General features: G+C 44.7%; 45 protein-coding genes. 22 read left to right on the top strand and 23 right to left on the bottom strand.

Features of this window, described 5'->3' with window-relative positions; all coding sequences use genetic code 11:
* The first annotated feature begins 322 nt into the window (after window positions 1–322).
* The 5 genes from sohB (at window position 323) to AC58CZ_RS06970 (ending at window position 6,074) form a co-directional block, all read left to right on the top strand.
* Window positions 323–1,303, top strand: a complete 981-nt coding sequence (gene sohB, locus AC58CZ_RS06950) for a protease SohB (RefSeq protein ID WP_494224452.1) — start codon at window positions 323–325, stop codon at window positions 1,301–1,303.
* A gap of 270 nt (window positions 1,304–1,573) precedes the next feature.
* Window positions 1,574–2,821, top strand: a complete 1,248-nt coding sequence (locus AC58CZ_RS06955; RefSeq protein WP_071003587.1) for an acyl-CoA dehydrogenase family protein — start codon at window positions 1,574–1,576, stop codon at window positions 2,819–2,821.
* A gap of 175 nt (window positions 2,822–2,996) precedes the next feature.
* A complete protein-coding gene (locus AC58CZ_RS06960; protein ID WP_494224453.1) occupies window positions 2,997–4,241 on the top strand; it encodes a phosphotransferase in 1,245 nt (414 codons plus the stop codon).
* Between the two features lie 42 nt (window positions 4,242–4,283).
* Window positions 4,284–5,045, top strand: coding sequence for a histidine phosphatase family protein (locus tag AC58CZ_RS06965; protein ID WP_494224454.1), 762 nt, complete (start codon window positions 4,284–4,286; stop codon window positions 5,043–5,045).
* Window positions 5,046–5,204: 159 nt separating this feature from the next.
* Window positions 5,205–6,074 (top strand): SDR family oxidoreductase, encoded by an 870-nt coding sequence (locus AC58CZ_RS06970; RefSeq protein ID WP_494224455.1) that lies wholly within the window; start codon window positions 5,205–5,207, stop codon window positions 6,072–6,074.
* Between the two features lie 87 nt (window positions 6,075–6,161).
* On the opposite strand, the gene AC58CZ_RS06975 is transcribed toward AC58CZ_RS06970, so the two are convergent.
* The 5 genes from AC58CZ_RS06975 to AC58CZ_RS06995 all read right to left on the bottom strand — a co-directional run bounded on the left by AC58CZ_RS06975 (window position 6,162) and on the right by AC58CZ_RS06995 (window position 12,980).
* Window positions 6,162–7,862, bottom strand: coding sequence for an AMP-binding protein (locus AC58CZ_RS06975; RefSeq protein ID WP_494224456.1), 1,701 nt, complete (start codon window positions 7,860–7,862; stop codon window positions 6,162–6,164).
* 561 nt (window positions 7,863–8,423) lie between these two features.
* The gene (locus AC58CZ_RS06980; RefSeq protein WP_494224457.1) at window positions 8,424–10,121 is read right to left on the bottom strand and encodes an AMP-binding protein; all 1,698 of its coding nucleotides are present in this window, start codon (window positions 10,119–10,121) and stop codon (window positions 8,424–8,426) included.
* A gap of 569 nt (window positions 10,122–10,690) precedes the next feature.
* A complete protein-coding gene (locus AC58CZ_RS06985) occupies window positions 10,691–11,467 on the bottom strand; it encodes an ABC transporter permease (RefSeq protein ID WP_494224458.1) in 777 nt (258 codons plus the stop codon).
* 103 nt (window positions 11,468–11,570) lie between these two features.
* Window positions 11,571–12,407, bottom strand: a complete 837-nt coding sequence (locus AC58CZ_RS06990) for an ATP-binding cassette domain-containing protein (protein ID WP_494224459.1) — start codon at window positions 12,405–12,407, stop codon at window positions 11,571–11,573.
* Between the two features lie 6 nt (window positions 12,408–12,413).
* A complete protein-coding gene (locus AC58CZ_RS06995) occupies window positions 12,414–12,980 on the bottom strand; it encodes a thioesterase family protein (protein ID WP_494224460.1) in 567 nt (188 codons plus the stop codon).
* A gap of 232 nt (window positions 12,981–13,212) precedes the next feature.
* Here AC58CZ_RS06995 and xthA point away from each other — a divergent pair, with 232 nt between their 5' ends.
* From xthA to AC58CZ_RS07010, 3 genes are all read left to right on the top strand, one after another.
* Window positions 13,213–14,037, top strand: coding sequence for an exodeoxyribonuclease III (gene xthA / locus AC58CZ_RS07000; RefSeq protein ID WP_186474621.1), 825 nt, complete (start codon window positions 13,213–13,215; stop codon window positions 14,035–14,037).
* Window positions 14,038–14,105: 68 nt separating this feature from the next.
* The gene (gene argJ, locus AC58CZ_RS07005; RefSeq protein WP_494224461.1) at window positions 14,106–15,329 is read left to right on the top strand and encodes a bifunctional glutamate N-acetyltransferase/amino-acid acetyltransferase ArgJ; all 1,224 of its coding nucleotides are present in this window, start codon (window positions 14,106–14,108) and stop codon (window positions 15,327–15,329) included.
* Window positions 15,330–15,725: 396 nt separating this feature from the next.
* Entirely contained in the window at window positions 15,726–16,124 is a 399-nt protein-coding gene (locus AC58CZ_RS07010; RefSeq protein WP_058024290.1) for a DUF4377 domain-containing protein, read from the top strand.
* 119 nt (window positions 16,125–16,243) lie between these two features.
* Here the strand turns inward: AC58CZ_RS07010 and AC58CZ_RS07015 are convergent, their stop codons facing one another.
* A complete protein-coding gene (locus AC58CZ_RS07015; RefSeq protein WP_494224462.1) occupies window positions 16,244–17,677 on the bottom strand; it encodes an L-serine ammonia-lyase in 1,434 nt (477 codons plus the stop codon).
* A 548-nt stretch (window positions 17,678–18,225) separates the two neighbouring features.
* Between AC58CZ_RS07015 and AC58CZ_RS07020 the strand changes: the two genes are divergently transcribed.
* Window positions 18,226–19,650, top strand: coding sequence for a solute carrier family 23 protein (locus tag AC58CZ_RS07020; protein WP_497413142.1), 1,425 nt, complete (start codon window positions 18,226–18,228; stop codon window positions 19,648–19,650).
* A 144-nt stretch (window positions 19,651–19,794) separates the two neighbouring features.
* On the opposite strand, the gene AC58CZ_RS07025 is transcribed toward AC58CZ_RS07020, so the two are convergent.
* Window positions 19,795–20,727 (bottom strand): EamA family transporter, encoded by a 933-nt coding sequence (locus tag AC58CZ_RS07025; RefSeq protein ID WP_494224922.1) that lies wholly within the window; start codon window positions 20,725–20,727, stop codon window positions 19,795–19,797.
* Between the two features lie 380 nt (window positions 20,728–21,107).
* Between AC58CZ_RS07025 and AC58CZ_RS07030 the strand changes: the two genes are divergently transcribed.
* A complete protein-coding gene (locus AC58CZ_RS07030) occupies window positions 21,108–22,118 on the top strand; it encodes a WG repeat-containing protein (protein ID WP_494224921.1) in 1,011 nt (336 codons plus the stop codon).
* 111 nt (window positions 22,119–22,229) lie between these two features.
* Here AC58CZ_RS07030 and AC58CZ_RS07035 read toward each other — a convergent pair whose 3' ends face one another.
* On the bottom strand, window positions 22,230–23,279 hold the full coding sequence (locus tag AC58CZ_RS07035) for an alpha/beta fold hydrolase (RefSeq protein WP_494224920.1): 1,050 nt from the start codon (window positions 23,277–23,279) through the stop codon (window positions 22,230–22,232).
* Between the two features lie 27 nt (window positions 23,280–23,306).
* The gene (locus tag AC58CZ_RS07040) at window positions 23,307–23,471 is read right to left on the bottom strand and encodes a rubredoxin (RefSeq protein WP_057759803.1); all 165 of its coding nucleotides are present in this window, start codon (window positions 23,469–23,471) and stop codon (window positions 23,307–23,309) included.
* A 348-nt stretch (window positions 23,472–23,819) separates the two neighbouring features.
* On the opposite strand from AC58CZ_RS07040, the gene AC58CZ_RS07045 reads away from it, so the two are divergent.
* A complete protein-coding gene (locus AC58CZ_RS07045; RefSeq protein WP_494224919.1) occupies window positions 23,820–24,386 on the top strand; it encodes an adenine phosphoribosyltransferase in 567 nt (188 codons plus the stop codon).
* Window positions 24,387–24,472: 86 nt separating this feature from the next.
* Here AC58CZ_RS07045 and AC58CZ_RS07050 read toward each other — a convergent pair whose 3' ends face one another.
* Window positions 24,473–24,949, bottom strand: a complete 477-nt coding sequence (locus AC58CZ_RS07050) for a hypothetical protein (RefSeq protein WP_494224918.1) — start codon at window positions 24,947–24,949, stop codon at window positions 24,473–24,475.
* 105 nt (window positions 24,950–25,054) lie between these two features.
* Window positions 25,055–25,996 carry a transaldolase family protein gene (locus AC58CZ_RS07055; RefSeq protein WP_494224917.1) on the bottom strand — a complete coding sequence of 314 codons (942 nt, stop codon included), beginning with the start codon at window positions 25,994–25,996 and terminating at the stop codon, window positions 25,055–25,057.
* 499 nt (window positions 25,997–26,495) lie between these two features.
* On the opposite strand from AC58CZ_RS07055, the gene pheA reads away from it, so the two are divergent.
* The 6 genes from pheA (at window position 26,496) to AC58CZ_RS07085 (ending at window position 33,627) form a co-directional block, all read left to right on the top strand.
* Window positions 26,496–27,668, top strand: a complete 1,173-nt coding sequence (pheA, locus tag AC58CZ_RS07060) for a prephenate dehydratase (RefSeq protein WP_494224916.1) — start codon at window positions 26,496–26,498, stop codon at window positions 27,666–27,668.
* A 110-nt stretch (window positions 27,669–27,778) separates the two neighbouring features.
* Window positions 27,779–28,921: a histidinol-phosphate transaminase gene (gene hisC, locus AC58CZ_RS07065; RefSeq protein ID WP_494224915.1), complete on the top strand. Its 1,143-nt coding sequence runs from the start codon at window positions 27,779–27,781 to the stop codon at window positions 28,919–28,921.
* Between the two features lie 222 nt (window positions 28,922–29,143).
* Window positions 29,144–31,435 carry a bifunctional prephenate dehydrogenase/3-phosphoshikimate 1-carboxyvinyltransferase gene (locus AC58CZ_RS07070; RefSeq protein WP_494224925.1) on the top strand — a complete coding sequence of 764 codons (2,292 nt, stop codon included), beginning with the start codon at window positions 29,144–29,146 and terminating at the stop codon, window positions 31,433–31,435.
* A 223-nt stretch (window positions 31,436–31,658) separates the two neighbouring features.
* Window positions 31,659–32,609 (top strand): EamA family transporter RarD, encoded by a 951-nt coding sequence (rarD, locus tag AC58CZ_RS07075; RefSeq protein ID WP_494224914.1) that lies wholly within the window; start codon window positions 31,659–31,661, stop codon window positions 32,607–32,609.
* A gap of 57 nt (window positions 32,610–32,666) precedes the next feature.
* On the top strand, window positions 32,667–33,104 hold the full coding sequence (folB, locus tag AC58CZ_RS07080) for a dihydroneopterin aldolase (RefSeq protein WP_494224913.1): 438 nt from the start codon (window positions 32,667–32,669) through the stop codon (window positions 33,102–33,104).
* A gap of 19 nt (window positions 33,105–33,123) precedes the next feature.
* Window positions 33,124–33,627, top strand: coding sequence for a 2-amino-4-hydroxy-6-hydroxymethyldihydropteridine diphosphokinase (locus AC58CZ_RS07085; RefSeq protein WP_494224912.1), 504 nt, complete (start codon window positions 33,124–33,126; stop codon window positions 33,625–33,627).
* A 170-nt stretch (window positions 33,628–33,797) separates the two neighbouring features.
* Here AC58CZ_RS07085 and cysE read toward each other — a convergent pair whose 3' ends face one another.
* From cysE to ggt, 5 genes are all read right to left on the bottom strand, one after another.
* Window positions 33,798–34,709 (bottom strand): serine O-acetyltransferase, encoded by a 912-nt coding sequence (gene cysE / locus AC58CZ_RS07090; RefSeq protein ID WP_186474601.1) that lies wholly within the window; start codon window positions 34,707–34,709, stop codon window positions 33,798–33,800.
* Window positions 34,710–34,898: 189 nt separating this feature from the next.
* Entirely contained in the window at window positions 34,899–35,777 is an 879-nt protein-coding gene (locus AC58CZ_RS07095) for a TrmH family RNA methyltransferase (RefSeq protein WP_494224911.1), read from the bottom strand.
* On the bottom strand, window positions 35,777–36,157 hold the full coding sequence (locus tag AC58CZ_RS07100; protein ID WP_494224910.1) for an Hpt domain-containing protein: 381 nt from the start codon (window positions 36,155–36,157) through the stop codon (window positions 35,777–35,779). The genes AC58CZ_RS07095 and AC58CZ_RS07100 overlap by 1 nt, the downstream gene beginning before the upstream one ends.
* A 70-nt stretch (window positions 36,158–36,227) precedes the next feature.
* Window positions 36,228–39,947, bottom strand: a complete 3,720-nt coding sequence (gene dnaE, locus AC58CZ_RS07105; protein ID WP_494224909.1) for a DNA polymerase III subunit alpha — start codon at window positions 39,945–39,947, stop codon at window positions 36,228–36,230.
* Window positions 39,948–40,244: 297 nt separating this feature from the next.
* The gene (gene ggt, locus AC58CZ_RS07110; protein WP_494224908.1) at window positions 40,245–42,188 is read right to left on the bottom strand and encodes a gamma-glutamyltransferase; all 1,944 of its coding nucleotides are present in this window, start codon (window positions 42,186–42,188) and stop codon (window positions 40,245–40,247) included.
* Between the two features lie 311 nt (window positions 42,189–42,499).
* On the opposite strand from ggt, the gene AC58CZ_RS07115 reads away from it, so the two are divergent.
* Window positions 42,500–44,617, top strand: coding sequence for a hypothetical protein (locus AC58CZ_RS07115; protein ID WP_494224907.1), 2,118 nt, complete (start codon window positions 42,500–42,502; stop codon window positions 44,615–44,617).
* A gap of 55 nt (window positions 44,618–44,672) precedes the next feature.
* Complete coding sequence (locus AC58CZ_RS07120) at window positions 44,673–46,256, top strand: hypothetical protein (RefSeq protein ID WP_494224906.1); 1,584 nt, start codon at window positions 44,673–44,675, stop codon at window positions 46,254–46,256.
* Window positions 46,257–46,366: 110 nt separating this feature from the next.
* On the opposite strand, the gene AC58CZ_RS07125 is transcribed toward AC58CZ_RS07120, so the two are convergent.
* Window positions 46,367–46,882 carry a Spy/CpxP family protein refolding chaperone gene (locus AC58CZ_RS07125; RefSeq protein WP_494224905.1) on the bottom strand — a complete coding sequence of 172 codons (516 nt, stop codon included), beginning with the start codon at window positions 46,880–46,882 and terminating at the stop codon, window positions 46,367–46,369.
* Window positions 46,883–47,157: 275 nt separating this feature from the next.
* On the opposite strand from AC58CZ_RS07125, the gene AC58CZ_RS07130 reads away from it, so the two are divergent.
* Complete coding sequence (locus AC58CZ_RS07130; RefSeq protein ID WP_494224904.1) at window positions 47,158–47,844, top strand: response regulator; 687 nt, start codon at window positions 47,158–47,160, stop codon at window positions 47,842–47,844.
* Window positions 47,844–49,439 carry an ATP-binding protein gene (locus AC58CZ_RS07135; protein WP_494224903.1) on the top strand — a complete coding sequence of 532 codons (1,596 nt, stop codon included), beginning with the start codon at window positions 47,844–47,846 and terminating at the stop codon, window positions 49,437–49,439. Before AC58CZ_RS07130 ends, AC58CZ_RS07135 begins: the two co-directional genes overlap by 1 nt.
* A 464-nt stretch (window positions 49,440–49,903) precedes the next feature.
* Here the strand turns inward: AC58CZ_RS07135 and maiA are convergent, their stop codons facing one another.
* The gene (gene maiA / locus AC58CZ_RS07140; RefSeq protein WP_494224924.1) at window positions 49,904–50,551 is read right to left on the bottom strand and encodes a maleylacetoacetate isomerase; all 648 of its coding nucleotides are present in this window, start codon (window positions 50,549–50,551) and stop codon (window positions 49,904–49,906) included.
* 181 nt (window positions 50,552–50,732) lie between these two features.
* Between maiA and AC58CZ_RS07145 the strand changes: the two genes are divergently transcribed.
* Complete coding sequence (locus tag AC58CZ_RS07145; protein WP_494224902.1) at window positions 50,733–51,584, top strand: IclR family transcriptional regulator domain-containing protein; 852 nt, start codon at window positions 50,733–50,735, stop codon at window positions 51,582–51,584.
* Between the two features lie 236 nt (window positions 51,585–51,820).
* On the opposite strand, the gene AC58CZ_RS07150 is transcribed toward AC58CZ_RS07145, so the two are convergent.
* From AC58CZ_RS07150 to AC58CZ_RS07170, 5 genes are all read right to left on the bottom strand, one after another.
* Window positions 51,821–52,882 carry a TRAP transporter substrate-binding protein DctP gene (locus AC58CZ_RS07150; protein ID WP_494224901.1) on the bottom strand — a complete coding sequence of 354 codons (1,062 nt, stop codon included), beginning with the start codon at window positions 52,880–52,882 and terminating at the stop codon, window positions 51,821–51,823.
* Window positions 52,883–53,087: 205 nt separating this feature from the next.
* Window positions 53,088–53,663, bottom strand: a complete 576-nt coding sequence (locus AC58CZ_RS07155; protein WP_494224900.1) for a VOC family protein — start codon at window positions 53,661–53,663, stop codon at window positions 53,088–53,090.
* A gap of 127 nt (window positions 53,664–53,790) precedes the next feature.
* On the bottom strand, window positions 53,791–55,080 hold the full coding sequence (gene fahA / locus AC58CZ_RS07160) for a fumarylacetoacetase (protein ID WP_494224899.1): 1,290 nt from the start codon (window positions 55,078–55,080) through the stop codon (window positions 53,791–53,793).
* A gap of 200 nt (window positions 55,081–55,280) precedes the next feature.
* The gene (locus AC58CZ_RS07165; protein ID WP_494224898.1) at window positions 55,281–56,477 is read right to left on the bottom strand and encodes an aromatic amino acid transaminase; all 1,197 of its coding nucleotides are present in this window, start codon (window positions 56,475–56,477) and stop codon (window positions 55,281–55,283) included.
* Between the two features lie 157 nt (window positions 56,478–56,634).
* A complete protein-coding gene (locus AC58CZ_RS07170; RefSeq protein ID WP_427617402.1) occupies window positions 56,635–57,582 on the bottom strand; it encodes a LysR family transcriptional regulator in 948 nt (315 codons plus the stop codon).
* Window positions 57,583–57,671: the final 89 nt, after the last annotated feature.

The following is a 57,671-nucleotide window of genomic DNA, read 5'->3' on the forward strand; positions in this document are numbered from 1 at the left end:
AATAATGCAGCCATTGCTGTGCGTTTCAAGCGATTTGCAAAAAAAACACACAAACAACGCGATCAAGACAAAGGGTCATCACGTTGGCTGCAGAAAATTTGATATAAACGCATATTATGCCTAATCTACCTTTGTTATACAACCGGCTGAGTTCAATCAAAGCGCAGCCATGCATTGGTATCGGCTGTATTTATTGAGCGATATCTATATTAGGTTAAATATTGTCATTTTGCTTGAAAATACCAGCGAGCGTGCGCATATCAACCGTACCTGAATAAAAACATCTATATTGATATACCTACTGACTTGAGGATTTGTAATCATGCTATTTCATCCACCAAAAAACCCGGTTGAGCTAAAAGTAAGACACTTAAATGAAGCGCAAAAACAGCGCCGTGAAGATTTAATGGAAGCCACCCAAGGCAAAGCTGCGCTTAAAGCATTCAAAAAAGCCATGGCAAAAAAAGCCAAGCAGGCGCTAAAAGCAAAAAGCAAAAAGCAGAAAAAAAATACTGACAATGCCTCGCAAGTTTTTGTTTTGGATTTTGAAGGTGATATCAAAGCCACTGCCGTTAAGCATCTGCGCGAAGAAATCAGCACCTTAATCAGTACGGCTAACAAAGGCGATGAAGTGATTGTACGCCTCGAATCAGGGGGCGGTTTGGTGCATGGTTATGGATTGGCAGCCGCGCAATTGGTGCGCTTAAGGGACGCTGGCCTAAAGCTCACAGTATGCGTCGATAAAGTGGCGGCAAGTGGTGGCTACATGATGGCGTGCGTGGCAGACAATGTGGTGGCAGCGCCATTTGCGATTATTGGCTCAATCGGCGTGGTGTCACAATTGCCAAACTTTCATAAATGGCTCAAAAACCATGATGTCGATTATGAGATGTTTACGGCTGGCGACTATAAACGCACGGTGACTGTATTTGGCGAAAACGATGCCGAAGATCGTGCCAAATACCAAGAAGAGCTAGAGCAGACGCACGAGCTATTCAAGCATTTCGTCAATACTTATCGTCCAGAATTAGATGTTGCCAAAGTGGCCACAGGTGAGCATTGGTATGGTGAAGATGCGTTAAAGCTTAACCTGATTGACAGCTTGCAGACCTCTGACAGCTACATTTTAGAGCGTATGGAAGACAATGAGGTGTACGCATTACATTCACGTCAGAAACCTACGCTGGCAGAGAAGCTGGGCCTTGCGCAAGCCGCAGAAGCGACGCTCAGTATGGCAGTGGATAAACTGCCAGATGCGCTCGCACGTTTTGAGTCAAACAGCCGCTTGAATATTCTAAAATAGTGTTAGATATCATTATGATGTCTGATGGCTAATATTTTAGCGGTCATATGTTCAGCAATACACTGTTTGTATTTTGTAAAAGGCGTGTCCTAACGGGTCGCGCCTTTTTGCTGTTTAATCATAATTGCTGTGTTATAAATGTAGGATACAGAAAACAGTATACGTCCGTACACTAAAGCTCGCATTAAAGATCTAGCAGAGCTTTTTGTCAAAACCCGATTTAGACAATCAATAAAGAAAAGGAAGTCATTTATGTCTAGCGACAATTTAATGTTTACCGCAACGGAACATGGTCAAGCCATGCATGCCAAAGTCAAAGCGTTCATTGAAACGCATATTGAACCCATCGAAGCCCAATTCTGGGAAGAATGTCATAAGAAAAATCCTGATGGAAATTGGGAAAACTGGGAATGGCCAGACGCTTATGACAACCTACGCAAACAAGCACGTGAAGCGGGTTTATGGAACTTATTCTTACCTGACGACACCTTAGGTGCAGGGCTTTCAGTCACTGACTATGCACCGATTGCAGAGCTGACGGGTCGCAGTTTGCTCGCGCCGCATGTGTTTAACTGCAATGCGCCTGACAGCGGCAATATGGAGCTATTATGGCGCTATGGTACGCAAGAACAGCAAGACAAATGGCTCACGCCGCTATTAGAAGGTGAGACCCGCTCAGTGTTTTGTATGACTGAGCCTGATGTGGCCTCAAGCGATGCCACCAATATGCAAGCAACTGCTGTGGTCGATGGTGATGAAATTGTCATTAACGGTAGCAAATGGTGGTCATCGGGCCTTGGCGATCCTGCGGTTGATATTTTGATTGTTATGGCCTATACCGCGGATGAAAGCGCAGATCGTCATCATCAGCACTCGATGGTACTGGTACCAGTCAATACTGCGGGTGTGAATATCAAACGTATGCTTAAAGTGTTTGGCGATTATGATGCGCCGCACGGTCATGGTGAGATCAGCTTTGATAATGTACGTGTGCCCGTCAGTCATTTTATTGGTGGGCCGGGTAAGGGTTTTGAGATTGCGCAAGGTCGCTTGGGGCCAGGTCGTATTCATCACTGCATGCGTTGTATCGGCGCGGCTGAGAAGTCTTTAGAGCTGGCGGTGAAACGCGGCATGTCGCGCACGGCCTTTGGTAAACCATTACTACAATTGGGTGGAAACTTTGAGCGTATCTCTGAGGCGCGTATCAAAATTGATCAAGCGCGCTTGCTAACCCTTTATGCGGCGCAAAAAATGGATGCTCAAGGAACCAAAGCGGCATTGACTGAAATCTCTGCGATCAAAGTGGTTGCGCCAACGGTGCTACAAGAAGTGGTTGATATGGCGATTCAGATTCATGGTGGCATGGGTGTGTGCCAAGACACATTGTTACCAAATTTCTATGCGCAAGCTCGTGTGCTACGGTTGGCAGATGGTCCTGATGAAGTACATAAAACCATGATTGCCAAGCTAGAGCTAAAGCGTCAGGGCTTTAGCCGTTCTAAGTCTAACAAAGCCTAATATTAATCATTGGGTGTGAGTAAACCTTAAGTTGCTCACGCCACTATTGCTGAAAATAAAAAATTGGAAATTCACTATTAACGATTTAGTAGTGAATTTTTCATCACTATGACTGTTTTTTACTACTATAAGTATAAGTTATAAAAATAACTGATCACACGATAAGGAATGTCACATGTCAACTGACCATAGAGTATTAGATAAAGGCGGTGCGGTGCGTGAGGGTGAGGAGCTTGATACCCAAGCTATCAGCGCATGGCTACGTAGCCAAGGTGTCGATGTCGTAGGCGAGCCTACAGTCACTCAGTTCTCAGGCGGGGCTTCTAACTGGACGTATCGCTTACAATATGAAGGCGATGATAAAAACCAAGATCTTATCTTACGCCGTCCACCAAAAGGTACCAAGGCAAAATCTGCGCACGACATGGTACGCGAATATACCGTTCAAAAAGCATTAAAAGATGCTTATCCTTATGTGCCCGAGATGATTGCGCTATGTACAGATGAATCTGTCATAGGTGCTGATTTTTATGTGATGGAGCGTATGGAAGGGATCATTCCCCGTGCCAATTTACCAAAAGGGGTCGATCTAGATCCTGAACAAATCCGTCAGCTTTGCACCAATGTTTTGGACGCCTTGGTAGAGCTGCATCAAATAGATTATACAGAGCATCCTGATTTGGTTGATTTGGGTCGCGGTGATGGCTACTGCGCGCGCCAAATTAGTGGCTGGGACAAGCGTTATATCAAAGCAAAGACACCCAACGTCCCAAGCTTTGCCTTGGTCAGACAGTGGCTCAAAAAGCATACCCCTGCTGATAGCAAAACGTGCATTATTCACAATGACTGGCGCTTTGACAACGTCATACTCGATGCAAACGAGCCGACTAAAGTTATCGGAGTCCTCGATTGGGAGATGGCAACCCTTGGCGATCCACTAATGGACTTGGGTAGTGCGTTGGCTTACTGGATTGAGGAAGACGACAATATTGTCATGCAGCAGTTTCGTCGCCAGCCAACTCACTTAGAAGGTATGATGACGCGTGACGAAGTGGTTGCTTATTATCTAGAAAAGTCTGGACTACAGATAGATAACTGGACCTTTTATGAAGTGTTTGGGCTGTTTCGTCTATCAGGTATCATTCAGCAAATCTACTATCGCTACTATCATAAACAAACCACCAATCCAGCATTTAAAAACGCGTGGCTTGCCATACATGTCATGCATGCCAAATGTCTAAAACTGATTGCACAATATGAAGGCGAAGCGCTGTTCAATGCACACGTTCAGCCATATTTAGAAGACAGAGGAGTCGATGCGGCAACGATTGAGAAATTGCCAGACCCTGTACAAAAAGTAGTGAAAGGCATTTTACCAAAAGGCTATTTTGCTAAGCCCTCTGATTCAGCTGAAGTATAAGAAAAACCGCAATTTGGACAATATAATAAAAGGCAGTATTTTATGACAACCATACTTTTAGCCCGTCATGGTCAGGCTTCTTTTGGTCAAGAAAACTATGATCGGCTGTCAGAGCTAGGTGAAACCCAAGCAAAAATGCTGGGTCAACACTATGCAAATACCCAGCGCCGTATCGATGCGATATTTACGGGTAATCTGGTCAGGCAACAAGACTCTGCTCGCCATTTTTGGCAAGGGTATCAACCGTTTGCTCAGGCCAATAATGACGACATGGCCATTGCGACAGCCATCAACTTTGATGAGCATGAAAGCTATATTTTGCCGCAATTTGACGAGTTCAATCACAAGGATGTGTTTGTGAAATCCGCTGGTGATTTTGATAACCAAGCTGAGATATCCGCTGAAATTGCCAATGCTCAATCACCAAATCGGCGTCTTGCTGAGCTGTTTGATCAAGCGATGCAGCGCTGGCATGGTGGCAACAATGATCAGGATTATATTGAAAGCTGGCCGCAGTTTAACGACCGTGCGCAGCAAGCGCTTGAACAGGTACGTACAAAGATAGCCGATATGCGCTTAGACCAAAATAGCACTGTATTGGTCTTTACCTCAGGCGGTGTCATCGCTGCCATTACCGCACAGCTACTGAGCCAAGGCAGTCAAACCGCTTATCAGTTAAATAAGAGCTTAGTCAATACGGGCGTGACATCGATCACCCTAAAGAGTCAGCGCGCGCATTTATTGTCTTTAAATGAATACAGTCATTTATTTTCTGAAGGCAAGCAGTTTGTGACGTGGCGATAATTGAGTCAATGGGTTTGGATGCGCTTTTATACACAATCGCCACGTATTTGTAGAGCATTAGCCATTACAATAAACGATTTTAGTCAACCAGTTTTTGTCGTTGGTACAGAGAATCTATAAAACTGGAGTGTCATTTAGAGTCGATACAAGGGAGGGCTTATGCAACACAAACTGCTTAATTTAGTCACTAAAAGCGCCAAACAAAGTAAAGCTCAGGTATTTAGCGCCGTTCAGCCATCACGCTATCTAAAAGACCTAAACAAACAGCAGGTTGGTCAAGGCAAAACCGTCCTGATCACAGGAGCAAGCTCAGGATTGGGCGAGGGTATGGCAAGATTGTTTGCTAAGCTTGGTTATAATCTTGCTATCTGTGCGCGCCGTACTGATCGTTTAGAGCGCTTGCAGTCAGAGCTGGTAGCAGCATATCCTAATATACGCGTTGAGTACCGAGCGTTAGATGTCAGTGATTATGATGCTGTTTTTAAGGTATTTGACGCATTTGCTGCTGACTTTGGCACTATTGATCGTATTGTGGTCAATGCAGGGATTGGCGATAGTCGCCGTATTGGTAAAGGACGTTTTGATACCAATCGCCGTACCGTTGAGATTAATTTCATCTCGGCATTGGCACAATGCGAAGCGGCGATGAATATCTTTCGGGCTCAAAACAGTGGTCATCTGGTCGTCATGTCGAGCATGTCAGCGATGCGTGGCCTGCCTAAGCACCTGACAGCTTATGGCGCGAGTAAAGCAGGTTTGGCACATCTTGCAGAAGGGATTCGTGCTGATATGCTATTGACTAAGTTGCCTATTAAGGTCTCTACTATTTATCCCGGTTACATCCGTACTGAGATTAATACGAATGCCAAGCCATTGCCGTTTGAAGTCGATACTGAGACAGGTACTAAAGCGATCGTTGCCGCGATTGAGGCCGAGGTAGAAGAGGCGTGTGTACCGAGCCTACCATGGTCAATCGTGGGACAGGCGATGAAGCGTTTGCCGCTGCAAGTGATGAGTCGATTGAGCTGATGCAACACGCTCGTGCAATAAAAACAAAAAAGCCCACTCTAATAACAGTGGGCTTTTTGTCTCTATGGCTAAATAATCATGTACAGATTATAGCGTTTGCGGGTTGTCTGATATGTGCTGCTCACGTAGCTTTTGACGCAATACTTTACCGACATTACTTTTTGGTAGTTCGCTGACAAACTCGATATGACGCGGGCACTTATAACCCGTTAAATTGTCTAATGCAAACTCTTTGATGTCTTCTTTGGTGACATTGTTGTCTGCAGGCACAATATAGATTTTGACGGCTTCACCTTGGTTTTCATCAGGGATACCAATCACGGCGCAATCGACGATACCTTCATGGTCAAGCATGACCGCTTCAATCTCATTTGGAAATACATTGAATCCTGACACCAAAATCATATCTTTTTTACGGTCTAGTAAAGTGAAGTAGCCTTTTTCATCCATGCTCACAATATCGCCAGTACGGAAGTAACCATCGCTTGTGAAATCATTGGTATTGTCTCGATTGAAATAGCCTGACATGACGTTTGGGCCTTTGATGCACATCTCACCTGCCTCATGCATGGCGACACGTTCACCATTTTCGTCGACGACGATGATATCGACACTAGGAACAGGTATGCCGATTGTACCGTTGAACTTACGATCAGTAATGACGTTGGCGGTACCGCCAGCAACCCCTTCTGTCATACCCCAACCTTCAACCATAGGGCAACCAGTCACCTCTAACCAACGGGCTGCTGTTTGCTCGGTTGCCGCCATACCACCCGCCTGAGTGATACGCAATGAGCTAAAGTCCAATTCTTTGAAGCTTGGCTGATCAAGCAACCCTTTGAACAAGGTATTGACCGCAGGGAAAATATGGAACGGTTGTTTTGATAGCGTTTTGATAAACCCTGGCATATCACGCGGATTGGGTACTAGAATAAAAGTGTAGCCTGAACGCATACCAAGTAAGCTGAGCATAAACGCAAAGATATGATACAAGGGTAGGGCCATGACCATGTTGATGTACACCTCATTAATGTCTGAGGTCACTGGACGGTACCATGCTTCTGATTGCATCGCCGCTGCGACGACATTACGCTGCGTCAAAACAGCACCCTTAGACAGACCCGTTGTGCCGCCTGTGTATTGTAGAATCGCTTTTTGTTGCAGCGTGGTTTTGGGTGCTTGAAGCGGTAGATTACGTCCTTTTTTCAGTACTTCAGGGAATTTCGTGACGTTGTACTTAGGATCATTTAGATTGTATTTAGGCACTAAGCGTTTGACTTGACGGATGACAGTATTTACCAAAATACCTTTTAGACCCATCATATCGCCCATTTTTGAGAGGACAATCCGTTTGATATTGGTCTCTTCGATAACCTGCTCTAGCGCTTGAGCAAAGTTATCCACCACAAAAATCACCTGAGCGCCTGAGTCATTTAACTGATGACGCAGCTCGCGACCTGTATATAGTGGGTTGATCGGGGTACAGACGTAACCTGCGCGTAAGATACCAATCATGATTGGTAAATATTGTGGGACGTTTGGCATCATGAGTGCCACGACGCTGCCTTTAGGTAAGCCTTGAGCTTGTAACCATGCTGCTACTGCCAATGATGCTTTGTCAACGTCATCATAAGTATGAGTCACACCCATGCAGATAGTCATCGGATGCATACGAAAACGGTTGAAGCACTCTTCATACAACTCTATGAGGCTTTCATATTGATCGGGATTAATGGTCTTGGGTACGTTTTCTGGGTATTGAGCAAGCCAAGGTTTATCTACTGTCATGCCAAGCGTCCTTAAATTAAGATAAGTTAAGGGTCTATAAAAAAGTAGTCACATCCATGTCGACGATATACATCAGTGCTCTTTGAGCGATGAATTGTCGAGTGCTATCCTTTGTTTTCACATACTGCTAACGTACAGAGTCCTCTATAAAATTTGATTTAACTACCAAGACTAAACGCTTAATAAATACGCTTCTGGGTAGATCAAATAACGGGTTACTGTTTCTAAAATTGAAATACCTTTCAAATCAACAGTTTTGACGTGTCTAAAGTCAATATTCGATTAATCTAAATCGACAGAAAACTTAGTGACACATTGCGGGCTTACATTAACATAACTACAACTAAACTCGTTACAGGCATACGAGAACTTGATAGTTTATATTTGGGTTTGATATATGAAAAAATATATGTTGGAGAGTGAGGGGTATACAGAATTGATCAGAGTAGATAAAAATTTGTGCTTGATACATTTACCTTTCAATGAGACATTCAAAGCAAATAGGCGCAACAAAAAAGCGCCTTATTATTGATATAGGGCGCTTTTTTCAAGAGAAGTTACTTATTGTTGAGGGTGGTCTGCATGATGTTTCTCACGCAGTTTTTGACGTAATACTTTACCGACATTACTCTTTGGCAGATCACTCACAAATTCAATATAGCGCGGACATTTATAACCCGTCAGATTGTCTAATGCAAAATCTGTAATCACTTCCTTAGTCACGTTATTGTCTGCAGGAACCACATAGATTTTGACTGCCTCACCTTGACGTTCATCAGGAATGCCAATCACAGCGCAGTCAATCACCCCGTCGCAGTCTAGCATCACAGATTCAACCTCACTTGGGAATACATTGAACCCTGAGACCAATATCATGTCTTTTTTGCGGTCTAATAAGGTAAAGTAACCTTTTTCATCCATACTCGCGATATCGCCAGTACGGAAATAACCGTCGCTTGTGAAATCATTAGTGCTGTCTCTATTATAGTATCCAGAGGTTACATTAGGACCTTTGATACACATCTCACCTGCTTGGTGCGTGCCCACACGCTCACCATTTTCGTCAATGAGAATGATGTCAACATTGGGGACAGGTATCCCAATTGTACCGTTGAATTGGTCATCGGTGACGAGGTTCGCTGTACCGCCTGCGACTCCTTCTGTCATACCCCAGCCTTCAACCATAGGGCAGCCTGTCACCTCCAACCAGCGCTCGGCTGTTTGTTTGGTGGCCGCCATACCACCAGCTTGAGAGATGCGTAATGGCGCAAAATTCAAGTTTTTAAAAGAGGGTGTATCAAGCAGCCCCTTAAACAACGTATTGACCGCAGGGAAAATATGGAACGGCTGTTTTGACAAGGTTTTGACAAACCCTGGCATATCACGCGGATTGGGTACTAGAATAAAAGTGTAGCCTGAGCGCATACCGAGTAGGCTCAGCGAAAACGCAAAAATATGATAGAGCGGCAATGCCATGACCATATTGATATACACTTCATTGATGTCTGAGGTCACCGGACGATACCAAGCTTCTGCCATCAATGCTGCAGCCACGATATTGCGCTGGGTCAGTATCGTGCCTTTAGACAGACCCGTTGTGCCACCTGTGTACTGCAAAATCGCTAATTGATCTAAAGTCATTTTGGGTGCATGAAAAGGCAAAGTTTTGCCTTGCTTGAGCACGTCCGGGAATTTAGTAACTTCATGCTTTGGATCGTTGAGCTCGTATTTGGGTATCAAGCGTTTGACTTGACGGACGATGGTATTCACCAGCATACCCTTAAGTCCCATCATATCGCCAAGTTTAGATAAGACGATACGTTTGATGGCGGTTTCATCGACGACTTGCTCAAGAGCTTGGGCAAAATTATCCACCACAAAAATCACTTGAGCGCCTGAATCATTTAGCTGATGGCGTAGCTCACGACCTGTATAGAGTGGGTTGATTGGGGTACAGACGTAGCCTGCACGCAAGATACCAATCATCGTCGGTAGATATTGCGGTAGGTTTGGCATCATCAGCGCGACGATACTTCCTTTGGGTAACCTCTGAGCCTGTAGCCAAGCTGCGATTGCCAAAGAAGCGTTATTGACATCATTATAAGTATGCGTAACACCCATACATATACTCATTGGATGCCCGCTAAAACGTTCAAAGCACTCCTCGTACAACTCCATCACGTTGCCATAAGTATCAGGATTAATCGTCTTTGGTACACTTGCCGGATATTGGTCAAGCCAAGGTTTGTTTGGCATCATAGTCAGCGTCCTTGCAGTTTGATATAGGTGAATGTTTTTTAAGAAAGCAGTCATATGCATGTCAATATCACAAATCAGCATTAATGTGATTAACCTGCTATTGGATGCAGTAACGTCCGTGTCTGCTTGCTGTTGTTGCCGTTGTTCAATCTAATTAACTACTGATGGGTGAGTTAAATGAATCAAACAATTAGATAACCCAATGACAGAAATAACCTGTATTTCAAGTAGATATTATCTGGTTTTTGCAACTACGGTATCAAAAAAACGATACATTTAAGCAATACATTAGCATGAATAATGTTGAAGACAATAATAGAAAGCAAGACTGAGCAGTACATAGATAAAAATGAACACTACAGCAGGTATATGATGTATAAGAAATTTGCTACCGCAAGATAAGTTTTTGAGTGAGTCAAACGTGTCAATAGAGTAGAAGGATTTATTGATAAAACAGAGAAGTGATTGCGTAAGTATTAAAATGGATATGACTCATTCATGGTGCAAGTCGCTAAGCTGGCAACGTTTGATGGTCAATAAGATGAATATCATGCAAAGAGAAAATGGCATCAATGAGGCAGAATAAACTGCTTGTTTTTATTAAAAAAGCGTCGATAAATGAGCAGCGCGCTGATGGTACAGCCAAGTGTGCTACTCACACAGATCAAAAACATCGTGATTATCTGATAGCGGACCGCTTGGGTGGGGTCGGCACCAGCCAATATTTGCCCCGTCATCATACCGGGCAAGCTGACAATACCGACGACTAGCATAGAGTTGAGCGTTGGGGTCATGCCATTTGTGATTGCGGTACGAATCTGCTCATGGACGGCCTCAAATGGTCGAGCAGAAAGACTCAGCATCATCTCGATACGCCTTTGCTGCTCATGAAAAGCTTCGATCAACTGATTGCTCGTTAAGGAGATGGCTGTCAAAGAATTGCCCAATATCAGCCCCAGTATAGGAATAATAAATTGCGGCGTATACCAAGGCTGCACTCTTAGGATAACGATCATCGCTATTGCAGTGACCAGTGTCGCTGAGGTACCTACGGCTATTAGCGTATCGGTTAGCAACCCTTTATAGCTGCGTTTGACACGATTTTTGGCAGCACTCCCTGCAATCAGGGTCATAATGGTCAAAATCAGCAACACTTCGTACCATTGTTCGCGTGCAAAAATCCATGCCAGTATCAGACCGATAAAGCTAAGCTGCACGATCGTACGAACAGCGGCCATTAAGAGTGTGGTCGTCAGTTTTAAGCGCAGTTGCCATGAGATGAGTAGTACGATGATAATCATACAACTGGCAAGCGCAATATCACTGTAAGTTAAAAATACTTGCATATGATTCATACCGTTGATGGGGCTCATTATAAAGGAAGGCAGTAATGTCATGAGCACGATGTAATGAAGGTTTCGAGCAAGTTTTTGAGCATCATATCGTGCCCTAGAGCGCTTCGGTTAGTACACCTGCTTGCATATGCCAATGTCTACTGGCCAATGACATAATCTCTTTGGTATCGTGAGTTACCCATAATAACGAGCGCTGAGTATCTGCTTGTAACCATCTCATCAGCAAGCTGACCAACTGCGCTGAGGTGTCGATATCTAGCGCGGCGGTTGGCTCATCTAGTAATAGTACTCGCGGATTGAGTTGTAGTAGGCGTAAGGTATTGACCAGCTGACGCTCACCACCCGATAAGTGGTTGGCCTCTTGTTGCAAAAAGTCTGCATTTTTATTCAAAGACGCAAGTTGGGTCAAATGCCAGTTTATATCAAAACTTTGGGTCTGATGCGCGTCTAAAGCATAAGGCATCTTTAAATTATCAAGGACATTGCCCTCTAACAGCTGTGGCTGTTGAGCAAGCAGCGCCACTTGCTTGCGCCAAGTAATTGGCGATGTGGCGTGAATGCTTTCATCTCGCTGATGTGGCGTGGCATCACTACGCAAATGAATATCACCAGTGCTCATCGGCAACAATCCTGCCAGCACCCGCAAGAGGACAGATTTGCCACTACCAGAAGCCCCTGTCAACACGGTGATTTGTCCTGATAGTAGCTTGCCACTCGCACCGTTTATCAATATGCGGCTATGAGGCGATAGTCCATCAGATAGCACATTTTTTTGTCGCTTATTTAACCACCTTTGATAGAGTTTATGCGGTACAAAGATTTTTGTCTGTTCACCACTACTATGCTTAGGATTATCGCTACCGACTACCGGCCTGCCATGCACCCAGAGATTATTAAATTCAAGCAAGGGTCTATCAGGATCAATGCGCATAGCGTTCTACAGTCGCTCGTTCGTTTGCTCGCTAATGGCTTGTTCAATGGCATCGCGTAGCTCTTTTGGTACACGGATAGGACGCATTGGTGCGGTGTCAGCTTGAACATGATTTGTATTATCATTTGTCATCGGCTCTGGTTTGACAAGGTTTTGTACACAAGCAATGACGATCTTAGTGCTACTTAATATCTGGCTAGTGGTTTTGTCTGTAGCACTATTATCTGATGTGCTACGATGAATGCTTTGATAGAATATGATGCTAGCAGGTTTTAGCTCCACTTTATCGATACGTACAGAGATGACTTCATCTAAGAGAATGGCTCTCTTGTATTGTAAGTCTGCCTGACTCACGACAAAATGCTGTATGTCGCCATCATCAGTTTGCAAAAAATAACCGTTTAGACCCAGCTTGGTAAACCAATCACGGCGGCAGTTTTCAAAAAACACCAGATGGTTGGCATGATAAACGATGCCGCCTGCATCCGTATGGTTGATGTAGACGTTATAATCTTTAGCAAATAGTGGTTCCATATTATTCACGGCTGTATTTTTATGCTCAGTTGTCGTCATAAGGGTGCTCAGTATTTTTGATAAAGGTTGTTTAGCGAACGTAATTTATATATGTGGGTAAATAAGAAACCCGACAAAAAATAGTCTCTATTATATTTATAATAAGCGCTACTCTAGCTCAAGATATAAGGCCATGCAACAGCTAGGGTAGCCTAGGTCTGTTATCATAGGCTTTTGTATCAGACTCATCTATATCAGCACAGTCTTTTAACCAATCAGTATAGGACAGTTTATGACCCGTTTTGTCAGTTTTAATATCAATGGTATCCGCGCTCGTCAGCATCAGCTTGAGGCAGTGCGCGAGGTAATCGATCCTGATGTCATGGGTCTACAAGAGACCAAAGTCCATGACGATCAATTTCCACTTGATGACATAAAAGCTCTAGGATATCACGTAGAGTATTTCGGGCAAAAAGGACATTATGGCGTGGCATTATTGTCGAAAGTGGCGCCTATATTTGTACAAAAAGGTTTTCCTAGCGAAGATACTGAAGCACAAAAGCGTTTTATACATGCACGCTATGAGCTTGAAGGGCGTGAAGTGGATGTGCTCAATGGTTATTTTCCACAAGGAGAGAGCCAAGATCACCCAACCAAGTTTCCAATGAAGCGTGCATACTATGCAGATTTAATGGCTTATATTGATACACTAAAGGCAGAAGGTCGTTCGATTATTGTCATGGGAGATATGAATATTGCACCAGAAGACATAGATATCGGTATCGGTGAGGTCAATGCAAAGCGCTGGTTAAAAAATAGAAAAACCTCATTTTTGCCAGAGGAACGCGAATGGTACTCAGCATTAATGTCGCGTGAGTTGACCGATACGTACCGTTTGCATTATCCAGAGAGTACCGAATTATACAGTTGGTTCGATTATCGCAGTCGCGGCTTTAATGATGAACCCAAGCGCGGTTTACGTATCGATCATATTTTATGCACATCAGACCTCGTTAGTGAATGCATCGATGCTGGCATCAGCTATGAGCTACGCGCGATGGAAAAACCCTCTGACCATGCACCCATTTGGTCGGCATTTGATCTAAAAAAACCGTAATATTTATATGATGTTTATCACATTACCTCTAAAAACAACGATAAAAATTGAAAAATAAGGATTTTACTATGTCTGTTGGAAACGTAGCAGTACCTGATATTATTTATCCCATTGATGGCATTAAGCTGAGCGCAACTGCCGCGGGCGTACGTTATAAAAATCGTGATGATTTAGTCGTGATTGAAATCGCTGAACAGGCCTCGACCGCAGTTGTCACGACTAAAAATACATTTTGCGCCGCGCCTGTACGTATATTACGTGAGCACTTTACCAAGGCTAGTCCGCGTTATCTGGTAACCAATACAGGTAATGCAAACGCAGGCACGGGCGCTGATGGTAAACGCCGCGCTACTGAAATTTGTACAGCCTTGGCTGAAAAAGCTGGCGTAGAGGCTAATACAGTACTGCCATTTTCTACTGGCGTGATTGGCGAGCCATTAAATAGTGACGCGGTCATTGCAGGTTTAGACGATGCGCTAGCAAACTTAGCCTCTGATAACTGGTTGGCTGCTGCTAATGGTATCCGAACGACAGATACTATCCCTAAGCTTGCTAGCCAAAAAGTCGACGTTGCAGGTACTAGCTATCATATCACTGGCATGTCAAAAGGCTCAGGCATGATACGTCCAAATATGGCGACTATGCTGGGTTATGTCGCAACCGATGCCAATATCGCGGCCGACTTATTGCAAGAGATGCTAAGCGCTATCAATGAGCAGTCGTTTAACCGTATTACTGTTGATGGTGACACATCAACCAATGATTGCTGCGTATTGATTGCGACAGGTGCTGCCAGCTCAGAGGTGATTGATAGTCCAGCGCATCCGCATTATCAGGCCGTTTTTGATGCACTGCGCGAAGTGTTTGTACGTTTGGCACAGCTCATTGTCCGTGACGGTGAAGGGGCGACCAAGTTTATGACGGTTAAAGTGACTGGCGGGAAGACCACGCAAGAGTGCTGCGATGTGGCTTATGCTGTGGCGCATTCACCACTGGTAAAAACGGCATTCTTTGCGAGTGATGCAAACTGGGGGCGCATCTTGGCGGCAGTCGGTTATGCTGGTATTGACGACCTAGACACCGAGCAAGTTGATGTGTATTTAGATGAGGTGATGATTTGTCAAAATGGCGGTGTCGCGCCCAGCTATACAGAAGAAGCAGGTAAAAAAGTCATGAGCCGCGCTGAGATTACCATTCACATTGATCTGGCTCGTGGTAATGCTAGCGATACGGTGTATACCTGCGATTTGTCATACGATTATGTCAAGATAAACGCTGACTATCGCAGTTAGAAACGGTCTTAAAAGCTTCAATCTTGACAGATTTTTTAAATCTATTTATAAAAAGCCAGAGTAATTATTGCTCTGGCTTTTTTGTGTCTAATACCAAGCTGTTATCAAATTACTCTGCTATTCAATACGCTTTATTAACATCAGTTGCAAAAGCTGACGTTACTTTACAAAGCAGTCATAGAGAGTAAGGTGAGTTGCGACCTATACTTGCTGGGGTGAACAGATGATATTCACTACAACGCTAGTAAAGCTGGCTAGAGATTTCAATTAGCGTGACTCTAAATATCATCATGGTAGAAAGAAGCTTTGTTGTATGAAGAAATGCAGTAGAGTTTTTAAAATAATAAATTTAGATAGAAAATAAAGAATTATTACCAATTATCTGAGGATTGAATAATGAAAAGATTAGCACTTGCAGCATTGATGACAACTTTTGCTCTTACTGGTTGTTCTACTATGGACATGGACAATGAGCGTACAATGGTTGTAGAAGGACAGCCTATGAACGTCAAAGTGGTAAATATTCCAAGTTTTGAAGTAGAAATCGCACCGCGTAAAGCAGTTTGTGACCTGACTGCAACAGACGGTACGATGGTTGAATCACAGTGCCTACAGTATCGCCAAACTTATCAGAAAAACTACACCACTTTAAGTGGTAACATTCAAGGCTTCACTTATGAGCCAAACTACCGTTATGTATTAGATGTACGCCAAGAAGCAGTCACTGCTGAAGGCTCTAATGTGGTCAAACCAGTTTGGATTTTAAACGAAGTCGTTTCAAAAACTGCTGAATAGTACAGCTTGAAAGTATACAACTAATAAAAAGGCCGCTAATATATAGCGGCCTTTTTATTGATACGATATCTGCTGCTATGATGAGATAGCGTAGTTAAAGGTAACATTTATCAATTACATTAACATTGACTGTAGTTAACACTAACGCCGCGCGTCGCAGTAGGGATTCTATTATCAGCATAGACAGCTAGGCCACCACGAGCGGTCTCTTTATATTTATCAGACATATCAGCACCTGTCTGCTTCATGGTTTCTATAGCCTTATCCAAAGAGACGAAGTGCTGGCCATTTCCTCTACAGGCTAGACGTGCTGCGTTGATAGCTTTGACCGCCCCCATGGCATTGCGCTCGATGCAAGGCACCTGCACCAGTCCACCAATAGGGTCGCAGGTTAGACCTAAATTATGCTCAATACCGATTTCTGCCGCATTTAAACATTTAGCTGGTGTCCCATTCATGATCTCTGCTAATGCAGAACCTGCCATCGCACATGCCGATCCAACCTCGCCTTGGCAGCCGACTTCAGCACCAGAGATGGAAGCGTTTTGCTTGATTAGGCTACCGATAGCGGTGGCGTTCAATAAAAACTTGCGGACACCATCTTGGCTATAGTTAGGTAAAAAATCACGATAGTAGTGCAATACTGCAGGAATAATACCTGCTGCGCCATTGGTGGGTGCGGTCACAACTTTGCCGCCATTGGCGTTTTCTTCATTGACGGCGAGCGCGTACAAGTCTACCCAATCCATGGCGGCTAATTTATCAGTTTTGGTGATAGGTTGGTCTTTTTCCGCAGACAGTTGCCTGTGCAAATCTTGTGCGCGGCGTTTGACATCCAAGCCACCTGGCAAAATACCGCCATTTTCACAGCCTTGTTTAACACAATCTTGCATGACCTCCCAAATGCTATCTAGGTAGGCAAATACTTCTTCTTTGTCATGGAAGTGGCATTCATTGGCCAGTACTAATTCGCTGATGCTCAAATCATACTGACGACATTGTTCTAGTAGTTCTGCTGCATTATTAAAAGGATAAGGAACGCTATCGATCGTTGGGCTGGCATGATCTTCATCTGGATCGGTGGCATCTTCTTTATTGATGACAAAACCACCACCAATCGAATAGTAGGTCTGCTGATAACGAGTACCGTCAGTCGATATAGCACGAAGCGTCAGTGCGTTAGGGTGATAGGGCAGGAAAGTATCGTCGTACCAATAAATATCCTGCTCTGTATCAAATGCAATTGTGTGAATACCTGACACATTTAATGTCTTGCCAGAAAAAATAGGAGAAAGATAGCTGCTGGTCATACGTGTATCGATGGTGCTAGGTGTATGGCCAAGTAACCCTAACAATATGGCAGTATCTGTTGCGTGCCCTTTTCCTGTCGCCGCCAAAGAACCATAAAGCTCGATTTCAATCTTTGCGATAGCCGTCAGTTCCATTTGCTTGGTCAATGAGGCTAAAAATAAATTGGCTGCCACCATTGGTCCCACTGTATGTGAGCTCGATGGACCAATGCCGATTTTAAATAAATCAAAAATACTAATCATAATGAGTTACCGAAAATTCAAAGGCTTGAACAATCCTGTTGATTGCCTTGAGCGCTTTTATTGAAAATATAATAGGCAGTCGTCACTCTCAAGGCCCACTGCAGAAGACTTGTGAGCGACCGTCTATAAAAATATTGCTATTAAAGAGTACAGATGGTGACTGAATAATCACTTTTATTTATTTTGAAACTCCGCTATCATGCTCGGAGTCAACGACTATGTAACATCCTGTAAGTCAGTACCGCTATTAAGTAGGCTGGTTGGTAGAAGAGCAAACGTGCTTTTGATCATACAGTATCTTTGGTTATACATAGTGATCTAATACAACCAGCCAAGAACTGGCTATCATACCAAATAATACTTTTGGTTTGTCATATTACAACATAAATGAATGAATTGGGATGACATATTATCGATAGAAGACGATAGTGCTTATTTATATTGTTTACGACTTCTATCGCGTTCGCTACTATCCTCCCAATTTCGCACCGTTTTTACTTTTTCCATTATTTTAGCCTATTACCTCAGCTCACATAGGACACGCGCGCATGCCATCTCAAAAAGACCCATCATCAGCTTCAGACAACAGCGCTCAAAATCAGTCAGCTCACAATGCATTGGAAGCTGCAGGTATTGATTCAGCAGCCATCAGTTATCCGCACAATCCAGATTTTGAAAATGGTCGCTGGTTTCCGACATGGCGACCTTACAAAGGTGATTTGGATCGTGATCCAGTGGGTATCAATGATTATCTGCCACCGTCAAAGAGTGTATTACTTGGTATACAACATACATTTGCCATGTTTGGTGCGACCGTCCTTGCGCCATTATTGATGGGATTTGACCCTAACTTAGCCATTTTGATGTCTGGTATCTGTACGGTGATGTTCTTTATGATCACTGGTGGGCGTATGCCAAGCTACTTGGGATCAAGCTTTGCTTTTATTGGTCCAGTGATTGCGGTAACTGCGTATGCAGGGGCAGGGTTCAATGATAATTTGAATGTCGCGCTAGGCGGTATCATGGCCTGCGGTATCATTTATGCGTTGATTGGCCTATTGGTGATGAAAACCGGTACTGGCTGGATTGAGCGCTTGATGCCGCCTATCGTCACCGGTGCCATTGTTATGATTATCGGTCTTAACTTAGCGCCAGTCACTATTCAGGGCGTATCTGCCAATCAGTTTGATGCTTGGATGGCCACGTTGACCGTACTACTCATCAGTGGGGTGGCTGTGTTTACCCGTGGCATGTTACGTCGTTTACTGCTACTCGTGGGTTTGGTATTGTCATACATCGCTTATTTTGTGATGACCAATATCCTAGGTTTTGGTGCGGCAATTGATTTTAGCGCAGTCGCTGCGGCTTCATGGTTTGGTCTGCCTAGCATTCATACCCCGCGCTTTGAGATGAGTGCTATTATTCTCATTGCGCCTGTCGCCTTTATTTTGGTCGCTGAAAACTTAGGTCACTTTAAGGCAGTGGAAGGTATGACCAAGTCTCGCGTGACCCCTTATATGGGCCGAGCATTTTTTGCCGATGGCTTGGCAACGACTTTCTCAGCAGGATTTGGCGGTACAGGTGTGACTACCTATGCTGAAAACATCGGGGTGATGGCGGTCACCAAAGTATATAGCACAACGATATTTGTCGTCGCAGGTGTGGTCGCTATTATATTAGGGTTATCACCAAAATTTGGTGCCATTATCCAAACGATACCAGCGGCTTTATTGGGCGGCGCTTCTATCGTCGTTTTCGGTCTGATCACGATCGCTGGGATAAAAATCTGGATCGACAGCCACATTGATTTTAGTAAAAACAGCAATCTGATCATCGCGGCAGTGACCGTAATCATGGGTACAGGTAACTTTAGCTTGCACTTAGGTGGTTTTGATTTGGGTGGTATTGGTACTGCCACTTTAGCCGCTATCGTGTTGAATGCTTTATTTAATAAAAGTTCTGACGTTAAATAAGTAATGCTGATAAGATTAAAGTTTGAGTCTATCGAATAAAAATAGTAAAAGCATATATCCTTTAAAAAAAAGCGCCCATGCTATCTGTAGCATGGGCGCTTTTTGTTGAATGGCAGTTTAAGTAATCGTATCAATATTACTTAATTACTTATAGTCTCGCTTATAAAACCTTGAAAAAAATTGATAGCGGCGTAGGGCGCGTGGTTTTGGTTTTAGTGACCCTAAATAAATAGCAAACATGGTTAACAAGGCGCCGCCCCATTGTAAGCTGTTGATAGGTTTGTCCAGCCAGCTATAATCAATGACAAGTGCTGCAATAGGCTCAGTTAATAGTAACAAACCAGTCAGTGCCAGAGACAACTTAGGAATAGAATAAGCAATCAGACCCCATGCCAAACACTGCATCACTGTGCCGTAGATAAGCACCCAACCAATCTCAGACCATGTGTTGGGCAAGATATGACCTGTATCGAATATGAACATAGGCACAATCATCGCTAAGACGCCACCGATACTAATTAGCTGCATCAGCATAAATATCGGTGTCGGTTCGGTATCATGTGTCTTTCGAATAAAAGTCATCGACGCGGCTAGCATTGCTCCTGACACAATACCCGTGACAAATCCCCAAGTGGCCGCTGAATTGTGTGCAAATTCAGGACTGCCTATCATTGCAACGCCCAGCATCGCTAAAAATAAACTGATGATCTGCACGACAGATTGGCGCTCATTGAAATATAAAAAACCAATGGCAGCTAAAAAGAAGATTTGTAAGCTATTGAGCAGGGTCGAAATACCAGGACCCACAGCGTAAATGCTCTCGTGCCAAAGCGCCAAGTCTAATCCTAAAAATGCACCTGACAATAAACCATAAAAAATAGCACGTTTTGATTGTGGCATCTGTTGGCGCATCACCTTGGCTAAAATCGCAAAGACAATACCTGAAATGGCCAGTCGCCAAAATGACATCGCCCAGCCACCGATATCGACGTGAGCGACAATCAGACTGCCCAGCCCGAAGATAATACAACCGATAACTAGGCCAATAGGGGCAGCGCGTGAAGAAGCAGTCGCCATAAAACGTCCTTATATTATTATTCTTATGGTCCTAGACCAATGTGAGGGTTAGCCAAAGCCCTATTGTCGTGGTTTTAAGCAAAAAATAAAATGGCAAAACCAAAATTTATTCTGGTTATTAGATAGATCGTTGCTATAGATAATTTATTAAACCAAATAGTACGAAAAAGTCTCGTAGGCAGTAGAACCATCTTGTAACCTTACTCACACAATAATGCTTGTACAACAGCGCTTATATAATCGAGTCACATCCTTACAGGAATGATATTGGCTCTGATATTGCAATTTGTTAGTCTAGTACTCATAAAATCACCAGTCATCAACCGCTATATCAAACAATCTATATTATTTGCCTAGGTTTGCTTATGCTCCGACATTTTATGTCAAAAATACAACCAAATGTGACCTCTTGTTTGCCTCTAAAAATATCGCAATTTGGCTTTGCGATAGGTATCGTCTCTAGTGCATTTTTTTTAATGCCTAGCGCCCAAGCGGCTGGTTGCAAGCTCCCCAAAAGCTACTATAAAAACGTCTCTTGTACGTCTACTAGCGGCTATTTTTTAGCAATCAAAGATTTTGGTGCGCCAGTCGCTCTGATTGACAGCAAAGGTAAAAGGGTCGTTGATTTATCACGCTATCAAAAAGTCGATGCCGACAAGATATCGGGCGGGCTACTACCTGTATTGCGCAACAGTCGGGTCGGTTATCTCAATATGCAGGGACGCGAAGTCGTGCCTGCAATGTACGATATGCTCACAGGAAATCAAGGGTGGGCGCGTCCAGTATCTGAAGGACGTATCGTCGTAAAAAAAGATGGTAACTACGGTGTTATCAATACCTCCAACAGCACGGTTGTCTCGTTTTCAGCATCGATTGACGAGATCGATGATTATCGTAATGGGAGAGCGCGCGTCCGTAAAAACAGTGCGATAAGTTGGTTAGATAAAAATGGTAATGCAACGCGTGATCCAAATGCTCAGGATAAGAGTCAGTCGGCTAAAAAATCCACAGCTTCTACTAACAATACGTCATCACAATCAAGACAACCTGCACCTACACGTTTTACGACATTACAATCACGTCAGCAAGATGGAAAATGGGGCTTCGTTGACGACAACGACGTCACGATGATTACCTATTCGTTCGATGAAGTCCGTCCATTCTCTGAAGGATTAGCGGGCGTTCGTATCGGAGAGGAGTGGGGCTTTGTTAATCTGGGCGGTGAGCTAGTGATTCCTTTTCGCTTCACTAATGATGGGGTATTAACTGATGATAATTATAAGGGTCAACCCTCATTTGTATTTACAGGTGGTAAGGCATGGATCGGCAATTTAAAGAACGGCAATAAAATGTGCATCAATAAAGAAGGCACAGGTGTCAGCTGCGATTAGCGTTATATCCATAATCTATAATTGGTATACAATGAAAAAGAGTGTAAACCCTATTCGTTATCGATAGGGTATACACTCTTTTTTATGGCTAGTGTGACTATAGGCGAATAGCTATTTTTCTAACAAATGATTGCTAATCAAATCGACCATATAAGGCTGATAATATTCTGGAATATCATGCGCCATACCTTCGATTAAATGAAACTTGGCATTAGGAATGGTTTTTGCCACCACTCGACCTTGTGACGCCGGTAGCAGTCCGTCAGCGCTACCATGTAAGACAATCGTTGGTGCTTTGACTTGCTTACTAAAGCGGCTGATAGAACCTGATGCCAAGATAGCATTGAGCTGCTGCACCGTACCTAGAGGGTGAAAATTGCGTTGATAGCGAATTTTGGCAATTTCACGCACCATGCGCACATTGACGTGACCTGGTGTGCCAACCGTTTTCATAAACCAGACACTATGGCGTACGATATCACGCTCAGAGTGGCTCTCTGGACGATTGATAAGGGTGTATAGCTGCTTAGGTCTTGGCGGTTTTAAAAATGCTCGATTGGTCGTGGTAAACATAAGCGCCATACGCTGCACCAAGCTTGGATAACGTGCCGCCACAATTTGAGCAATCATCCCGCCCATAGAGGCACCAAGCAGATGCGTTTTGCTAAGCTTGAGCGCCTTGATCAAACGGGCGGTGTCTTCTGCCATGTCAGTCAAGTTATAAGCCACCTGAGTGCTTTTGTTCGATAGACCCGTTTGTAGGCGTACCATCATTTTGAGCTGGTTGATACGCGGTAGGCCCTCGATCTGTACTTTAGAAGACAGGCCAATATCACGATTGTCAAAACGGATCACAAAAAAACCAGCATCAATAAAGCGCTTAATAAAATTGTCTGGCCAAAATATCATTTGCGAACCCAGCCCCATGATCATCAGGAGCGGCGGATTATTAGGGTTGCCACCCGCTTCGACACACAACTCTATACCATCACCAATATCAATCATCGCTTGATGAAGGTGTTGGCTAAGATCGGAGTCGCGCCACTGATGCTCCCCAAACCGTTGCCATTCAGGAGTAGGGTAAAAGTCTAGAGTATTGTCTAAACTGGTATCTGACGTTTCCGGCAATTTGGCACTATTAATGTCATTTGATGTTGTCATGAAGTGTCCTAATTAGAGGGTCATCTACTACAGCTCAAGCATCTCAAAATCAAGCTTGCCGACACCGCACTCAGGGCAGGTCCAGTCATCAGGGATGTCTTCCCATTTGGTGCCAGGGGCAATACCTTCTTCAGGGCAGCCAAGCGCTTCGTCATAGATCCAGCCGCAGACAATACATTCATAACGTTTCATAAATAGTCCTATCGATCATTACCAGTGTCACAGTGCGTCATAAACGCTTATATTTCGTATTACAGTCATTATATTAGACGGTAAAAGCGCACGTAGTTTAGCATATAACCGTTATTTTCATAGTTAAGTTTACACTTGTATATTGAGATGAAATTGGCTTTTATCAAGTCCATCATCTGAACCATCGTACCGAAGCGAAGTACGATCTTGGGCTATAAGCCGCCACAAAAAAGCCAATCATGCTATAATAACGGCCGCTAAATTGACACTGTCAGCCATAATTGCCTGCTGATCTATCAGTGTCTAACTATTGTCCAAGCCATATAAACACACAAGCTAAGGGTTTTCATGAGTATTAACGCCGCCACATCTGCCACTACCGAAAATGAGACGACTACGATGCTCAATACAGACCATCCGTTTTGGCAGATTATTCGCACAGTACCAGACTTTCCAAAAGCTGGCATTGATTTTTATGATATTACCCCGTTACTGCGCAGTCATATTGATGCTGTCATTGATGCGCTGCTTGCCGCGTTGCCAGAGGGGCTGATGGATGAGGTGGATTGCTTAGGGGCTGTAGAGGCGCGTGGGTTTGTATTTGCAAGTATGCTGGCAGGGCGCTTGGGTAAGGGTATGATTTTACTACGTAAACCAGGTAAGCTACCACCACCTGTTGCCAATAAGGCCTATGCGCTTGAGTATGGCAAAGATACGCTTGAGATGCAAAACAACTTGCCACCTGAACGTGTGCTACTGGTCGATGATATCTTGGCGACTGGAGGCACATTGACGACCGCTTATGAGCTATGCCAATCGGCAAATCATACGGTGGTCGGTGCATTAGTTTTATTAGATTTGGTTGAGCTACATGGCGAGTTCCCAGTACCTGTCTATACGGTATTAAAGGCGTAAGTCTGATTGTTCAAGAAAGTTTATAGAGTATAAAAAAGCGCCCTGAAAATCATCAGGGCGCTTTTTTTGTGGTGAGTCTAATGATATTACGATTTGTTTTGCTCATAGCTTTTACAGGCGTACTCGATCAGCGTGCGACCAACACTTTTTGGTACGGTGATAATAAAGTCCTTGGTGGTCAGAATGGGTTTTTCTGATTGCCACGATTTGAGGACTTTATTATCAGCATTATAATCGACGTAAGCCCTTTTATAATAGCTGAAGTCTTTACATGAAATCAGTAATTGCTGATCGCTATGATGAATACTTTTCTCTTTTGTTGTGCCTGTGTCTGTCCCTTTTTCTTTTTGTGTCTCTTTTAATGTAGGGTAGGTTTTCAGCATAGAGACTGTGATATTTTCGACGTTTTTTTCGTCTATGATGTTGATGTCAGAGTGTTCGATAGAGTCTACATCTAAGCTAAACGTCGATCCAGAGTTACTCTTAGTCACTTCCACCCAATTGACTGCATGGGCGCTGGTCACTAAAACACTGCCTGCCAATAACATTGATAGCCGTTTCATACTTAAGCCTTGCTTCTTGGTATTTGAAGTCGCTCATGATAGCCAACTTACTATGGGCAGGCAAATATCTTTTGTGCGTTATGAGTATTGGCTGTGTCTACTTTATTACTCGCGCAGAGCCGCTAATGTCTGAGCAAGCTCATCACGTGCCCCAATAAAACCATCAATACCTTTTGGTAATAGATCTTGTGTGACTGTGTCTTGCTGATAGGCCGCGCTAAACTCTTTATGCGTCAAGCTCACTTGGCTCATCGCTTGCATATCCATGGACATGCTCGGCGATAACTGACGAGGCACATCAATATCCATGGCTGCCAGCTCATCGATTAGGTTGGGCGCAATGGTCAACAAATCGCAACCTGCAAGTGCCAATATCTGCTCAGTTGAGCGGAAACTCGCCCCCATGACTTGCGTATGATAGCCATGCTGCTTGTAGTATTGGTAAATAAGTTTGACAGATTGTACGCCCATATCCTCAGAAGCCGGTACATTTTGGCGGTTTTGCTGGCGTTTTTGCCAGTCCAAAATACGCCCTACAAAAGGAGAGATGAGCGTCACGCCCGCATCTGCGCAGGCGATTGCTTGATGCTGACCAAATAATAGGGTCAAATTGCAGTGGATGCCTTGAGTTTCAAGATAACGCGCCGCTTCAATGCCTTGCCAAGTTGCTGCCATTTTGATCAATACTCGCTCTGAGTCGATGCCAGCTTTTTGATAAGCGTCCATAAAAGCTAAGGCTTTATCGATCGTCGCCCCAGTATCATAAGACAAACGCGCATCGACTTCGGTAGAAACGCGCCCTTCAATAAGCGCCAAAATATCACAACCAACTTGAATGGTCAGGGCGTCAATCACTGCATCTACATCGCCATTATGGCGGCTCATGGTTTCTGATAGCATACCTTGGTTATCAGGATGAATGAGGGCTTTGGTGATGAGGCTTGGATTGGTGGTCGCATCGATAGGTTTTAGTCGGGCAATAGCAGCAAGGTCGCCAGTATCAGCGACAATGGTCGTCATGGTACGTAATTGTTGTAATGCGCTCATCAGATATCCTTTTTCTTATTAATGATATGGTGCTCCTCTTATATATCGCAGGGTAGGGAGCTGAATGGAAACTGTAACACAGTTTTCTACGTGTGTTTGCTCATAGTTGTGCTATGCGCCACTGTCATATCACTTAACTGTGATAATATTAATAATAATTTGCTGACTTATCACTATTTACGAATGGGCACTGACTCGAGTTTTTGCTATAGTAGAGCCGGTCATCCGTTGGTCTTATGTACTTGGCGACCAATATAGCAGTAATACCAGAGAACGCCAATGACGCGCGATGTTTCTGATAGACTGCTTTTGGATGATGGTTAAAATAGTTTTGGTCATTGACCGCTATTTACCAATGACTTCATAATGACACTCTCAAGCACTATCGGTATATAGAGATAGTCGAAGCATTTAAAAAACATAGTGAAATTTAGCAGATATTCATATCTAAATATTAATAATACCTAACAGTGATAAAATCTAAAAAGGATGGGCGGTAATGAGCGAGCAGTCACCAGAACAAACCATGGATAATCTAAATCAAACCGCCGCAGGCGCTAGCGACACCGCAACTGAAAAAGAATTTTTAGATAATATTCGCCAAAACATTGATGCGGTCGACTGCGAAATCCAAATACTCATCAATAATCGTGCCAAGCTGGCGCAACAAGTAGCAGCGGTAAAGAAAAACCACACGGCCGCTGATGACAATACCAATCCTATCTTTTATCGTCCTGAGCGTGAAGCACAGGTGTTAAAAGCGGTTATGGAGCGTAATACGGGTCCAATCGCTGACGAAAAGATGGCGCGTTTGTTCCGTGAAATCATGTCAGTATGCTTAGACTTAGAGGCGCCGCAGCGTATTGCTTTCTTAGGACCAGTTGGCACCTTTACCCATGCCGCTGCATTAAAGCATTTTGGCAAAGCTGCTGATACTGTGCCAATGACGACCATTACCGATGTATTTCGTGAAGTTGAAGCGGGCACGGCGATGTATGGCGTTGTCCCTGTCGAGAACTCTTCAGAAGGGGTGGTCAATCATACTTTGGACGGATTTTTATCTTCTACGCTAAAAATTATTGGTGAAGTTGAGCTACCGATTCATCAAAACTTCTTGGTCGCTGAGCATACTAAGCTTGATGGTTTGAGCCGTATTTATTCGCACCAGCAGTCATTGGCGCAGTGTCGTCATTGGCTAGATGTGAATTTCCCTAATGTGGAGCGCGTTGCGGTATCAAGCAATGGTGAAGCGGCGCGTCGCCTCAAAAACGAATGGCATTCAGCAGCAATCGCTGGCGACGTTGCGGTTGCAGAGTACGGCTTGCATAAGCTTTACTCAAACATTGAAGACAATCCAAGCAACACCACTCGTTTCCTTATCATCGGACATGAGGCCATTGCGCCTTCTGGTCAAGACAAAACCTCCATCGTGGTCTCAGCCCATGACAGAGCTGGTGCATTGATCGAGATCTTGAAACCGTTATCATATCACGGCGTCTCGATGACCAGTATCGAGACACGTCCTGAGCGTCCTAATAAGTGGGCATATGTGTTCTTTATTGATATGAACGGTCATATCAATGATCCAAATGTTAGCGCCGCTATCAACGATATTCGCCCATTGGTAAAAGATCTGCGCATCTTAGGCTCGTATCCAAAAGCAGTATTGTAGAGATATATTGGCTCATCTATTAGCTTGTTTATCTATCGAGATTGACACCTACGAGATTGACACCTAATAGATGGGCGATCGCATTTAGTGATAACCTCCAAGGATAAACCATGCAGCCTGATCAATTGACAGCATCAAACCTATCGCCATTAACGCCAGCTTATGACAGTATTCTGACGTTGGCACCTTATCAGACAGGTAAACCAATTGAAGAGCTGACGCGCGAATATGGTGTCTCAGATGTGGTGAAGCTGGCTAGCAATGAGAACCCGATGGGGCGCTCGCCGCGAGTGACACTAGCCATCACTGAGCAGTTGGGTCAATTGTCGCGTTATCCTGATGGCAATGGCTATTATCTGAAGCAAGCGTTGGCTGACTTTAATGATGTCAAGGTCGAGCAGATCACGCTTGGCAATGGCTCTGATGATTTGCTCGATATTTTGGCACGTAGTTTTGTGGGTGCTGATGATGCTATCGTCTATAGTCAGTATGCGTTTGTGGTCTACTCTATGCTGGCAAAGATGCAAGGCGCGATGGATGTTGAGGTGCCTGCTCAACGCTTTGGTCATGACCTAAAAGCCATGAGCCAAGCGGTACAAGATAATCCGAATACCAAAATCGTCTTTATTGCCAATCCGAACAATCCAACGGGTACGCAGTTAGAGCAAAAAGAGCTGCGCCAGTTCGTTGCCAGTGTGCCAAGCTCAGTCTTGGTTGTATTGGATGAAGCTTATATCGAGTATAGCCCTGAGAGTAACAACCGCGCATTGTTAGATGAGTTTGATAATGTCATCATTGTGCGTACGTTTTCTAAAGCTTATGGGTTAGCAGGTTTACGTGTGGGCTATGCCTTAAGCTCAGTAGCTGTTGCAGAGTTATTGAACCGAATTCGTCAGCCATTCAATGTCAGCCGTGTAGGCCTAGCTGCTGCCGCTGCGGCACTTGCTGATCAAGATTTTATCGAAAAAACGCGCCAGATGAATGATGAGCAAATGCGTTGGTTAGAAAAGCAGTTTGATACATTGGGGTTGGGTTTTGTGAAGTCGCATGCCAATTTCATTATGGTTGAAGTGCAGGTTGAGATGGAAGATATAACTGCCGCTTCAATCCATCAAGCACTCCTTGAGCAAGGCGTTATTGTTCGGCCATTGGGCGCTTATGGGCTGCCAAACTGGTTACGCATTACGGTAGGTGTGGCTGAGGACAATTTACGTTTGATTGATACTTTGCGTTCTATTCTCAGTGAAGACTAGAGCATGCCCCCAATTCAAACGTTTATCACCATTTTTAAAATAGGGACATGTCCTCATCACATCCATCGATATGTTTTGATCAAAGGTATTATTTAGTAAGAAGTGATCTTAACTAGCCATTAACTTATATAACGCTGGGATTTACCGAAATTTATCCGAGCACGTTCAACGAGAAAAGCCGTGAGTCGTCAGAAAAAAAACAATCTTCAGCCCTCTTTAAATATGCATCGACCTATATTCGAACAAGTTTGTGTGATTGGACTTGGGCTCATTGGTGCTAGCTTCGCGCAAGCTATTAAAGATAATGGCTTAAGTGAGCGTCTGGTCGCAGTCGATAGGCATGCACCAAGTATTACAGAAGCTATCGAGCATGGTCTGCTTGATGCTGGTAGTGCAAACCTACAAGACGTCATAAGCGGTAGTGATTTAATTATCATTGCAGTGCCTGTACAGGCAGTACAAGCAGTGTTTGTAGATATCAAACAGGCAATGGATAACGGACAGCTTGTCGCTGACTGTATCTTAACCGATGTCTGTAGTACCAAAGTCAATATCATTGACGCGGCCAAAGCGGTGTTTGGTTCGTTGCCGGTAGGTCTAGTGCCAGCGCATCCGATTGCTGGGGCTGAAAACTCAGGGTATCATGCCAGACGCGCCAGCTTGTTTGTCAACCATAGCGTCATTGTCTGCGAACTACCGACTACCAATACAAAGTCAATCGCAAGATTACGTCTATTGTGGGAAGCAGTAGGCGCAAATGTGATGTCTATGCCAGCTGATCACCATGATCGTATACTGGCGCATACCAGCCATTTGCCGCATTTGCTTGCCTTTAACTTGGTTGAGCAATTGGCAAGCCACGATGATAATTTAGATATGTTTCGTTATGCTGCCGGTGGGTTCCGCGATTTTACGCGTATCGCCGCAAGCGACCCTAAAATGTGGCATGATATATTTTTTGCCAATCAAAGCGCCATTGTGAGCGCCCTTGATGAGTATGGTGTCTATCTGCAAACCATGCGCCAGCTCATCATTGATAAAGATTCAACCGCCCTGATGGGACTTTTGGGCCGCGCGCAAGCCGCACGGCGACATTTCGGCCATATGTTAGCCAGCACCCCTTATACGGATACTTCTGCCATGTCAGCTTCTTATAATATTACCCCTAGCAATACTGTCTCTGGCACCATTGCCATTCCTGGTGACAAATCTATCTCGCATCGCAGCATTATGCTTGGCAGTCTTGCCACAGGCGTAACCCACGTTACTGGATTCTTGGAAGGGGAAGATGCCCTTGCAACGCTGCAAGCATTTCGTGATATGGGTGTCACGATTGAGGGCCCTGATAATGGTAATTTGACCATTCATGGTGTCGGTATGAATGGCCTAAAGCCTAGCAAAACGCCTTTGTATATGGGTAACTCGGGCACGAGCATGCGCCTGCTATCTGGTATCTTGGCGGCGCAATCATTTGATAGCGTGTTGACAGGTGATACTAGCCTAAACAAACGCCCGATGGAGCGTGTGGCTGCACCGTTACGCACGATGGGTGCCGTCATCCAAAGTACGGGTCATAGTGGTACGGCACCGCTTAGCATTACGGGTCGTGATACCGCTGGTAAGCCATTGCAAGGCACCGAATATGATATGCCGGTGGCGTCAGCACAAGTAAAATCTTGCTTGCTGCTAGCAGGTCTATGGGCCGAGGGTACGACAACGGTCACTCAGCCTGAAATCAGCCGTGACCATACCGAGCGTATGCTATCCGCTTTTGGTTATCCAGTAATTGTAGAAGGCAACCGTATCAGTGTCACCGGTGGCGGCACACTAACAGGTGGCGATATTGCGGTTCCTGCTGATATCTCATCTGCGGCGTTTTTTATGGTAGCCGCTGCTATTAGCCAAAATAGTGAGTTGACCTTGACGCAAGTCGGTATCAATCCTACGCGTACTGGCGTTATTGATATTCTAAAATTAATGAATGCAGATATTAGCCTAAGCAATGAGGCCCATGTTGGCGGCGAGCCAGTGGCTGATATTACGATTCGCAGCTCAAACTTGGTCGGTATTGAGATACCAGAGCATCTCGTACCACTAGCGATTGATGAGTTCCCTGTACTGTTTGTCGCGGCTAGCTGTGCCAAAGGGCGTACCGTCTTGACTGGCGCCAAAGAGTTACGCGTCAAAGAGTCGGATCGTATTGCGGTGATGGCAGAGGGCTTACAGACGCTTGGCATCGATTGTACCGTCACTGATGATGGGCTGATTATTGAAGGCAAAGGCACTGTTACCGAGAACGGCGACATAAATAATAGCCAGCCTGTCTTTGGTGGTGGCCACATTGTCTCGCATCATGACCACCGTATTGCGATGAGTTTCTCTGTTGCGAGTCTGCGTGCTGCTGAGCAAATTACCATTGAGGGGGTTGAGACGGTCAATACCAGCTTCCCAGGTTTTGCTGAGCTGGCTAACCAAATCGGTATGTCTATTCAAGTGGATACTGATGCTGAATAAATGAGTGAGTACGGATCAACATTTTCCTATAATCATGCACTGTAAAGCATCCATAAAAAGCTCAATCTAATATCGTTAGCAATGTACTCATGTCACTATTGGCATGAGTATATTGCTTTTTATCTTATAATTTCACTGTAGTGACCCTGCGCTTTCACCACTAAATTGATAATAATCAGAATTAGGTGAGGGTGCGCTTTGCTCTAAAAAGTTGTCCTGTATTATGACTACCCAAAATGTCGTCAAAAAACCTGTTGCCCCGATTACCACAACCAGACGCGGTATTATCACTGCCCTTGTTGCCTTTTTTATCTGGGGTGGTTTCCCTTTATACTTCAAGCAATTATCCAATTATGATGCAACAGAGATTATCGGGCACCGTATTGTTTGGACGTTTTTTTGCCTACTCATTGTATTGGTAGCGACCAAGCGTTGGGGGTGGATAGAGACGCTCAAACAAAACCCAAGATGGATCGCGTTGTCACTCGTCTCTGGGTTAATTATCGCAACCAACTGGCTGACCTATGTATGGGCGGTCAATCATGATCGTATCCTTGAGGCCAGTTTGGGATACTTTATTGGGCCATTGGTAGGTGTTGGCTTATCGATGATTTTATTCAAAGAGCGCCTGCGCACGCTACAATGGGTAGCCATTGGCTTTGCACTACTGTCTGTGGTCATTCAAGTGGTGATGCTTGGTAGTCTGCCGTGGATATCATTGATTTTAGCATTCAGCTTTAGTACTTATGGCACCATTCAGCGGCAAACCCCATTGACTGCTGTCGATGCTATGTTTGTTGAAACGGCCATGCTAGTACCCTTATGTATTTGGTGGTTTTGGCAGTCAGATGTCGTCAGCCATCAGCTAAGCTTTTGGTTCAGCTCAAACATTTGGTTATTGATGCTCGCAGGCCCGATTACGTTGATACCGCTTTTATTATTTAATAAATCGACCAAGCTTGTGGCATATAGTATCTTAAGCTTTATGAATTATCTGACGCCGACCTTTATTTTCTTCTTAGCGGTATTTTATTACAATGAACCATTTGATCTACATCGTCTGGCAGTATTTGGTTTGATTTGGTTAGGGTTACTCTTATTTAGCATTGATCTGTGGCGACATCGTCCAAGTAAAGTGTTAAAGGCTGAGCGTCTCCGTGAAGAGGCTTTATAATCGGTTAATTAAAAAATCAAAAATACGAACAAAAAATTAGCAAACAAGGATGGAAGCATGTTTCATACCCAGTCTGATGTGGTATTTATAAAAGGTCTAAAAGTTGAAGCGGTCATTGGTGTGTTTGATTGGGAGCGCGCCATTACTCAGCCGTTACTGATCGATATCGCGCTTGAAACGAACATTAGCCGTGCCGCTGTGTCCGATGATGTCAGCGATGCGCTAAGCTATAAAGAAGTATGCGATGATGTGAGCGAGTGGTGCAAAGAGATTAAAGCAAAGCTGCTTGAGCATTTGGCCGGTCAGATCTCTGATAAGATATTTGCAAAGTATGACTGTCAAAAAATTACGTTGAGCATTGCTAAGCCGACTGCTATTGCCCAAGTAGATGCGGTAGGGGTACAAATAACACGTTATGCGCCAGCATCAACTAACGAGTCAGCTACTAAAGACGTTACCAAAGAAGTTAATGATAGCCAAGCCGATGATGCATAAAACGTCAATGGATTTGAATATGGCAACGCTAACACAATGCGCACCTCAAACTCTGCAAGCGCAGTCTGTGGTAGAGGTGATGTTAGCGCTGGGTAGCAACTATCAAGCCAAAAAATATCTACCGCGTGCTCGAGAGAGTTTGGCAGCGCTGGGTGAGATACGACTATCTACGGCTTTTCAAAACCCTGATTTTACTGCAACCTTGGAACAGCCAAAGCCTGACTATACCAATCAGTGTATTCATCTAGTACTGACCACACCGATGAGTCTGCAACAATTACAGCAAACCTTTAAAATGCTTGAAGGTGATTGTAATAGACGTCGACAGACTAAGCCAAATCAAGTACGGCGAGTGACGATGGATATTGATATTTTAATGATTAAATTGGCTACTATAGAAAATAGCCTAAGCAAAAAACTGGTGTCTAAATCAATATCTGATTGGATTGTAATGGCCGATCGTTATCCCTTCAAGGCGCATGAAATTGTAGGGATTGAAGAGTTAACTACATTTACTGATTAGCTGTTTGAATAGCGTTTTGAGAAAAAATTGATAATAAATAGACAGTTAGTGGGGTGACTTATTTTAACTCACACTGATAACATCTGATATTTTTGCAGTAGATAAGACTAAGGGGCGTAAAATGTATTGTACGCCCCCTAGTTTTATTTGTTTTACTGAAACTCTCGTATTCACTTCTGCTCGTTATCTGCTGCATCGATATCAGCACGACCAATCACATCTAAATCCTCTAGACAAAGCTTATCGTATTTCTTTTTACAAAAATTAGGATCGATATCACACATTGCTGACTGCAACTGATCGAGACGATTCTCTGATTGCTGAATGTGTTCGAGCATTTTAGCAAACGCTTCTGCAACGGGATCTTGTGAATAGGGATCGATACCATAGGCACGAAAGGTATTGGTGCGTTTTGCAGTAGAGGTGGTGTCAGCTGCTTGATCCTTAACGCTCTCGCCAGCTTGCGCGACTTTTTCTTGTTGCTTGGCATCTTGTACTTTTGTCGCGATGGGATTGCCTTTTTCATCGTGATGATCTGAGATCATACGAGCAGCACTGCCAACCATCGTAGCGCCTGCTGGTACTGGTTTGACTACCACTGCATTCGAGCCAATTTTGGCGTTTTTGCCGACTGTAAATGGCCCTAAGACTTTTGCACCAGCACCGACCGTTACACCGTCTTCTAGCGTTGGGTGGCGTTTGCCATTATTCCAAGACACACCGCCTAGAGTAACACCGTGATACAACGTCACATCGTTGCCAATCTCAGCAGTCTCACCGATGACGACCCCAACACCATGATCGATAAAAAAGCGCTTACCAATCTTGGCAGCAGGGTGAATCTCAATACCTGTAATAATACGCGAGCCATATGAGATGACGCGAGCCGCCAGTTTCTGTTCATGATTCCACAGACAGTGCGCACCGCGATGTAGAATGAGCGCATGGATACCTGGATAGGTTAGGATGACTTCCAGACTATTGCGTGCTGCAGGATCGCGGTTAAATACCGCATCGATATCTTCTTTCAGATCTTTTTTGATGCTGACAAGCGATCTGAACAATTTGGATGGCAATGACATAAAGCGTCCTATCTATTCGTCGGTAAAGTAGCGTTGCTAAAGTAGCAATGTCTTTATTTTATGGTCATGATGGTTAAATAATGATGAGAGTATATTGTTGCTCATTTTTTCTAAGTTATAACAGCTTTGTACCGCAAAATATAGTAAAAAGCTGTCAAATGAAAGCGAGCTGATAAACAATGACTTGTTTTAGTCTTTGGATAATTTTGCAATCAAAGCACTTAATAGCTGATACTCTTTTTGATCAAGCTGTAGGCGTGACCCAAGTCTAGACAAGCGTGATGGCAATGACTTTAGATGTTCGCTATTTGCCAGACCGCGCTGTACCATAAGGTCAGTAGTACGCTGAGTGAGCTGTTGCAGCTGCTGCTGATTGATAGCAGGCTCATCCCATTGCTGACGCAAATTCACGTTGATTGTCGATTGGGAGTCGTTGTTCTCGTATAAGTTGTTCGCTGTCTGAGTATGCGTTTGAGCATAAGCAAAAATAAAGCTGCCAATGACTTGCACTGCTGAGGCGACATTTAGTACAGGATAAGCAGGATTGGCGTCGATTTGAATGTGATAATCAGCATAAGCCAACTCTTCATTGGTCAACCCACGATCTTCACGCCCAAATAATATAGCGATATTTGGTTTGCTAGAAACAGCGTCTGATGAGGTGTCAGCGTTATTATCATTTGCACTTAAAGCCGACTGTGTATCAATAAAATCAAACATAATCTTAGCGGCTTGCGTGGGTGTCACAACAGGGCGCGGCATATGACGACTGCGGCTGCTGGCTGCAAATACCAGCTGACAGTCGGCAATGGCAGACTCTAGAGTAGGTGCGATCACAGCAGATGACAGCAGCTCACTACCACCTGCCGCATGAGAGACACTGGTCTCATCAATTGGCAATTTGGGGTCGACAACGGTCAAACGGGACAAGCCCATTGTATGCATGGCGCGCGCGGCTGAGCCGATATTAGCAGGCAACGTCGTATTGACCATCACAACTTGTAAGTAGTCGAGGTAGTCATTCACTGTACGGGGTTGCTCAGTAGATGATAAAGAGTCGTTACTCATTATTGTCCCAATCTTTGATTGATTTCTTGTTCAGCACGTTGTAATGCGGCGGCAATCTCTTCAATAAGATCTGCTTGCTCACTGATGCGGCGCTCGCGGCAATATTCTTGTAGCTGGCTGCTAAGACGAACCAGCTGAGTCGTACCCAAATTGGCACTTGCGCCTTTTAGGGCATGAGCGGTTTCAAAGCCATTGGCGTTATCATCTTCTTGTTGAGCGATTCGCAGTGCTGCAACACGTTTTTGACTGTCATTGAGGTACACTTGTATCAGCTCGACAAAATCTTCTTCTAGCAAGTCACGCATGTCTTCGAACTGTTCGTGATTGATAATCTCTTCATCAGTCTGACCAGTCATATTATTATTCGTCATGTCAGTCATGGTTTTATCCAATTGTTAAAAGTTAAAGCAGTCAAATTACTATAGTAGATTTTTGGTGGGATTGTGCATTTTAGCTGTAATGAAAGTGTAAATTATCTTCACTAACTAACGTCTTCAGTTGTTGCAAGTTATCATCGTTCGGGTAAACCCGCCAATGTTCGGATAGTCCCACATTTGCGATACCATAAACGTCATACACGCTCAAACCAAGTGGCAAGCAGTTATCATTGATAGAAGTATCTGTATTACTGAGCGCATTGTTTGCATAACTTTGGGGCATGCTATTTTGATTCATTGCGTCATGGTTCATATCGTTCTCTAGAGCCAGTAAGTCATTGCCATTTTCATCATACAAACTGCCGCCCATGGCAGGGTCGTAAGTGTTACTACCACTATTGCCTAGCTCATCTTGCTCTTGATTATAAGCCAAGCGTGGCTCAGGTATGATATCAGCCTGTGCAGATTTGAGTAATGGTTGCAAGCGTGTGAGTAGGTCGATATCGCTGCCATGAACTTTGATGCTGATTTTTTTGAGCCAACGCAGGCGCGCATCGACCATGCTCATGGCACTATCAAGACGCGCAAACAAGCGCCCATCACGCTCACGAATACTGCCTTTGATAATGACGACTTCATCAATTTTTAGTTGCTCTTTGACACGGTTGAAACGCTCAGCATAGCAGCTGACTTCCAATCTCGATGTGCCATCATCTAAAGTAATCACATTACGATTGCCAAAGTTAGCGATATCTATAATGAGTCCTGCAAAATAGCAGCTACCGTTATAACCAGTATCTGCCAGTTTATTAAGACGAGCGCCTGAGGTATAGCGCTTTAATTCATCTAAGTATTCATTAATTGGATGACCAGTTAAGTATAATCCTAAGGTGTTCTTTTCCGCTTTTAGGCGATGCTTGTCACCCCAGATCAGCTCTGGCGTCATCACGAATGGCGGTGCTGCCACAACACCGTCCATTTCGCCAAACAAATCCATCATGCCAAGCTCGTTGTTCTGCCGATCTTGCTCAGCCGCTTGCACCGCGCTTGGCAGTTGGCTCATCAGTGCACCGCGAATCTCGTAAGCTTCATCGGCTGGTAAGTCGGGTCGTAGCGTCGCAGCAAAGTCATCAAAACAGCCAGCACTGACCAATGCTTCGAGAGTACGCTTATTGACTTTTTTGATGTCCACACGGCGGCAAAAATCATATAAGTCTTTGAAGGGTCCATCCGTTCGACGAGCATTAACGATGGACTCGACAGCCCCTTCACCTACGCCTTTGATCGCCCCAAGACCATAAATGATATTGGTTGGGGTGTCTGCGACAAAGTGCCACTCGCTGCGATTGACTGACGGATTGACCACCGTCAAATCAAAGTTTTCACGGCAATCATTGATAAAGAACACCACATTGTCGGTGTTGTTCATATCGGACGTTAATACTGCCGCCATAAATTCAGCAGGATAGTACTGCTTGAGATAAGCCGTCTGATAGGCAAGTACCCCATAAGCCGCAGAATGCGAGCGGTTAAAACCATAACCTGCGAACTTTTCCATTAGGTCAAACACGCCGCCTGACGTGACTTCATCGATGCCTTGTGAGGTTGCACCAGTGACAAAGATATCGCGCTGCTTTGCCATCTCTTCAGGTTTTTTCTTACCCATCGCGCGGCGCAGCATATCAGCACCGCCCAAACTATAACCTGCCATCACCTGTGAGATTTGCATCACCTGTTCTTGATAGACGATAACGCCGTTAGTATTTTCTAAAATCGGCTCAAGATTGGGATGGTCATAAATGACCTCTTCACGACCGTGCTTACGGTCGATATACATCTCTACCATGCCGGCATCAAGCGGACCGGGACGATAGAGCGCACACATGGCGATCACATCTTCGATATTGGTCGGCTGCAGTTTGGCCAAATACTTTTTCATGCCCATACTTTCTAGCTGAAAGACGGCGGTTGTTTTGGCATCTTGCAGCAACTTATAGGCTTTAACATCATCTAACGGCAAATCTTCCAATACCAATGCGGGCACGTTTTCTTTTGCACGGCGCAAGTTGATATTCTCAACCGCTGCGTTGATGACCGTTAAGTTACGTAGACCCAAAAAATCAAACTTTACCAACCCGACGGCTTCTACATCGTCTTTATCAAACTGGCTGACACGGTGCCCATCGTCATCACAATAAATCGCACTAAAGTCCGTGATTTTATGCGGCGCAATCAGTACGCCACCGGCATGTTTACCAACGTTTCGGCAGACACCTTCAAGCTTAATCGCCATCTCCCAAATCTCAATGGCATCTTCATAATCCATATTGTCAGGGTTAGAGATCAAGTCTTTGAGCTGCGGTTCTTGCTCAAGCGCTTGGCTTAGGGTGATACCGGGAGTTTTGGGAATGAGCTTCGATATTTTATTGGCTAAAAAGTATGATTTGCTTTGGACGCGTGCCACATCTCGCACGACCGCTTTTGCGGCCATCGTACCAAAGGTAATAATCTGTGAAACCGCATCACGACCGTAGGTTTGCGCCACATAGTCAATCACGCGATCACGACCTTCGATACAAAAGTCGATATCGAAATCGGGCATCGATACCCGCTCAGGGTTCAAGAAGCGCTCAAATAGTAGATCGTAATGAATCGGATCAAGGTCGGTAATGTTTAATGCGTATGCAACCAAGGATCCTGCACCAGAACCACGTCCAGGACCTACTGGCACGCCATTGGCTTTCGCCCAGCGGATAAAGTCCATCACAATTAGGAAGTAACCCGGGAAGCCCATGGATAGAATAATATCCAACTCATAGGCGAGGCGCTCGTCATATCTTTGACGGAAATCGCTCCAATTGTCCGTACGGGCCTCAACAGGAAAAAGCTTATCTAAGCGCTCTTCCAGACCGCGCTGCGACTCGGCCCGAAAAAACGATTCAATCGTCTCGCCTTCAGGGACAGGGAAGTCGGGCAGTACATTAATGCCCAGCGTTAAGGTCACATTACAGCGAGTCGCCAAGTGTAAGGTGTTGTCAACCACCTGCGGAATATCAGCAAACAGCTGCGCCATTTGCTCTTGGGTTTTGAGGTATTGCTCATCTGAGTAGGTTTGCGGACGACTGGGATCAGCTAAGACATAAGAGCCTGCGATACACACGCGGGCTTCATGCGCATCAAAATCCTCTTGCGCCAAAAAACGCACATCATTATGCGCAATGATGGGGATATGGTGTTTGGCACCTGAGTGAATGGCTGCTCTAATAAAAGCGTCCTCGCCTGAGCGATTGGTACGCTTGATGGCAAAGTATAAACGATCACCAAATTGCGCTTGCCACTCGGTGAGCAGCTCATCGGCTTTTTCTGGCATAGAGCCAACCAGTGCTTGGCCTACGTCGGACTTTTCGGTCAGTAGAACAATGACGCCTGCTGCATGTTCTAGAATATGACTGCGTTTAATCACAGGTGTGCCATGATTGACAGGGTCAGCGCGACCTTCGGTAAACCCAAGCGACACGATACGGGTAATGTTTTGATAGCCTTCGTTGTTCATCGCGAGTAGGGTGAGGCGTGTGTCTTCATTATCCATAATGACTTCGCTGCCGATAATGGGCTTGATACCCGCGCCTAGGCAAGCACGATAAAACTTCACCGTGGCATATAAATTGGACAAATCAGTCAAAGCCAGCGCCCGCTGATTGTCAGCTGCCGCCGCTTTCACGAGCGGCTTGATGCGCACGATAGAATCGGTGATGGAATATTCGCTGTGGATACCAAGGTGTACAAATGCCATAGAAGACTCTTACTAGTACGATCAAAAGAAATAAGCTAGCGATAAAATACAGGATGATTATCAATCATTTGTAGTGTTATCGAGAGGTGGTTAAGACCTCGGTAGCCATGTTGATACGCTTTAAATGGGGTCGTTAATAATAGCATTATTTGTGGCATGCAGCCACCGATTGCAAGGGTTTAATCTGAGGGATGTGAATTATCATGTCAATTTAATTACGTAAGAAATGATATAAAAAAACCCTCAACAAGGTAAAGTGCGGAGGGCTATATACTTGATAAGTAATGACAATTTGACTTAGTACCCAACCACCGCTGCATCCACAATACGGGGATCAGAAGATCCATACAGGCCGTTTGGTGTGAGCATAATCGACTGCGTGGAGCCCATGGCGGACTTTGGACTGACCGTGTGCCCCATAGATTCAAGCTTTTTGACCGTATCGACATTGAGCGCTTTTTCAATCCGAATCTCATCAGGGAGCCACTGATCATGAATACGCGGTGCGTGAGTTGCCTCAGCGATATTCATATCATGATCAATGACGTTAGAGATAATCTGGGTGACGGTCGTGATGATGCGACTGCCTCCTGGGCTGCCCGTAACGATATACGGTTTGTTGTCTTTAAATACCAGCGTTGGACTCATCGAGGAGAGCGGACGCTTATTGGCTTCAACAGCATTTGCGTCACCACCAATCAATCCGTAACCATTGGGTACACCCGGCTTGGCAGAGAAATCATCCATTTCGTTATTTAACAAAATACCTGTGCCGTCAGCCACGAGACCAGTGCCATAAGAGAAGTTCAACGTATAGGTGTTGGCGATGGCATTGCCGTCTTTATCCACAATAGAGAAATGCGTGGTTTGATCGCTCTCATAAGGGAGCGGGTTGTTTGCTTTGATGGTCGAGGCTGGCGTGGCTTTATTGGGGTCAATCAGTGTACGCAGTTTATCCGCATAGGCTTGTGACGTTAGGCCGCTAGCAGGTACGTCGATAAAGTCAGAATCCCCTAGGTACTCAGCACGATCTGCATAAGCCAGTTGCATTGCTTCCGCCATCAAGTGAATGGTCTGTGCGCTGTTTTGACCATAGTCCCCCAGTGGATAGCCTTCTAAGATATTTAATATTTCGATAATGTGAATACCGCCAGAGGAGGGCGGTGGCATAGAGACAATCTCATAACCACGGTAATCGCCTTTGACAGGCACGCGGGCGATGGCTTCGTAATCGGCTAAATCCTGCAAGCTCATGCTACCGCCTGCTTCATTGACGGCTTTTACGATGTCACGCGCGGTTTTCCCTTTATAAAATCCGTCTGCGCCTTGTACCGCGATTCGCTTTAGCGAGCGGGCAAGCTCAGGCTGCTTTAACCGCTCACCCGGCTGATAAGCGCTGCCATCAGGCTTGAAAAATACCTTTTTGGTGCTTGGCCATTTTTGCAAGCGATCACTCAAAGCAGTAAGCGATTCGGACAAACCTGCGGTAACCTCTATACCGTCTTCTGCCAATGCGATTGCTGGTGCCATGACTTGCTCGCGGCTCATGGTGCCATGCTCTTCTAATGCTTTTAGTAGCCCTGCTACTGTCCCCGGCACCCCAACGGCTAAGCCATGATAACGAGATAAGTCACTGACTGCGTTGCCCTCATCGTCGAGATACATATCGCGAGAGGCGCTACTGGGTGCTTTTTCACGATAATCAAGCGCGACGGTTTTGCCTTGCTTGGCGTCATAAATCATCATAAAGCCGCCACCACCGATGTTGCCAGCACGTGGTAAGGTCACAGCAAGGGCAAAGCCAACCGCAACCCCAGCATCTACCGCATTACCACCGTCTTTCAAAATCTGTAAACCGATGTCAGAAGCCAGCGCTTCTTGGGTGGCGACCATACCATTTTTTGCCCATACTGGATGATGAATTGTATCTTCAGAGTAGATAGCCTGATCGCTATTGGTAGTGGTTGATACGGTGCTACTGGTTTTGGCTCGTGTGATGCGTTTGGTTTCAGATACGACGGTTGGGTTGTCCGTCATGATGGCTAGATTGATGGCATTGGTATTGATCGAGGTGTTGTTGACCGTGGGGCTGTTGGCTGAAACGGTTGGCTCTAGTGCATGGGCTGAGACAGACAGTAGTAGCGCACTCGTAATAAGGGCTGCGCTAGATTTTAATTGGTTATGAGTCTTGGGTTTTTTTTGCTGAGTAATTCGATGCTGGTGAGATAATGATGGTGACATCGCAAAGTCCTTTTTGGGCGAGTAGAAAAAACAGGGTATCAAATCAATACACTTAAATAGTAACGAAAATATCAAATAGTAGAAAGTTGTTTATCATATTTTGTCATTTGAGTTTTTATATGATGTGCAGTATGAGTGGTCTTCTATCGATATATATATAATTAGTGTCATGTAAATTGTGCAGAGAAGCTCACTAACCAGTGAAGATTTTCTTTAAAAATAAGTCTTAATATTACTAAATTGTAACGTCTTGTGATATAAAGTACAGTACTAATGTACATCCGTTAACGACTGGCTATAAAGAGATTTTTATGTCATCAAACCATGTTAATAACCGTAATCGACAGTGCCACTCTGAGATGGCGAGTAATTATTTGCCTATCATTAACAATAAAAATAATAATGGTCATGTATCTCAAACAAGCAAATTAACCTCTATCGCTTTGCTAGTTGGTAGTGCGTCGCTTGTGCTTACAGGTTGTCAATCAAATCCGACTGCCTCAGCGGATGTGGCAGCCTCCAGTACCCTTATGGATTTTAGCACTGCAAATCCTGCTCAGAGCCAACGTCAAGGTCGCGCTTTTACGGCTAGTCAAGAGGCCCAAGCTGAGCGTTACGCGCAACTGTTTAATCAAGAAAAATATCCCAACACTGAGCACCAAGCCAAGGCGCATTTATTGGCAGCGATTCGCCAGCATTTGGCAACAGAGCATGTGGCCGTCGCGCAAGTCAATTACCAAGCAGTACCATTTATCGATGCCGATAGTATTGATGCAGGCTCAAGCAGCTTACTTAGAACGATTATAGAGACCTATGCCTATCAGCCTGAGGGAATGTACGATAGTAGCGATGATGAAGCGCAAGCTGAGGCTAGAGCAGAATTAGCAGCGGTAGGTGTAGAGTCGAATAAATGCAATGAAAACGAAGATGATGACGCTTATGAAGTCTGTGTGGTAGAGGGTATTAACTACGATCATGATGATGCGAAAGATTCGATAGAGTCCGACTATCCTAGTGACTATGTTAAGTCTAGAGCAGAAGCTGAAGCAGAAAGAAAGGCCATTGCTGCTATATTGGCTGAAGCAGGGGAGAATGAGCCGACGAGCAGTGATGCTAGCAGCGATAACGAGTATGCCTACGATGCAGCAGATGATTACAGTAGTGACGACTATAATAATTATGATGAATACAGTAGCGGTGGTGAAGGCATGCTCTCCGGCATGTCAGGGTTAAACCCGAAAACAATGGCTGCAAAATATGAAGCCATGCAAATGGCAAAACAGCAAGCTAAGACAGAGCCGACCAATAGCGAGGAGCTATCAATGTCTTCTACTGGCTTGATTGGTAACATACTGACGATGTTCAGCCGCACTCCTGAGCAAATCGCTGCATCCAACGCCTATCAATATCAGCATTTGACATTCAATAGCGTCAGTCAGTACAACCCAAAACAGCGGCAATTACAAAGTGTCTATAGCTACGACTATGCCACGCCAACCATCAGCTCATCCATACAGATACCAGTGGCATTTGATTTTAACAACAGCAGTGTCACGCTCGACCCATCGGCAATCATGCCAATCGTTGCGCTCGTCAATCCTGAGAACACCCCATTACCCTCGCAGATGGCCTCACATACGGTCAGCTTTGGTTTGCCTGAAAGTATCACGGCGCAGTTGCCGCCCGCGGTACTCTATGATGCAGTGCTAAATGCCATACAGAGCAGCATGGCAGAGTTGGCACCTGAGCATTTTAGCGCCGTAGATATCAAAGGTGATGCGTTTGCCAAAGAAGTTGGCGCGACTCGAGCAGTAAAAGTTTATTTTGGCAGTCAGCAAAGTGGTGAAATGATTGGTAAGACTCTGAAATATGTGACCAAGTCGTTGCAAGAGTATGTGGATGCCCATCTAGAAAAATATCCTGATGGAGCCATGCTAAAAGCCGCGCTTGCCAAAGTTCAGCTATACAACAAAGACTATCAAAGTGCGGATGTGGGTTCGTTATTGCAGTTTATCGAAGCCATTGGCCCTATCTCTTTTAATCAGATTAATTACTATTATTTAGATGACTCAGATCGCCTGCTTGCCAAGCAGCAGCGCGTCAATATCGGTGGTGATTTACTTGGCTCTACGACGACCATGCTCAATCAAGTCCGCTATGATAAAGCCAGCTTTAAAAGACATGCCCTAACGCCATTGCTGGCGGAATCGTTTGGCTCAAATGCGGTAGCGCCTATCGATGGTAATGCATGGATAGCAGCACAGCGCCAGAAAAAAGACAGGCTACAAACGGCACGCTATGCGCGCTACGATTATGAGGATGGCAGCTTAGAGACTGATTATAGTAGTGACGAATATGACAATCGTTATGATGCAGAATCAATCGATGAGAGCCGTATTGGCGATGCTAAAGATGATAATGAAAAATAGAGACGACGTCGCATTATCTTATCGCATTTACGCATATGTCTATTAAGGATAAAAAATGAAAACAGCACATCAAACGCTTACACTACGTCTGTCATCTATGATAAAAAATCACTTATTATTGACCAGTACATTGCTGTCAGGAGCATTACTCTTAACGGGTTGTCAATCTGCCAATTTGAACCAGTCAAATGCATTGATCGTTAAGCAATCACCTAGCACCGCTAAAAAGACATTAGCGACTGCATTACAAAAACAGCGCCGCCAATCGTTTAGCTACCATAGTAATATCGAGATCAGTAACCATCAGCAGCGTACGGCGACATCTGGCACACAAGTCGTGGCATCAGATTATGTGGATGCACATTGCGAAGAGACGCATGACCAAGCCTATGCGGCATTGATCATGCAGGCAGAAAAACAAAACAAAGATATCCTAGCTGCGGATTACGATGACAAGCGTGATGCTCTTAAACAGTCTTATTTTGAGTGCGTCGATGCTTACCATGCATGGGATGATCATCAGTATGATAGTGATGTTAAGGTCGCGCCAGATTATCAAGCACTATTTGACAATTATGAAGACAAACCAAAGCCGCTAGATATAAAAAAAGCGCAACTGCTAGATGAGTACTTGCTAAAACCGTTATCTATCGATGCTCAAGGCATCTATCAGCCCATGGCGGGCAAGGCGACGATGCTCGCCAGCGCTCAGTATCAAGCGCGCAATCATCATAGCAGTATCAATCAGCCTGTCTATGTCGACATGAAAAATGGTGATATCTATTTATGGGCAGATAATGTTGCGATGATAAACTCTGAGCTATTAGACGATAAGCTTGGCACCAAATGGCGAAACAAATGGTTAAAAATAGCCATTGATGATGGAACGCTCCCTAAAGGATTCGGTAGTGAGGTGATAAAAAGCCACTTTGCTGCATCGGATATGACTTATGAGGCGGCGCCTGTTAGCCAGTTCGATTATGTCGCGCCTAGTACGCTTGCATCGCTGTCTCCCAAGTTGCCGGCGCATCAGCTATCAGCAATGCTCTCAACTGACCAAGTGATTCGCCGAGTACAAAGTTTTGATAGCTATCAAGACGATTATCAAAATTATCTGCAAATCTTCTACAAGCGCATTAGCCAAAAATATCCAGAGCTGGTAAAAGAAGCCGAGCCTATGACAGCCTTTGAGACGATTCAAAGCTCAAAGGAACTCACTAGTAAAGCGATGGTGCAAACAATACTGGCTATGATAAATGCTCAAATAAATGATGAAGATAAGACGGAATCTAAAGTCGCTGCAAACGCTACAGTAGAAGAGCTATATGGATTTGACAAACGTGGTCAGCTCAAATGGCAGCATCTGCACCGCCAATTAGATAACACTGGCAAAACTGCGCCAGATAAAAGTATGACAATAGATATCTTGCAGCAGTATTCTGCTACTAATGGCAAAGATAAGGCATTTCCGAATCTGCCAAATAATGTTCAATCACCGAACGCCAGCAATAGCATTGATATGCGAGAATACGGCCCTAAGCTGTTGCAATATTATCGTGACGGTAATGGCACAGCAGTGGGTAAAATGATATTTAACATGATGCCAATGGCGAAAGCGCGTTTTGGGGCGACAGACTAACTGGAAGATAGCATCATTGAGTGTTAAGTAGGATACTGTCGTAAAAAAGCGCATCGTATAAACGGTGCGCTTTTTTTAATATGGCCATCACTTATGTTGTGACAGATTTTTTACATGCCTTGATGATGTGGCTTGTCATGGCCTTTACGATCTTTTAAGTGCTTACGATCTTTTTCTTGTCTTTCTGATTTGAGCTGTTCCATTTTTGCACGCTGCTCAGCGGTCAACACCTGAGAGATGGCATGCTCAGTTTGGACGCGCTCAATAAAGCGCTGTTTTGCTTTTGCCGCTTGCTGATCGGCCAAACGGTTTACCGCTGCGTTGTTCAACGTACTTGCATTGGTCAATGCTTGTATTTGTTGTTCCATTTGTGCGCGTTCTGCCTGATGTTTTTCACGGTCAGCTACGCGGTCGCCATGCTTTTCTTGCATGATGGCTTTGATTTGCGCTTGCTGCGTCGCTGTTAGATCCAGTTTTGACATTGGGCCTCTCATGGCGCCGTCTTTATGGTTCTTTTGCATTTGATTCATTGGCGCGGTGTCAGAGGCTGCATTGACACTAGAACATGCTGTCACAGTAAATACGCTAGAAGCTGCTAATACTGAGCCCAATAATAATTTTTTCATGATGACATCCTTTAATTACCGTGAGTTTGGTTAAGTAAATACTAAAGTCTTATCTTGCAAGCATCGCGTTTTAAGCGCTATTAATCGTTGTGATTAGTCGTCTTAAAAGTGCAGGTCTTGCGGTTGATAGAAGCTATCTTACGGTAGTTAAAGGTTACGAACATTTATGAAGTATTAAGAAAGGTAACGTTTATAGCGAATTGACACGCGCTTGCCTGATAATATGGGCAAGTAAATGAATGAAAGCCAATTAAAATCATGGAAAGGAGGTGAGTGTGCCAAATATATTGATAGGTGATGATGATGATGAATTGACTCAGTTACTACAAGAGTATTTGCACAACCATGGTATTCATTGCGACTGTGTCCATGATGGGGCGGCAGTTATACAGCGATTAAAAGCGGTGGCGCACGATGATTCCGCTTATGATTTACTCGTCCTTGATATCATGATGCCAAAAATAGATGGGCTAAGTGTGCTGCGGCAACTGCCAAATATCAGTGATATCCCTGTGATTATGCTGACGGCAAAGGGTGAGGAGATTGATCGTATTATTGGTTTGGAGCTGGGCGCTGACGATTATATCACCAAGCCCTGTAACCCCCGCGAGCTACTGGCACGTATCAATGCTGTGATTAAGCGTACCAACACGACCACGTCTGAGCATACGCCGCTACCAGAGAGTCGCTTGCATCTTGATCAAAACCAGCGTGTTTGTGAAATAGATGGTGTGGCGCTACAAGTGACGGGAACAGAGTTTGACTTACTCGTGGCGCTGCTCAAGCAAAAAGGGGAGGTAGTGAGCAAAGCATACCTGTCAGAGAATGTCTTGCAGCGTGAGTTGCAGCCTTTTGATCGTAGCCTTGATGTGCATGTGTCTCGCCTGCGCAAAAAACTTCAGCCTTTTCATGACGAACCAATAAAAGCGGTGCGCGGTAAAGGCTATCAACTGGTGCTCTAATGATAAAAACTTCCAGCAGTCCCATCAAATCACCGAAATTCAAAGTGCGAATCACGCTGTTTTGGCGTTTATTCCTGAGTCTATTACTGACGATACTAATTACCTCACTATTATCCATTATGGTGGAGCGTTGGCTGGCTGAAAAAGAGCTGACGGCTCGTATGGACGTACAAATTGAGAGTCTATTAATTCAGCGTCAAGAGATGGTCGATGCGCTGCGAGTGGGTGATTTGATAGCTGTCAGGCAGATGTATCGTCAAGATCGACGCCTCATGAGTCAAATCAGAGTCTACGATGAGCAAGGCGCTATTATATTTCCGCGTTATCGAGATAGAGAAGAGCGCACGCAAGGACGTGGGCAGAGCGGCCAGCAGTCGATGGAACGTGCCATGCAGCAACCACTGCCGCCACCGCCTAGAGCTTACGATAATAAACCAAGCAATCTGAATGATGAGATGCCCATAAAACAGCCTTCTGTTTTGCACGAGATCCTAAAACCAATAATGTCGAGCAGTGCTGCGATAGCGGATATTGATGCGCGTCCTGAGCTGGCAGACATCTCGGTTGAACTGCCTGATGGACAATCAGTCATCATACAGTTGCGCCCGCATCTACGTTTTGCAGACGTGGTGGAGCTACAGCATGGCAATTTTCCCATACGTTTATTATTGATTATTGCTTTTAGTGTATTAGTTTGTGTCTGGCTTAGCCGTACGTTGACTCAGCGTATTGGACGTGTACAGAGTACCGTGCACCGTATGATTGATGGGGACTATCAAGCCAATCCAGCGCTATCAAAAATGGGTGATGATGAGCTGGGATTACTGGCCAAAGACGTGGCTCATTTGTCAACGAGACTGGCTGATAGTGAGCTGGCGCGTAAGCAGATGCTCAGTGATATCTCGCATGAGCTGCGCTCACCGCTCGCGCGTCTCGATGTTGCAACTGAGCTGACTCGTGATTTTGCACCCAACGCCCATCGTTATTTAGACCGTATTGACAAAGAGTCTGCGCGGATGAATGAGTTAATTGAGCAAATTATCCATATTCAATCCCTACAAATGCAGCAATACACGATTGATAATTTGGAGAGCGAAGCCGTCGATTTGTCCGAGATTATCAGTGACATCGGGCAGGATGTGTGTTTCGAGTTTCAGCACAAAGAGGTTAGATGGCAGTGGCAACCACCTGAATATTCATTTGGCAATGACTTAAAAAGCGCTTGGACAGTACAAGGCAATCAAGAGCAGCTGCATAGTGCACTTGAAAATGTCGTTCGCAACGCTTTTATGCATACGGCAGCGGGCTCAACAGTCATCGCTGAGATGAACGCGGTGCAGATAGATAATAAGATGCCTGCGATTCAAATCAGTATCACGGACGAGGGCGGCGGCGTCGCTGACGATGACTTAGAGCGTATCTTTCAACCATTTGTCCGTCTCGACACGGCTCGTCATCGTGATACTGGCGGTTACGGGTTGGGGCTGGCTATTGTTCATGCTGTCGTGATGGCGCATAAGGGATATATCAACGCCCATAATCGACGAGATGGTGTACTAGGATTGGTGGTGCAGATAGTATTACCGATTAAATAGTAAAATTTATCATGAGGAAAAAGCTCAACGTATCAGTAGATGCTTTTCATGGATTGATGTTTCATATTCTATCCAAAAGAAAACGTCTCATTTCTCAAAAACTGAAACCAGTACCACTTCAAAAGGCTGCATGATCCCTAATTCATAACTCGTTTTATTTGGTCATATCGACTCTCTTGCACCATAGATTTTATCTCTGATTTTTTAATTCTGACAAATCTGTAAGGGAGTATACATCATGAACCGCATTTATAAAGTCATCTGGTGTTGCGTCTTCTGCCTTTGGCATCGGTGCTTCAGCAAGCGAAAAATGCCATGGCTGCTATTAATGCTTTTGTAGTATGTTTCATACGAATCCTTGTAAAGAAACTTTGAGTGATAGGGCGGTTAAGAGTCGATATCATTTACAATCAACAGTTAACATAATAATACCCTTATTAAGTCCTGTTTTAATATATTGATATTTATGCATGTTTCGGCGCATCAGGTTGCATCATAGGATCCGCAACTGCAAATGCCTTTAGTGTACGGCAATGAGTATCAATGGCGACGATATTGGGGTAAGCGCTCAAATCTACTTTGAAGCGGCGAGCAGAAGAGACTTGTGGAATCAAATAACAATCTGCGAGAGTAGGACTGTCCCCATAGCAGAACTGTCCGCGATTGTTATCCGCTGCTAAACGTGTCTCTAAAGCGGAAAAACCTTCACTGATCCAGCGATTGCACCATGCAATCACATTTTCCTCGTCTACTGACAGCTTATTGCGTAGGTACTGTAAAATGCGGCGATTATTAATTGGGTGGATATCGCAACCAATCATCGCACTTAGCGCACGCACGTGCATGCGACCAGCGGCATCTTGGGGCAATAAAGCGTGCTCAGGGTAGGCTTCTTCTAACCACTCCAAGATAGCGGGACTTTGGTATAATAATAAATCGTCCGCTTTTAAGACTGGCACCAGTCCTTGCGGATTAATCGCTTTAAATGCGTCCTCTAACTGCTCATCTTGTGCCAGGTTGATCGTGATATCATCGTAATCTAAGCCTTTTAGATTCATAGCGATACGAGTACGGTAAGACGTGCTACTACGAAAGTAGCCATAAAGTGTCATCATTATTTATGCCCTTATTGTGATAGGTTATTTGTATCAAGCTTATGTGAGATAAAGTTAGTATTATTGAGTCGTGTCACTATTAATTTGGCCTGTATGTCACCGCCAGTTCATTGAGCAATTCTCATTGAGCAACTCAGTATCAAGAAAACATAATTAAGTACACTAGAGACGAGCCATCATGCCAGCAGATAAAAATTTTTTAGATAAATCCGTCACGAGTAAAAACCAGAGTGGCATCCAGTCACTTGAGATTGGATTGTCGATACTAGATGTGCTTATCGATCGCCATGAGCCTATGATGCTAAAGGATATCGCTGAAACCATGCAGATGCATCCAGCAAAATCTCATCGTTACTTGGTCAGCCTCATTCGCAAAAACTATGTGCGTAAGCTTGATGATGGTCGCTATGGGCTTGGCGATAGAGTAAATGCATTGGCAGCATTAGGACATACTGAGCTCAGTCAAAACAATCTCTTGGCGCGTCTCACGCAGGTGGCCAATGAGATCAAAGAGACGTTTAATTGCGCTGTACAAATCGCTAAATGGTTCAGCGAAGGGCCTATTATCATTCAGGCGGTCGAGCCTGACAGTCTGATCAGTATTATCACGCGCATCGGCTCACGCATGCCGTTGACAACATCAGCCACAGGGCAGTTATTTGCCAGCTATCAGCCTGATACGATCATCCAGCCATTGGTTGAGGCTGAATGGCAGACACAAAGTGAAAAAGACGGAGTAGACGACTGGCAACGCTTTACTCGTCTGCAAGCCAAGATACGTACGCAAGGCTACGCAACTGTCACCGGTGACATGCTCATGGGAATCAATGCCATTACCATTCCCGTCATTTTGCCGCGCCTTAATGGCAGTACTGCCCGCATGACTGCTGACACTGAACCCTCTAATCAAGCACTGCCATTAGAATATGCCATCACTATCATTGGCACCACAGAGCAACTACCAATGAGTGAGCAACAGAACGTGGTTGAGCAAATACTAGCAATCGCACAGCGCTATCAAATAGCATAGTCAAAATGTTAACTACAAGCTGATTGGCTATAGTAGAACCTTAATAAAATTAATACAGCATAGGAAACGCGCTCGATTAAACGCTATTTTTCTTGCTTGCTGTGACTGCGTCTCCAGACCAGAGGCTGCGAAAAATAGCGTTTAATCTTGCTATACCATTTTTGTAATGGTTTCACTATATCGCGTTATCGCGTCGAGAGACTTATTTACTCATGTTGTCTCACTAAGTCCATCCTCTAAACCACACAGGCGCTACTTGCGGCTTTTGCTTTTTCGTATACATTATTAGCATCTAGACCAGTGGCATTGACTTCATCTAGATAGTACTTTGAGCCTTCCAATAATGGCCCCTTCCAGTCTGGGTCATTGAGTGGATCAGGGATATCAATCATAATATCGCCTTTTTCTTTGGCGGCTGCCATGGCCTTGGCGTTACTCACGTCAAATACTTCGGAGATATGTGCTGCCATCTGAGCTCCTGAGTTGTCATCGATCACCTTTTTGAGGTCATCGGGCAGGCTCTCATATTTGTCTTTGTTCATACTGATGACAAAGGTGGAATTATAAAAAGGAATATTGGTGTGTGTGTTGATCAGCTCATCAAGGCGAAACGCTTGGATGGGTTGCCACGTAAAGCTAAGCCCATCGATGACGCCGCGCTGAAGCGAGGTATAAGTATCGCTGGCTGGCATGCCAACGGGTGCGGCACCAGTTGCCTCGATAATGTGGCTAGCAACGGCAGAAGGCTGGCGAATGCGTAAGCCTTTCATATCGGCTGGTGTGCGAATGGGTTTATCGATGGTATGAAGCGCGCCTTGTCCAGTCCCGATGAGCGCGAGCAAGTGAGTATCTTCGTACTCATTTTTAATGACACCCTCATCATAAAGTTTATGCAGGATACAGCTTTGCTGCTGTGCGGTATTGGTGATACCAGGTAGCTCGACAACCTGCGTCAAAGGAAACCGTCCTGCTGTATATCCTTGCGCTTGCATACCGATATCGACGATGCCTTTTGCAGTTGCATCATAGGTGGCACCTGGCTTGCTGAGAGTGGCAGACGGATAAATCTCAATCTTTAAACGACCCTTTGAGTCTTCTTCGATTTTTTTGGCCCATGGCTCCAATGCTTCGGTATTGATATTGTCATTGGCCGTCATAAAGTGTGAAAATCTCAGTGTCGTCACATCGTCTGTATTAATATCCGCGCTTTTGGCTTGCTCATTTTGATCATTGTTAGAGCAGCCAGTTACTGCAAGCGAGGCGGCGAAGAGTATGCCTAAAGGGAATGTTACTTTCATCATTGAGTCCTTTCATGATGGGTAGATAGGGTTTGTTAGGGTGTGTCATCCATTACACACGGACAGCACCAGCGCCTTTGACGTGATAGTGAGTATGCAAAAACTTGCTCTTTATTGTCTTAAATCAATCATGACTTTGGTTAAATGGATACATAATTGAGCACGAGAGGATACGACAACAGGCGGCAAATAAAGTAATAGACCGTTACTCGCCGACAGGGGCAATGTCACGGGCTTCAGCGAACTCATCACTGTGTAAAAACTGTGTGTGGGCTGGGGCGCGTTTGGTACGAGACCATTCATCTAGCATGTCGTGCTTGATGGCCTCCGTAATCATCGAGACTTTGTCCTCTGAAGTCGGATCGTCATAGGTCAACTCGAGACGATGCCCATTAGGATCAAAGAAATATATCGAGTGAAAGATACCGTGATTGGTCACGCCAATGACATCAATGCCTGCACGTTCTAGTTGTTCTTTAGCTGCCATCAGCTCATCACGATCTTTGACTTTGAGCGCCAAGTGCTGCACCCAGTTTGGAGTATTGGGGTCAAAGCCCATTTCAGGCTGGTTGGGCACTTCAAAAAACGCCAATACATTACCATTACCAGCGTCCAAAAAGACGTGCATATAGGGGTCAAAGGCTTTGGTCGAAGGTACGTGATCTTCTGCAAATGCCAAGATAAAATCCATATTGAGGTTTTTTTTGTACCATTCGACCGTTTCTTTGGCATCCTTGCAGCGATAAGCCACATGATGGATTTTTTCAATTTGAAAGCTCATATTCAACTCCTTTTGATAAGGCGTAGCGTGAATGTAAGAGGAACGATGCCCGTACTAATAGACCAAATGTCATGATGGTTCTAACGGCTCAAATCTACTGTCACTACGCCTTTTTTCTATGCCATTATTATTCGTTAAAATCGAAGCTAAGCGCGGGCAGTACTTTGCCTCGTACTTCACCAAACCCAACACGCACGCCATCTTTTTCGCTATAGCCTTTCATAATAACGGTATCGCCATCTTCGATGAAGGTGCGCGACTCACCACCCTCAAGTGCTACGGGTTTGGTGGCATTCCAAGCAATCTCTAGCATCGAGCCATAAGAATCAGGCGTTGGCCCTGAGATTGTGCCCGAGCCCATCATGTCACCGACTTCAACTTTGCAGCCAGTGATGGTGTGATGCGTCAATTGCTGCGCCATTGACCAATACATGTATTTAAAATTGGTCTCGCAAATAACCGTAGCCGTTTTTGCATTTTCAGGCAGTAGCTCGACCGACAGATTGATATCAAAGCTGCTCTCTTTGTCTTTTTCATTGAGATAAGCCAGTGGTTTAGGCTTTTGGGTTGGGCAAGCGGTGCTAAATGATGCCAATGCATCCATCGTGACTATCCACGGAGAAACTTGCGAGGCGAACGTCTTGGCATTAAATGGGCCTAAAGGGACATATTCCCACTTTTGGATATCTCGAGCCGACCAGTCGTTGAGCAGTACCATACCAAAGATATGATCAGCGGCATCGTCTACGGCGATTGGTTGACCGATATGGTTGCCTTTACCAACGACAAAAGCGGTCTCGAGCTCAAAATCCAAACGCTTACAGGCGGAGAAAACAGGACGCTCATCAGGGTTAGGCTTTAGTTGACCTGAAGGGCGGACGATATCAGACCCGCTAACGATGACGGTGCTGGCGCGTCCGTTATAACCAACTGGCATTTCCGTCCAGTTGGGTAGCAGGGCATTGTTTGGATCGCGGAACATCGTACCGACGTTGGTCGCGTGTTCTTTCGATGAATAAAAATCGGTAAAGCCAGGTACTTGGACGGGCAAGTGCATGGTGACGTCTACTTGCTTGAACAGCGCCTTTTTTTGCAGATCGGCATTGTCACGTAAGTCGCTGTTGTCACTAGACAGTAGCGACTGAATGGTCGTGCGTGCTTTTGTCCAGTTGTCTCGACCAGAATCAATAAAAGCGTTTAGCGTCGACTGATCAAAGTAAGTCCCACCATTTAGGCTCAGTAATCCTTCTGACTCTAGCACAGACAAGTCTAGTACCTGATCGCCAATGGCAACGCCTGCACGGCGCGCACTATCTTTAGTGTCGCTAAAAATACCATACGGCAGATTGTGGATGGAGAAGTCAGAGTTCGCTTTGATGTCGATAAAAGAGGTGAGAGTACTGTCAATCGTTGACATGATTTGCTCCTTGCTAAAAGTATTATTTAATTACGTTATATTTAATGATTTACGTATAATGTAATTTATTGATATGTTGATTGCAAGTTTTTTTGTGCCATGTCTTTTGCTTAGTGATTGATAAGACGAATCCTAAGCACAAAAAAAGGCCAAGCAATCGCTCAGCCTTTTTTATTTTTTAGTCTATATGTCTGATTAATTTAGTCTTTTAAAACGTCTGCCATCGCATTGGCGACATAGTCGATGTTGCTGGTATTTAGACCTGCGACACACATACGAGAGTTGGATACCATGTAAATACCAAACTCACTTTGTAGGCGCTCGACCTGCTCAGGCGTCAATCCAGTAAAGCTAAACATACCGTTTTGACGCGTGATGTAGTCAAAGTTACGGTTGGGGATTTTGGCTTCTAGTACCGATTTTAGCTTTAGGCGCATGGCTTTGATGCGGTCACGCATCGCATAAACCTCGCCAATCCACTGCTCATGTAAGGCGTCATCGTTCATGACGATATCAACCACATGACCACCGTGTGATGGCGGGCTTGAATAGATACGGCGTACCATTGCATTTAGCTGACCGAAGACGCGCTCGGTTTCGTCTACAGTGAGACAGACGACTGATAGACCGCCAACGCGCTCGCCATATAGCGATAAATTCTTAGAGAATGAGTTGCTGACAAATAGAGGCAAGCCCATCTCAACGGCTTTACGAATGGCGTAAGCATCGCTGTCCATGTCCTCGCCAAATCCTTGATAAGCGATATCCATGAATGGAATCAATTCATGCGCTTTGATGACGTTGAGCACGGTATCCCATTGTGCTTGGGTCAAATCCATACCTGTTGGATTGTGGCAGCAAGGATGTAGCAAGATCACATCGTGTTTGTTCAATGTTTCAAAAAACGCAATCATCTCATCAAATTTGATACTGCTGTTGGCTTTGTCGTAGTACGGGTATTTACCAACGGTAACATCAGCACCTTCAAAGATGGCAATATGGTTGCCCCATGTTGGATCGCTTACATAGCACTTAGACTGCGGGAACCATTGGTGAATAAATTCAGCACCGACTTTCAGCGCGCCAGAACCACCGATAGTGGCGATGGTCGCAACCAGACCGTCTTGTAAGATTTGTGCGTCTTTGCCAAACAATAATTCCTGACAGCCCTTACGGTGGCCTGGCAAGCCTGCCATTGGTAGATAGGGACGCGGCGCGATAGGATCAGCAATACGCGCTTCCGCTGTTTTTACACAGTCGAGTACAGGCAGTACGCCATCTTCATCATAATAAATACCAATGCCTAAATTGACTTTATTGGGATTATTGTCCGCTGAGTATTTTTCCATCAGCCCTAAGATTGGATCGCCAGCGTAATAATCGATACGTTCAAACATGCCATTTCCTTATAAGAATATAAACCAAGCAGCCGAAAATCATAGAGCAAATTGCTGATGAACTCAACACGCGAGTGCGTTATCTTGCGCAATTAATAAAATAAATCACCAAATATCTTGTCTCTTTATCTGGCAGACGAGTTTGTGGCGTGATGCATCACTTAATCGACAGTGTTTCAGGCTGATGTAAGTCGTGATAATGGGTGGCAAAGTAAGTTTGCAAAAACTGCTTAAAAGCGATGGTTGCAGGAGACAGCGCCCGTGAGGCACGCTGATAGATAAAGAACTGGCGCATTTTTATAGGCTGCGTCAATGGGCGCATTTGCAAGCCGTTGGCGCTGACCCAATCGATGACCTCGGGCATATAGGGGAGGCATAAAGTAATGCCGAACCCTTGGCGGGTCATCTCAAGCGCGGTGGACATAAAGTTGACTTTGTAGCGCGCTTGCTGAATCTGAGCGGCGATAGAGTCATCCAGCTCGACTGTCACCTGCTCAAGAAACGGGCCTTGTAGAGTGATAAGTGGAATATCAAGCAACTCCTGCCAAGTGATTTCGTCTTTTTGCGCCAGTGCATGATCGTTTGGCATAACCACGCAAAACGGCAGCTTGTATAACAGATCAGCACCGATATCATCTTCAGTTTCTATAAAACCAAGTTCAGTACCAACCCCCAAATCGACCTCGATGTCTTGAACATGCTTGAGCAAATTTTCTGCTGAGCAATCCAATAGCGACACCCCGATATTTGGATATTCCTTAGCAAATTGCGCGATGACGGCGGGCAGGGAGGATGCCGCAAACTGCGACACCGCTAAGCGCACCTGACCTTGCGCCAAGCTGGTCAAGCTACTCGCTTCGTTTTCGAACAGTTGCATCTCATTCAAGATACGCCGCGCTTGTGGCAGCAGATGGCGTCCGACAGCGGATAGCGACAACTGGCGGGTAGTACGGTCAAATAACACGATGCCAAGGCCAGTCTCCAGCTCTTTGATCAGTCCGCTAACAGCAGATTGGGTGAGATACATCTGTTCGCTGGCACGAGTGAAGCTGCCGTTGTCAGCGACTTTGATAAAAGCGGTCAGTTGACGAATGCTGATATTCATAAGTAAACCTGATAAATAAATCATAAAAAACAATTAGTCTTATAAATAAAGCTAATCTAATATAAATACAACGTCAACAATAAAGATTG

It is taken from the genome of Psychrobacter sp. CR212 (assembly GCF_059693765.1).

Coding starts and splice junctions, on each gene's coding strand:
- maiA (WP_494224924.1), bottom strand. CDS start 50,551: ATGACACTTTATGGCTACTTTCGTAGTAGCACGTCTTACCGTACTCGT.
- AC58CZ_RS07025 (WP_494224922.1), bottom strand. CDS start 20,727: ATGGCGACTGCTTCTTCACGCGCTGCCCCTATTGGCCTAGTTATCGGT.
- ggt (WP_494224908.1), bottom strand. CDS start 42,188: ATGTCACCATCATTATCTCACCAGCATCGAATTACTCAGCAAAAAAAA.
- AC58CZ_RS06990 (WP_494224459.1), bottom strand. CDS start 12,407: ATGCGCATTGATCCTGATAGACCCTTGCTTGAATTTAATAATCTCTGG.
- AC58CZ_RS07150 (WP_494224901.1), bottom strand. CDS start 52,882: ATGAAAGTAACATTCCCTTTAGGCATACTCTTCGCCGCCTCGCTTGCA.
- folB (WP_494224913.1), top strand. CDS start 32,667: ATGTTTCATACCCAGTCTGATGTGGTATTTATAAAAGGTCTAAAAGTT.
- AC58CZ_RS06955 (WP_071003587.1), top strand. CDS start 1,574: ATGTTTACCGCAACGGAACATGGTCAAGCCATGCATGCCAAAGTCAAA.
- AC58CZ_RS07170 (WP_427617402.1), bottom strand. CDS start 57,582: ATGAATATCAGCATTCGTCAACTGACCGCTTTTATCAAAGTCGCTGAC.
- AC58CZ_RS07040 (WP_057759803.1), bottom strand. CDS start 23,471: ATGAAACGTTATGAATGTATTGTCTGCGGCTGGATCTATGACGAAGCG.
- AC58CZ_RS07035 (WP_494224920.1), bottom strand. CDS start 23,279: ATGACAACATCAAATGACATTAATAGTGCCAAATTGCCGGAAACGTCA.
- AC58CZ_RS07115 (WP_494224907.1), top strand. CDS start 42,500: ATGTCATCAAACCATGTTAATAACCGTAATCGACAGTGCCACTCTGAG.
- rarD (WP_494224914.1), top strand. CDS start 31,659: ATGACTACCCAAAATGTCGTCAAAAAACCTGTTGCCCCGATTACCACA.
- fahA (WP_494224899.1), bottom strand. CDS start 55,080: ATGTCAACGATTGACAGTACTCTCACCTCTTTTATCGACATCAAAGCG.
- AC58CZ_RS06965 (WP_494224454.1), top strand. CDS start 4,284: ATGACAACCATACTTTTAGCCCGTCATGGTCAGGCTTCTTTTGGTCAA.
- sohB (WP_494224452.1), top strand. CDS start 323: ATGCTATTTCATCCACCAAAAAACCCGGTTGAGCTAAAAGTAAGACAC.
- AC58CZ_RS07135 (WP_494224903.1), top strand. CDS start 47,844: ATGATAAAAACTTCCAGCAGTCCCATCAAATCACCGAAATTCAAAGTG.
- AC58CZ_RS07085 (WP_494224912.1), top strand. CDS start 33,124: ATGGCAACGCTAACACAATGCGCACCTCAAACTCTGCAAGCGCAGTCT.
- AC58CZ_RS07145 (WP_494224902.1), top strand. CDS start 50,733: ATGCCAGCAGATAAAAATTTTTTAGATAAATCCGTCACGAGTAAAAAC.
- AC58CZ_RS07100 (WP_494224910.1), bottom strand. CDS start 36,157: ATGACTGACATGACGAATAATAATATGACTGGTCAGACTGATGAAGAG.
- AC58CZ_RS07120 (WP_494224906.1), top strand. CDS start 44,673: ATGAAAACAGCACATCAAACGCTTACACTACGTCTGTCATCTATGATA.
- AC58CZ_RS07165 (WP_494224898.1), bottom strand. CDS start 56,477: ATGTTTGAACGTATCGATTATTACGCTGGCGATCCAATCTTAGGGCTG.
- xthA (WP_186474621.1), top strand. CDS start 13,213: ATGACCCGTTTTGTCAGTTTTAATATCAATGGTATCCGCGCTCGTCAG.
- AC58CZ_RS07045 (WP_494224919.1), top strand. CDS start 23,820: ATGAGTATTAACGCCGCCACATCTGCCACTACCGAAAATGAGACGACT.
- AC58CZ_RS06970 (WP_494224455.1), top strand. CDS start 5,205: ATGCAACACAAACTGCTTAATTTAGTCACTAAAAGCGCCAAACAAAGT.
- AC58CZ_RS07055 (WP_494224917.1), bottom strand. CDS start 25,996: ATGAGCGCATTACAACAATTACGTACCATGACGACCATTGTCGCTGAT.
- AC58CZ_RS07070 (WP_494224925.1), top strand. CDS start 29,144: ATGCATCGACCTATATTCGAACAAGTTTGTGTGATTGGACTTGGGCTC.
- AC58CZ_RS06960 (WP_494224453.1), top strand. CDS start 2,997: ATGTCAACTGACCATAGAGTATTAGATAAAGGCGGTGCGGTGCGTGAG.
- AC58CZ_RS07095 (WP_494224911.1), bottom strand. CDS start 35,777: ATGAGTAACGACTCTTTATCATCTACTGAGCAACCCCGTACAGTGAAT.
- AC58CZ_RS06985 (WP_494224458.1), bottom strand. CDS start 11,467: ATGCAAGTATTTTTAACTTACAGTGATATTGCGCTTGCCAGTTGTATG.
- AC58CZ_RS07155 (WP_494224900.1), bottom strand. CDS start 53,663: ATGAGCTTTCAAATTGAAAAAATCCATCATGTGGCTTATCGCTGCAAG.
- AC58CZ_RS07125 (WP_494224905.1), bottom strand. CDS start 46,882: ATGAAAAAATTATTATTGGGCTCAGTATTAGCAGCTTCTAGCGTATTT.
- AC58CZ_RS07020 (WP_497413142.1), top strand. CDS start 18,226: ATGCCATCTCAAAAAGACCCATCATCAGCTTCAGACAACAGCGCTCAA.
- hisC (WP_494224915.1), top strand. CDS start 27,779: ATGCAGCCTGATCAATTGACAGCATCAAACCTATCGCCATTAACGCCA.
- AC58CZ_RS07015 (WP_494224462.1), bottom strand. CDS start 17,677: ATGATTAGTATTTTTGATTTATTTAAAATCGGCATTGGTCCATCGAGC.
- AC58CZ_RS07010 (WP_058024290.1), top strand. CDS start 15,726: ATGAAAAGATTAGCACTTGCAGCATTGATGACAACTTTTGCTCTTACT.
- AC58CZ_RS07050 (WP_494224918.1), bottom strand. CDS start 24,949: ATGAAACGGCTATCAATGTTATTGGCAGGCAGTGTTTTAGTGACCAGC.
- argJ (WP_494224461.1), top strand. CDS start 14,106: ATGTCTGTTGGAAACGTAGCAGTACCTGATATTATTTATCCCATTGAT.
- dnaE (WP_494224909.1), bottom strand. CDS start 39,947: ATGGCATTTGTACACCTTGGTATCCACAGCGAATATTCCATCACCGAT.
- AC58CZ_RS07030 (WP_494224921.1), top strand. CDS start 21,108: ATGTCAAAAATACAACCAAATGTGACCTCTTGTTTGCCTCTAAAAATA.
- cysE (WP_186474601.1), bottom strand. CDS start 34,709: ATGTCATTGCCATCCAAATTGTTCAGATCGCTTGTCAGCATCAAAAAA.
- pheA (WP_494224916.1), top strand. CDS start 26,496: ATGAGCGAGCAGTCACCAGAACAAACCATGGATAATCTAAATCAAACC.
- AC58CZ_RS06980 (WP_494224457.1), bottom strand. CDS start 10,121: ATGATGCCAAACAAACCTTGGCTTGACCAATATCCGGCAAGTGTACCA.
- AC58CZ_RS06975 (WP_494224456.1), bottom strand. CDS start 7,862: ATGACAGTAGATAAACCTTGGCTTGCTCAATACCCAGAAAACGTACCC.
- AC58CZ_RS06995 (WP_494224460.1), bottom strand. CDS start 12,980: ATGACGACAACTGAGCATAAAAATACAGCCGTGAATAATATGGAACCA.